Origin of the sequence: Aggregatibacter actinomycetemcomitans DSM 8324 (assembly GCF_000372365.1) — a bacterium.
GTDB lineage: Bacteria > Pseudomonadota > Gammaproteobacteria > Enterobacterales > Pasteurellaceae > Aggregatibacter > Aggregatibacter actinomycetemcomitans.
This window is the reverse complement of record NZ_AQUU01000002.1, coordinates 1-55,897: the sequence shown is the minus strand read 5'-3', so window position 1 is coordinate 55,897 and position 55,897 is coordinate 1. Positions and strand designations below refer to the sequence as shown.

Annotated in this window: 61 protein-coding genes and 2 pseudogenes (1 of these 63 cut by a window edge); 26 read left to right on the top strand and 37 right to left on the bottom strand. The window is 47.0% G+C overall.

The features are described 5' to 3' along the window. The 8 genes from A3CS_RS0101430 to glyS all read left to right on the top strand — a co-directional run. A protein-coding gene (locus tag A3CS_RS0101430) for a DmsC/YnfH family molybdoenzyme membrane anchor subunit (protein WP_005545061.1) crosses the window boundary here: on the top strand, positions 1 to 33 show its 3' end. Its footprint begins 807 nt before the window's first position; the window shows 33 of its 840 coding nt (coding positions 808-840); the start codon falls outside the window, past its left edge; the stop codon is at positions 31 to 33. A 47-nt stretch (positions 34 to 80) separates the two neighbouring features. After that, on the top strand, positions 81 to 695 hold the full coding sequence (dmsD, locus tag A3CS_RS0101425) for a Tat proofreading chaperone DmsD (protein ID WP_005545063.1): 615 nt from the start codon (positions 81 to 83) through the stop codon (positions 693 to 695). A 13-nt stretch (positions 696 to 708) separates the two neighbouring features. Then, the gene (locus A3CS_RS0101420) at positions 709 to 870 is read left to right on the top strand and encodes a ferredoxin (RefSeq protein ID WP_005545066.1); all 162 of its coding nucleotides are present in this window, start codon (positions 709 to 711) and stop codon (positions 868 to 870) included. Positions 871 to 1,061: 191 nt separating this feature from the next. Further along, the gene (gene glyQ / locus A3CS_RS0101415) at positions 1,062 to 1,967 is read left to right on the top strand and encodes a glycine--tRNA ligase subunit alpha (protein ID WP_005555339.1); all 906 of its coding nucleotides are present in this window, start codon (positions 1,062 to 1,064) and stop codon (positions 1,965 to 1,967) included. Between the two features lie 49 nt (positions 1,968 to 2,016). Then, positions 2,017 to 2,277, top strand: coding sequence for a hypothetical protein (locus A3CS_RS0101410; protein WP_005587962.1), 261 nt, complete (start codon positions 2,017 to 2,019; stop codon positions 2,275 to 2,277). Between the two features lie 166 nt (positions 2,278 to 2,443). Further along, positions 2,444 to 2,620: a nucleotidyltransferase family protein gene (locus A3CS_RS0101400; RefSeq protein ID WP_005545073.1), complete on the top strand. Its 177-nt coding sequence runs from the start codon at positions 2,444 to 2,446 to the stop codon at positions 2,618 to 2,620. Positions 2,621 to 2,824: 204 nt separating this feature from the next. Further along, the gene (locus A3CS_RS0101395; protein WP_005545076.1) at positions 2,825 to 3,529 is read left to right on the top strand and encodes a hypothetical protein; all 705 of its coding nucleotides are present in this window, start codon (positions 2,825 to 2,827) and stop codon (positions 3,527 to 3,529) included. A gap of 81 nt (positions 3,530 to 3,610) precedes the next feature. Continuing rightward, complete coding sequence (glyS, locus tag A3CS_RS0101390) at positions 3,611 to 5,692, top strand: glycine--tRNA ligase subunit beta (protein ID WP_005545078.1); 2,082 nt, start codon at positions 3,611 to 3,613, stop codon at positions 5,690 to 5,692. Between the two features lie 211 nt (positions 5,693 to 5,903). Here glyS and hemB read toward each other — a convergent pair whose 3' ends face one another. The 7 genes from hemB to yrfG form a co-directional block, all read right to left on the bottom strand. Continuing rightward, a complete protein-coding gene (gene hemB / locus A3CS_RS0101385; RefSeq protein ID WP_005545080.1) occupies positions 5,904 to 6,926 on the bottom strand; it encodes a porphobilinogen synthase in 1,023 nt (340 codons plus the stop codon). Between the two features lie 18 nt (positions 6,927 to 6,944). After that, the gene (gene tatC / locus A3CS_RS0101380; protein WP_005545082.1) at positions 6,945 to 7,709 is read right to left on the bottom strand and encodes a twin-arginine translocase subunit TatC; all 765 of its coding nucleotides are present in this window, start codon (positions 7,707 to 7,709) and stop codon (positions 6,945 to 6,947) included. Positions 7,710 to 7,746: 37 nt separating this feature from the next. Beyond that, a complete protein-coding gene (gene tatB, locus A3CS_RS0101375; RefSeq protein ID WP_005545085.1) occupies positions 7,747 to 8,409 on the bottom strand; it encodes a Sec-independent protein translocase protein TatB in 663 nt (220 codons plus the stop codon). A gap of 3 nt (positions 8,410 to 8,412) precedes the next feature. Continuing rightward, on the bottom strand, positions 8,413 to 8,637 hold the full coding sequence (tatA, locus tag A3CS_RS0101370) for a Sec-independent protein translocase subunit TatA (protein ID WP_005545087.1): 225 nt from the start codon (positions 8,635 to 8,637) through the stop codon (positions 8,413 to 8,415). A gap of 402 nt (positions 8,638 to 9,039) precedes the next feature. Beyond that, entirely contained in the window at positions 9,040 to 9,912 is an 873-nt protein-coding gene (hslO, locus tag A3CS_RS0101360; protein ID WP_005545089.1) for an Hsp33 family molecular chaperone HslO, read from the bottom strand. A 67-nt stretch (positions 9,913 to 9,979) separates the two neighbouring features. Further along, positions 9,980 to 10,396 carry a ribosome-associated heat shock protein Hsp15 gene (gene hslR / locus A3CS_RS0101355; RefSeq protein WP_005545092.1) on the bottom strand — a complete coding sequence of 139 codons (417 nt, stop codon included), beginning with the start codon at positions 10,394 to 10,396 and terminating at the stop codon, positions 9,980 to 9,982. 12 nt (positions 10,397 to 10,408) lie between these two features. After that, positions 10,409 to 11,068: a GMP/IMP nucleotidase gene (gene yrfG, locus A3CS_RS0101350; RefSeq protein ID WP_005545094.1), complete on the bottom strand. Its 660-nt coding sequence runs from the start codon at positions 11,066 to 11,068 to the stop codon at positions 10,409 to 10,411. A gap of 80 nt (positions 11,069 to 11,148) precedes the next feature. Here yrfG and nudE point away from each other — a divergent pair, with 80 nt between their 5' ends. Beyond that, a complete protein-coding gene (gene nudE, locus A3CS_RS0101345) occupies positions 11,149 to 11,697 on the top strand; it encodes an ADP compounds hydrolase NudE (RefSeq protein ID WP_005545096.1) in 549 nt (182 codons plus the stop codon). A gap of 4 nt (positions 11,698 to 11,701) precedes the next feature. Here the strand turns inward: nudE and A3CS_RS0101340 are convergent, their stop codons facing one another. Both A3CS_RS0101340 and A3CS_RS0101335 read right to left on the bottom strand, forming a co-directional pair. Further along, complete coding sequence (locus A3CS_RS0101340; RefSeq protein ID WP_005545098.1) at positions 11,702 to 12,583, bottom strand: cupin domain-containing protein; 882 nt, start codon at positions 12,581 to 12,583, stop codon at positions 11,702 to 11,704. A 70-nt stretch (positions 12,584 to 12,653) separates the two neighbouring features. Next, positions 12,654 to 13,280 (bottom strand): YkgB family protein, encoded by a 627-nt coding sequence (locus tag A3CS_RS0101335; RefSeq protein ID WP_005545101.1) that lies wholly within the window; start codon positions 13,278 to 13,280, stop codon positions 12,654 to 12,656. A 368-nt stretch (positions 13,281 to 13,648) separates the two neighbouring features. Here A3CS_RS0101335 and A3CS_RS0101330 point away from each other — a divergent pair, with 368 nt between their 5' ends. The 10 genes from A3CS_RS0101330 to gnd all read left to right on the top strand — a co-directional run bounded on the left by A3CS_RS0101330 (position 13,649) and on the right by gnd (position 23,902). Next, entirely contained in the window at positions 13,649 to 15,655 is a 2,007-nt protein-coding gene (locus A3CS_RS0101330) for an OPT family oligopeptide transporter (RefSeq protein WP_012820871.1), read from the top strand. A 61-nt stretch (positions 15,656 to 15,716) separates the two neighbouring features. Beyond that, positions 15,717 to 16,145, top strand: a complete 429-nt coding sequence (locus tag A3CS_RS0101325; RefSeq protein WP_005545105.1) for a hypothetical protein — start codon at positions 15,717 to 15,719, stop codon at positions 16,143 to 16,145. Positions 16,146 to 16,182: 37 nt separating this feature from the next. Then, a complete protein-coding gene (gene cysQ / locus A3CS_RS0101320; protein ID WP_005545107.1) occupies positions 16,183 to 16,992 on the top strand; it encodes a 3'(2'),5'-bisphosphate nucleotidase CysQ in 810 nt (269 codons plus the stop codon). A gap of 97 nt (positions 16,993 to 17,089) precedes the next feature. Further along, a complete protein-coding gene (zwf, locus tag A3CS_RS0101315) occupies positions 17,090 to 18,574 on the top strand; it encodes a glucose-6-phosphate dehydrogenase (protein ID WP_005564557.1) in 1,485 nt (494 codons plus the stop codon). A 252-nt stretch (positions 18,575 to 18,826) separates the two neighbouring features. Further along, a complete protein-coding gene (pgl, locus tag A3CS_RS0101310; protein ID WP_019518161.1) occupies positions 18,827 to 19,525 on the top strand; it encodes a 6-phosphogluconolactonase in 699 nt (232 codons plus the stop codon). Positions 19,526 to 19,851: 326 nt separating this feature from the next. After that, the gene (locus A3CS_RS0101305) at positions 19,852 to 20,280 is read left to right on the top strand and encodes a hypothetical protein (protein WP_005587967.1); all 429 of its coding nucleotides are present in this window, start codon (positions 19,852 to 19,854) and stop codon (positions 20,278 to 20,280) included. 114 nt (positions 20,281 to 20,394) lie between these two features. Next, positions 20,395 to 21,087: an aspartate/glutamate racemase family protein gene (locus A3CS_RS0101300; protein ID WP_019518160.1), complete on the top strand. Its 693-nt coding sequence runs from the start codon at positions 20,395 to 20,397 to the stop codon at positions 21,085 to 21,087. 12 nt (positions 21,088 to 21,099) lie between these two features. Beyond that, positions 21,100 to 21,354, top strand: a complete 255-nt coding sequence (locus tag A3CS_RS0101295) for a hypothetical protein (RefSeq protein ID WP_005545114.1) — start codon at positions 21,100 to 21,102, stop codon at positions 21,352 to 21,354. 79 nt (positions 21,355 to 21,433) lie between these two features. Further along, positions 21,434 to 21,892 carry a virulence factor gene (locus tag A3CS_RS0101290; protein WP_005541228.1) on the top strand — a complete coding sequence of 153 codons (459 nt, stop codon included), beginning with the start codon at positions 21,434 to 21,436 and terminating at the stop codon, positions 21,890 to 21,892. 555 nt (positions 21,893 to 22,447) lie between these two features. Next, complete coding sequence (gene gnd / locus A3CS_RS0101285; protein ID WP_019518159.1) at positions 22,448 to 23,902, top strand: decarboxylating NADP(+)-dependent phosphogluconate dehydrogenase; 1,455 nt, start codon at positions 22,448 to 22,450, stop codon at positions 23,900 to 23,902. A 410-nt stretch (positions 23,903 to 24,312) separates the two neighbouring features. On the opposite strand, the gene A3CS_RS0101280 is transcribed toward gnd, so the two are convergent. From A3CS_RS0101280 to A3CS_RS0101195, 18 genes are all read right to left on the bottom strand, one after another. Continuing rightward, positions 24,313 to 25,557 (bottom strand): beta-ketoacyl-ACP synthase, encoded by a 1,245-nt coding sequence (locus tag A3CS_RS0101280; protein WP_005545121.1) that lies wholly within the window; start codon positions 25,555 to 25,557, stop codon positions 24,313 to 24,315. 19 nt (positions 25,558 to 25,576) lie between these two features. Continuing rightward, entirely contained in the window at positions 25,577 to 26,305 is a 729-nt protein-coding gene (gene fabG / locus A3CS_RS0101275) for a 3-oxoacyl-ACP reductase FabG (RefSeq protein WP_005545124.1), read from the bottom strand. A gap of 49 nt (positions 26,306 to 26,354) precedes the next feature. Continuing rightward, positions 26,355 to 26,798, bottom strand: coding sequence for an ApeP family dehydratase (locus A3CS_RS0101270; RefSeq protein WP_005545126.1), 444 nt, complete (start codon positions 26,796 to 26,798; stop codon positions 26,355 to 26,357). After that, positions 26,791 to 28,014 carry a beta-ketoacyl-ACP synthase gene (locus A3CS_RS0101265; protein ID WP_005568642.1) on the bottom strand — a complete coding sequence of 408 codons (1,224 nt, stop codon included), beginning with the start codon at positions 28,012 to 28,014 and terminating at the stop codon, positions 26,791 to 26,793. Before A3CS_RS0101265 ends, A3CS_RS0101270 begins: the two co-directional genes overlap by 8 nt. Before the next feature lie 8 nt (positions 28,015 to 28,022). After that, on the bottom strand, positions 28,023 to 28,502 hold the full coding sequence (locus A3CS_RS0101260; protein WP_005569645.1) for a hypothetical protein: 480 nt from the start codon (positions 28,500 to 28,502) through the stop codon (positions 28,023 to 28,025). A gap of 129 nt (positions 28,503 to 28,631) precedes the next feature. Continuing rightward, complete coding sequence (locus A3CS_RS0101255; RefSeq protein WP_005545132.1) at positions 28,632 to 30,905, bottom strand: MMPL family transporter; 2,274 nt, start codon at positions 30,903 to 30,905, stop codon at positions 28,632 to 28,634. Positions 30,906 to 30,911: 6 nt separating this feature from the next. Next, a complete protein-coding gene (locus tag A3CS_RS0101250) occupies positions 30,912 to 31,496 on the bottom strand; it encodes a LolA family protein (protein ID WP_019518158.1) in 585 nt (194 codons plus the stop codon). Beyond that, complete coding sequence (locus tag A3CS_RS0101245; RefSeq protein WP_005575742.1) at positions 31,493 to 31,939, bottom strand: acyl-CoA thioesterase; 447 nt, start codon at positions 31,937 to 31,939, stop codon at positions 31,493 to 31,495. The genes A3CS_RS0101250 and A3CS_RS0101245 overlap by 4 nt, the downstream gene beginning before the upstream one ends. Next, on the bottom strand, positions 31,936 to 32,862 hold the full coding sequence (locus A3CS_RS0101240) for an LpxL/LpxP family acyltransferase (RefSeq protein WP_005545138.1): 927 nt from the start codon (positions 32,860 to 32,862) through the stop codon (positions 31,936 to 31,938). Before A3CS_RS0101240 ends, A3CS_RS0101245 begins: the two co-directional genes overlap by 4 nt. After that, entirely contained in the window at positions 32,859 to 33,581 is a 723-nt protein-coding gene (locus A3CS_RS0101235) for a glycosyltransferase family 2 protein (protein WP_005575740.1), read from the bottom strand. Before A3CS_RS0101235 ends, A3CS_RS0101240 begins: the two co-directional genes overlap by 4 nt. Next, a complete protein-coding gene (locus tag A3CS_RS0101230; protein WP_019518157.1) occupies positions 33,581 to 34,942 on the bottom strand; it encodes an AMP-binding protein in 1,362 nt (453 codons plus the stop codon). The genes A3CS_RS0101235 and A3CS_RS0101230 overlap by 1 nt, the downstream gene beginning before the upstream one ends. Next, positions 34,939 to 35,484 carry a COG4648 family protein gene (locus tag A3CS_RS0101225; protein ID WP_005589202.1) on the bottom strand — a complete coding sequence of 182 codons (546 nt, stop codon included), beginning with the start codon at positions 35,482 to 35,484 and terminating at the stop codon, positions 34,939 to 34,941. The genes A3CS_RS0101230 and A3CS_RS0101225 overlap by 4 nt, the downstream gene beginning before the upstream one ends. A 25-nt stretch (positions 35,485 to 35,509) precedes the next feature. Then, the gene (locus tag A3CS_RS0101220) at positions 35,510 to 37,177 is read right to left on the bottom strand and encodes an AMP-binding protein (protein WP_005545147.1); all 1,668 of its coding nucleotides are present in this window, start codon (positions 37,175 to 37,177) and stop codon (positions 35,510 to 35,512) included. After that, on the bottom strand, positions 37,177 to 37,428 hold the full coding sequence (locus tag A3CS_RS0101215) for an acyl carrier protein (protein WP_005545149.1): 252 nt from the start codon (positions 37,426 to 37,428) through the stop codon (positions 37,177 to 37,179). Before A3CS_RS0101215 ends, A3CS_RS0101220 begins: the two co-directional genes overlap by 1 nt. A gap of 2 nt (positions 37,429 to 37,430) precedes the next feature. Further along, positions 37,431 to 37,694 carry a phosphopantetheine-binding protein gene (locus tag A3CS_RS0101210; protein WP_005545151.1) on the bottom strand — a complete coding sequence of 88 codons (264 nt, stop codon included), beginning with the start codon at positions 37,692 to 37,694 and terminating at the stop codon, positions 37,431 to 37,433. Then, the gene (locus tag A3CS_RS0101205; protein ID WP_005545153.1) at positions 37,672 to 38,460 is read right to left on the bottom strand and encodes a lysophospholipid acyltransferase family protein; all 789 of its coding nucleotides are present in this window, start codon (positions 38,458 to 38,460) and stop codon (positions 37,672 to 37,674) included. Before A3CS_RS0101205 ends, A3CS_RS0101210 begins: the two co-directional genes overlap by 23 nt. Next, positions 38,445 to 39,188, bottom strand: coding sequence for a beta-ketoacyl synthase chain length factor (locus A3CS_RS0101200; RefSeq protein WP_005545155.1), 744 nt, complete (start codon positions 39,186 to 39,188; stop codon positions 38,445 to 38,447). Before A3CS_RS0101200 ends, A3CS_RS0101205 begins: the two co-directional genes overlap by 16 nt. 29 nt (positions 39,189 to 39,217) lie before the next feature. Next, a complete protein-coding gene (locus tag A3CS_RS0101195; protein WP_005545157.1) occupies positions 39,218 to 39,541 on the bottom strand; it encodes a hypothetical protein in 324 nt (107 codons plus the stop codon). Positions 39,542 to 39,568: 27 nt separating this feature from the next. Here A3CS_RS0101195 and A3CS_RS0101190 point away from each other — a divergent pair, with 27 nt between their 5' ends. Continuing rightward, a complete protein-coding gene (locus A3CS_RS0101190; RefSeq protein WP_005544252.1) occupies positions 39,569 to 39,994 on the top strand; it encodes a hypothetical protein in 426 nt (141 codons plus the stop codon). A 100-nt stretch (positions 39,995 to 40,094) separates the two neighbouring features. Here A3CS_RS0101190 and A3CS_RS0101185 read toward each other — a convergent pair whose 3' ends face one another. The 5 genes from A3CS_RS0101185 to purM form a co-directional block, all read right to left on the bottom strand. Continuing rightward, complete coding sequence (locus tag A3CS_RS0101185; protein WP_005545162.1) at positions 40,095 to 40,808, bottom strand: HAD-IA family hydrolase; 714 nt, start codon at positions 40,806 to 40,808, stop codon at positions 40,095 to 40,097. A gap of 13 nt (positions 40,809 to 40,821) precedes the next feature. Next, positions 40,822 to 41,712, bottom strand: a complete 891-nt coding sequence (gene xerC / locus A3CS_RS0101180) for a tyrosine recombinase XerC (RefSeq protein ID WP_019518154.1) — start codon at positions 41,710 to 41,712, stop codon at positions 40,822 to 40,824. Between the two features lie 9 nt (positions 41,713 to 41,721). After that, a complete protein-coding gene (gene dapF / locus A3CS_RS0101175) occupies positions 41,722 to 42,546 on the bottom strand; it encodes a diaminopimelate epimerase (protein WP_019518153.1) in 825 nt (274 codons plus the stop codon). 78 nt (positions 42,547 to 42,624) lie between these two features. Further along, entirely contained in the window at positions 42,625 to 42,804 is a 180-nt protein-coding gene (locus A3CS_RS0101170) for a hypothetical protein (protein WP_005544245.1), read from the bottom strand. Further along, positions 42,804 to 43,832 carry a phosphoribosylformylglycinamidine cyclo-ligase gene (gene purM / locus A3CS_RS0101165; RefSeq protein WP_012820874.1) on the bottom strand — a complete coding sequence of 343 codons (1,029 nt, stop codon included), beginning with the start codon at positions 43,830 to 43,832 and terminating at the stop codon, positions 42,804 to 42,806. The genes A3CS_RS0101170 and purM overlap by 1 nt, the downstream gene beginning before the upstream one ends. Positions 43,833 to 44,014: 182 nt before the next feature. Here purM and A3CS_RS0101160 point away from each other — a divergent pair, with 182 nt between their 5' ends. Continuing rightward, on the top strand, positions 44,015 to 44,515 hold the full coding sequence (locus tag A3CS_RS0101160) for a surface-adhesin E family protein (protein ID WP_005545169.1): 501 nt from the start codon (positions 44,015 to 44,017) through the stop codon (positions 44,513 to 44,515). Between the two features lie 101 nt (positions 44,516 to 44,616). Here A3CS_RS0101160 and clpB read toward each other — a convergent pair whose 3' ends face one another. Beyond that, on the bottom strand, positions 44,617 to 47,187 hold the full coding sequence (gene clpB, locus A3CS_RS0101155; RefSeq protein WP_005545173.1) for an ATP-dependent chaperone ClpB: 2,571 nt from the start codon (positions 47,185 to 47,187) through the stop codon (positions 44,617 to 44,619). A gap of 264 nt (positions 47,188 to 47,451) precedes the next feature. Here clpB and A3CS_RS0101150 point away from each other — a divergent pair, with 264 nt between their 5' ends. After that, a complete protein-coding gene (locus A3CS_RS0101150; RefSeq protein ID WP_005568669.1) occupies positions 47,452 to 48,033 on the top strand; it encodes a ComEA family DNA-binding protein in 582 nt (193 codons plus the stop codon). 72 nt (positions 48,034 to 48,105) lie between these two features. Here A3CS_RS0101150 and asd read toward each other — a convergent pair whose 3' ends face one another. Both asd and A3CS_RS0101140 read right to left on the bottom strand, forming a co-directional pair. Continuing rightward, positions 48,106 to 49,218, bottom strand: a complete 1,113-nt coding sequence (gene asd / locus A3CS_RS0101145) for an aspartate-semialdehyde dehydrogenase (RefSeq protein WP_005545176.1) — start codon at positions 49,216 to 49,218, stop codon at positions 48,106 to 48,108. A gap of 183 nt (positions 49,219 to 49,401) precedes the next feature. After that, entirely contained in the window at positions 49,402 to 50,214 is an 813-nt protein-coding gene (locus tag A3CS_RS0101140) for a Cof-type HAD-IIB family hydrolase (protein WP_019518152.1), read from the bottom strand. Between the two features lie 145 nt (positions 50,215 to 50,359). Here A3CS_RS0101140 and A3CS_RS0101135 point away from each other — a divergent pair, with 145 nt between their 5' ends. Next, on the top strand, positions 50,360 to 51,046 hold the full coding sequence (locus A3CS_RS0101135; protein ID WP_005545181.1) for a DNA utilization protein GntX: 687 nt from the start codon (positions 50,360 to 50,362) through the stop codon (positions 51,044 to 51,046). Positions 51,047 to 51,162: 116 nt separating this feature from the next. Beyond that, positions 51,163 to 51,747, top strand: coding sequence for a Fe-S biogenesis protein NfuA (gene nfuA / locus A3CS_RS0101130; protein ID WP_005539159.1), 585 nt, complete (start codon positions 51,163 to 51,165; stop codon positions 51,745 to 51,747). A gap of 45 nt (positions 51,748 to 51,792) precedes the next feature. Here the strand turns inward: nfuA and A3CS_RS1000000111835 are convergent. Together A3CS_RS1000000111835 and brnQ are read right to left on the bottom strand one after the other, a co-directional pair. Then, positions 51,793 to 52,227 (bottom strand): annotated as a pseudogene (locus A3CS_RS1000000111835) (phosphoribosyl-AMP cyclohydrolase). Positions 52,228 to 52,243: 16 nt separating this feature from the next. After that, a complete protein-coding gene (brnQ, locus tag A3CS_RS0101120) occupies positions 52,244 to 53,746 on the bottom strand; it encodes a branched-chain amino acid transport system II carrier protein (protein WP_372595692.1) in 1,503 nt (500 codons plus the stop codon). A 26-nt stretch (positions 53,747 to 53,772) separates the two neighbouring features. On the opposite strand from brnQ, the gene pyrG reads away from it, so the two are divergent. Both pyrG and tnpA read left to right on the top strand, forming a co-directional pair. After that, a complete protein-coding gene (gene pyrG / locus A3CS_RS0101115) occupies positions 53,773 to 55,407 on the top strand; it encodes a glutamine hydrolyzing CTP synthase (protein ID WP_005545189.1) in 1,635 nt (544 codons plus the stop codon). Between the two features lie 243 nt (positions 55,408 to 55,650). Next, positions 55,651 to 55,897, top strand: a pseudogene (gene tnpA, locus A3CS_RS0101110) (IS200/IS605-like element ISAac1 family transposase); the annotation flags it as partial.

Here is a 55,897-nt window from a genome sequence, read left to right as displayed (position 1 = left end):
CACATGACCCTTGGCATGGCGGTAGGTGGTTAATTGTCGTCAATAACTAAAAAAGTGCGGTCATTTTATCAGGAGTTTTTATGGATAACGGATTAATGCAATGGATTTCCACCACAGGGCGGTTATTGGGCGCGGCGTTTTATTATGCGCCCGATGACGCGCGGGTTGCTTCTGTGTTGTGTTTTTTTGAACGGGAAAATTGGCAGCAGGAATGGGCGCCCTTTGTGGATGAAAAAACGTTGGAAAAAACCACCGCACTGTTTGCCGAAGGTTTACAGCAACCGCTTGCTGAACAATATCAGGCGTTGTTTATCGGCCCGAATGCGCTGCCTGCGCCGCCTTGGGGTTCCGTCTATTTGGATCCGGAGTCGGTGATTTTCGGCAGTTCGTTGTTAGAGCTGCGTGCCTTCCTGCAACGTCATCAAATTGCCTTTCAATCTCATCAAAATGAACCGGAAGATCATCTCGGCCTGATGTTAATGCTGGCGGCATATTTGGCGGAAAATCAACCGCACTTAATGAGGGAGTTTCTCAACCGCCATTTCCTCACTTGGGCGCCGCATTGCTTACAACTGCTTGCTGCTTTGGAGGATTTCCTGTTTTATCGAGGCTTGGCGTTATTGACGTTAGCCACGCTGAAACAATGGCAACAAGCCCTAAATTTAGAGGTACCAACCGTTCGTTTTTATCGTTAACGGAAAGCGCCATATGCCAAAAAAAGAAACCTATTATCAGGCATATTTAAGCCACAACGCCATTTCCCGACGGGGCTTATTCCGCGGTATTTTCGGTGCAGTGGAACATCCGCCCGTGGAAAACCAACGTGCGGCAAATCACCCGCCGTTTGCTGCGCGGGAAGATTTATTTTGACCGTATGTAACGGCTGCGACGAATGCAAAATCGCCTGTTCTGTATAGGTGATTCGGCTGGCGCTCACATAAAGTGCGGTTGGAAATCCAAGTGTTTTCCCCACCGCACTTTTTTCCGCCTTTCCTTTATCTCGCCTTGTGTTTTCAGTATAATGGCACGCATTTTCCACCCTTCAATTCGTAGAACTGATTATGACAACATTTAATGTAAAAACTTTTCAAGGCATGATTCTTGCCTTACAGGAATACTGGGCGAACCAAGGTTGTACGGTGGTGCAGCCGTTTGATATGGAAGTGGGCGCGGGCACTTCGCACCCGATGACGGCACTTCGCGCGTTAGGGCCGGAACCGATGGCGTTTGCCTATGTGCAGCCTTCACGCCGTCCGACAGACGGTCGTTATGGCGAAAATCCGAACCGTTTGCAACATTATTATCAATTCCAGGTGGTGATCAAACCTTCACCGGACAACATTCAGGAACTGTATTTGGATTCCTTAAAAATGCTCGGTTTCGACCCGACCCAGAACGACATTCGTTTTGTGGAAGACAACTGGGAAAACCCGACGCTGGGTGCGTGGGGCTTGGGCTGGGAAGTGTGGCTGAACGGTATGGAAGTGACCCAATTCACCTATTTCCAACAGGTGGGCGGCTTGGAATGTAAACCGGTGACCGGCGAAATCACTTACGGCTTGGAACGTTTGGCGATGTACATTCAGGGCGTAGACAGCGTGTATGATTTGGTGTGGTCAGACGGTCCGCTCGGCAAAACCACTTACGGCGACGTGTTCCATCAAAACGAAGTGGAACAATCCACCTACAACTTTGAATATGCCGACACCGATTTCTTGTTCTACTGTTTCGATCAATACGAAAAAGAAGCGCAAAGCCTGTTAGCATTGGAAAAACCGCTGCCGTTGCCGGCGTATGAGCGCATTTTGAAAGCGGCGCACAGCTTTAACTTATTGGACGCACGCAAAGCCATTTCCGTAACCGAACGTCAACGTTACATTTTACGCATTCGTGCGCTCACCAAAGGCGTGGCGGAAGCCTATTACGCCAGCCGCGAAGCCTTGGGGTTCCCGGGGTGTAAGAAGTAGTTGGCAAAAGTGCGGTGAAAATCTACCGCACTTTTTAATGGAGTTCATGATGAAACCGATTCTTTATTATGCCGAAAAATGCCCTGACACCGCGCCTTTTGTGGCAGAACTGAAACGCTTGAGCGTAGAATATGACGAAGTGGAAGTGATGTCTTCCATCCCGAATTTAAAACAGTGGCTGCGTTTGCGTGATAACAACGCCGCGTTTGATACCGTCAAAGCGAAAGGCAATGCGGGCTTTCCCGCGCTGTTATTGGAAGACGGGCGGGTCATTCTGACAGAAAGCGAACTGCGCGAAATTTTCGCTTAAAAAATACCTGGAAAACTGACCGCACTTTAAAGGAAAGTTATGTCGCTGATGACCACAGAAAATACCTTTACAACAGAAATCATCGAGCTTGTTCACAATACGAAACAGCGCATGGCTGTAGCGGTGAAAAAGAAGAGAGAATGATTTTTAAAATAAGAAGAGAAAAATGAAACCATCACAAAAACTGCGACTTAACCGAGAGAAAGTGAAAGCGCTTTCTGTTCGGTTTCATTTTTCAAATTCGAGAGTATTCGGTTCGGTATTAACGCAGCAAGACACGGAGCAAAGTGATTTAGATTTACTGGTTGAACCCTCCGTGAAAACCACCTTATTTGATTATTGAGGTTTAAAAGAAGAATTAGAAACCTTGCTTGGCGTCAAAGTGGATTTGTTAACACCACGCAGTTTACCTGAAAAATTTAGAGATCATATTTTGCAAACGGCACAATCGATATGAACGAAGGAACAAAGTGAGAAACAATTTTTATGTAACCCTACGAAAAATACTTAAAAGAAAACGCTCAAAAACTTCGTTGAGAAAAAATATATGCAGAATGATGATTTAGACGAAAATAATACAGATAAACTAATTTCACTTACAAATTCTATTTTAGGAGAATTTCCTGGTGGTTCTATTGTAAGTGGAATTATTAACAAGTTAGTATCAAATCAACGTCAAGACAGAATAACTAAATATATTAGAGAACTAGAAAAAAGAATATCTAATTTAGAATGTTTGATAGGTTCAGAAGCTGAAAAATTATCTAAATATATAGCATTGTTTGAAGATGGTTTATTCTACGCTTTTCGAGCTGCTAGTGAAAAGCGTCTTGAGCATATTGCCTCTATAGTGGCGAATGGATTAAATAAAGAACAAGTACAAATATCTCAATCTATCCATTTACTCAATTTACTATCAGACTTAAATGATGAAGAGATTATTTGGTTAAGATTTTATTTACACCCAACACTGGGTGGTGATGAGGAATTTAGAGATAAACATAAGAGTACCTTAACTCTAGCTAGAAATTATATTGGAGCTTCAGAAGAAGAGGCTAATAAATCTGCTATTCAAGAGAGCTATAAAGAGCATTTAGAAAGATTAGGTTTAATAAAAACTAAATTTAATATAGATAGAAATACGAATATGCCTATTTATGATAAATCATCAGGAAAACCTAAAGGTTCTAGATATATAACTCATTTAGGAAAAATGTTGCTTAAAGAGATTGGTTTTTCTGAAGTACCATAGTTCGTAGTTGTGCGTGTAAACGCATTACAAAATTTAAAATTAAAATGGTGGAATCATGCACACCTTACAAGAGAAAACAAAATGACAACCCAAAACTTCCTAGTAGAAATCGGTACGGAAGAGCTGCCGCCAAAAGCTCTGAAAACATTAGCCACGGCCTTTGCGGATAACGTACAGGCGGAATTGAACCAAGCGGGGCTGGCGTTCGACAAAATCGAATGGTTTGCGGCACCGCGTCGTTTGGCGGTGAAGGTGTTAGCGCTTGCCACACAGCAGCCGGGCAAAGAAATTGAAAAGCGTGGGCCTGCGGTGTCAGCGGCGTTTGATGCGGAAGGCAATCCGACCAAAGCGGCAGAAGGCTGGGCGCGTGGTTGCGGGATTACCGTGGATCAAGCGGAACGCCTTGCCACCGACAAAGGCGAATGGCTGGTTCACCGTGCGAAAATCGAGGGTCAGCCGACCAAAAACTTGCTGGCGGATATCGTGGCGAACGCTTTGGCGAAATTGCCAATTCCGAAACCAATGCGTTGGGCGGACAAAACCGTGCAATTCATTCGTCCTGTTCACACGGTGACGATGTTGCTTGGCGATGAATTAATCGAAGGCGAAATTTTAGGCGTGGCAAGCGGTCGCACGATTCGTGGTCACCGTTTCTTAGGCGAGCGTGAATTTGAAATTCAACACGCGGATCAATACCCACAACTGTTGCGTGAAAAAGGATCTGTGGTAGCTGATTTCAACGAGCGTAAAGCGGAAATTTTGGCAAAATCTCAAGCAAAAGCGACCGCACTTGGCGGTGTGGCAGACATTGAAGAAAGCCTGTTGGAAGAAGTGACTTCATTGGTGGAATACCCGAATGTGTTGGCGGCGAAATTTGAAGAACGTTTCCTTGCCGTGCCTGCGGAAGCCTTGGTTTACACCATGAAAGGCGACCAAAAATACTTCCCGCTATACAAAAAAACAGAAGGCGACAAAGACGGCAAATTATTACCGCACTTTATCTTCGTATCGAACATCAACCCTGATGATCCAAGTGCGATTATCGAAGGCAACGAAAAAGTGGTTCGCCCTCGTTTAACCGACGCGGAATTCTTCTTCAAAACCGACTTAAAACAAAAATTAGTGGATCGCTTACCGCGCTTGGAAACTGTGTTGTTCCAACAACAACTTGGCACATTGCGTGATAAAACCGACCGCATCGAACAACTTGCGGGTGCAATCGCCAAACAAATCGGTGCCGACGAAGCGAAAGCAAAACGTGCGGGCTTGCTGTCAAAATGCGATTTGATGACCAATATGGTGTTTGAATTCACCGACACCCAAGGCGTAATGGGTATGCACTATGCCCGTCACGACGGCGAAGATGAAGAAGTGGCAGTGGCGTTGAATGAACAATATATGCCGCGTTTCGCAGGGGATGAATTGCCGAAATCGTTGGTGGCAAGTGCGGTGGCATTAGCCGATAAATTCGACACCCTCACAGGAATTTTTGGGATCGGACAAGCGCCGAAAGGCAGTGCCGACCCATTCGCTTTACGCCGTGCCGCATTGGGCGCGTTACGCATTATTGTTGAGAAAAACCTACCGCTTGATTTGGAAGATTTAGTGCAAAAATCAGCCGCACTTTTCGGCGATAAACTCACCAACAAAAATGTGGTTGCCGACGTGGTGGACTTTATGCTCGGTCGTTTCCGTGCGTGGTATCAAGACGAAGGCATTGCGGTGGACGTCATCCAAGCCGTGCTTGCCCGTCGCCCAACCCGCCCTGCGGATTTTGACGCCCGCGTGCGTGCCGTATCGCATTTCCGCACCTTAGATTCTGCAGAAGCCTTAGCCGCAGCAAACAAACGCGTGGCGAACATTCTTGCCAAAGCAGATGTTGCAATCGGTGAGATTAATTTGATCGCCTGCGTTGAGTCGGCAGAAAAAAACCTCGCCGAAGCCGTGCTTGTGTTACAAACGGAAGTGCAACCACTTATCGCGAAAGGCGAATACACCGCCGTGTTGGATAAACTCGCGAACTTACGTACTCCGGTGGATAACTTCTTCGACAACGTGATGGTGAACGCAGAAGATCCAACACTCCGCCAAAACCGCTTGGCGATTTTGAATACGCTACAAGGTTTATTCTTACAGGTGGCGGATATTTCGTTGTTGCAATAAAGCCAAAAATGTGACAATGCAAGACGGTTGCTGAGCTTGTCGAAGCATGAATCTTGCGTCGTTCTTAGTTAAAATCACTTATGGTTCGACAAGTTCACCGATCGTGATTTCAGGTTGAGGGACTAAAAAACGCCGTCAATTCTGACCGCACTTTTCACATAAATAAAAAGCCGAATAACATATTCGGCTTTTCGTTTTTATGTTATCGGAACTATTTATTTTTCCCTTCCAAGTACAACCATTCCGCCACTTGTTTGGCGAAGTAAGTCAGAATGCCGTCGGCGCCGGCGCGTTTGAAGCAAAGTAGCGATTCCATGATGCACTCTTTTTCTTTCAGCCAACCGTTTTGAATGGCTGCCATGTGCATGGCGTATTCGCCGGAGACTTGGTAGGCGAAGGTCGGCACGCCGAATTGTTGTTTCACGCGATAGACCAAATCCAAATACGGCATGCCCGGTTTGACCATCACCATATCGGCGCCTTCTTCCAAGTCTAACGCCACTTCCTGCAAGCCTTCGTCGCTATTGGCGGGATCAAGTTGATAGGTTTTTTTATCGCCACCTTTTAAATTACCGGAAGAACCCACCGCGTCGCGGAACGGGCCGTAATAGTTGGAGGCATATTTGGCGGAGTATGCCATGATGAGGGTATTGATAAAGCCGTTTTCTTCCAGCGCGTGGCGGATTCTGCCGATTCGACCGTCCATCATGTCGCTTGGCGCTACCACATCGGCGCCGGCTTCCGCGTGGGAAAGGGCTTGTTTGATTAACACTTCGGTGGTGATGTCGTTCAGTACATAGCTGTCCTCGTCGATAATGCCGTCTTGCCCGTGCACGGTGTAAGGGTCAAGTGCCACATCGGTTAATACGCCCAGTTCGGGATAAGCGGCTTTTAAGGCTCTTACCGCGCGTTGCACCAAGCCGTTCGGATTATAGGCTTCTTCCGCCATGAGGGATTTTTTGGTTTGCTCCACCACAGGGAACAGGGCGATGACCGGCACACCGTATTTCACCAATAATCCCGCTTCAATTAACAACTGATCAAGGGTTAAACGTTCTACATTCGGCATGGAAGGCACGGCTTCGCGGTGATTTTCGCCTTCAATAATAAACACGGGATAAATCAGATCGTCAACGGTCAGTTTGTGTTCCGCCATCAAGCGGCGACTAAAGTCCTGTTTACGCATGCGGCGTAAACGGCGGGTGGGAAAACCGGTGAAAATTTGTTGCGTCATATTCTCTCCTGAATCTGATTATTGCTTTGCGCTGTCGCTTTCATTTTGCGTCTCGTCATCTTCGCGTGGACGGTAGAAACGGGCGCATAGCACACCCACTTCAAATAACAAGCACATCGGGGCAGCGAGTAAGGTTTGTGAAAATACGTCCGGCGGAGTCAGAAGCATACCGATAAAGAAAGCGGCTACGATAATATACGGACGTTTGGATCTTAAATCTTCCGGTGTAGTCACACCCGTCCAGCACAGTAAAATAATCGCCACCGGCACTTCAAAACAAACGCCGAAAGCGAGGAACAGGGTGAGCACGAAATCCAGATAACTGCTGATGTCCGTGGCAATAGCGACGCCTTCCGGCGCGGTCTTGGTTAGGAAACTGAACACCAGCGGGAACACCACATAATAAGCAAATGCCACGCCTAAATAAAAAAGCACGGTGCTGGAAAAGAGCAGCGGATAAATCAGGCGTTTTTCATGTTGATATAATGCCGGCGCTACAAACGCCCAGATTTGATAAAGCAAATAAGGCACGGAAATAAAAACGGCAACCACACCGGTGAGTTTAATCGGGGTAAAAAACGGCGTGGCGATGTTGGTGGCAATCATGCTGGAACCGTTCGGCAGGTTCGCTGTCAGCGGTGCCGCCACAAAATTATAAATTTCGTTAGAAAAGTAAACTAGTGCAACAAACACCACGGCGACGAAAATAATGCTGCGTAATAAGCGAGTGCGTAGTTCTACCAAGTGAGTGATGAGGGGTTGAGTATCGTCAACGCTGGTCATAAGTTATCCTGATGTGAGGCTATCCCGCAAAGCACGGTTAACTTTTCTCTGAGACTTTGGCCAAATGTGCCGATGCCGTATTAGCCGGCAGCGGATTGTCCGGATCGTATTGATTGATGTAATGGGCGAGTTTTTCGTCCAGTTCGATTTCTTCCTGTTCCGCCAGCTCCGCCGGGGAAAGTGCGGTCGTTTTTTCCGTTGTTTTTGTGGCAGCGAGGGCTTCCGTTTGTGGCTCGGCATAATCTTCCACATCAAGAATATCGTAATTAGCCATTGGGTTGTATTGGTCTGTGCCAGGATGAAGGTTGTCATTTTCACCGCCGTTTTCCACCGCACTTTTCGTTGCCTGCGCCTGTTTCAGTTGAACCACCTGATCCTGAAAAGTGGTGTTGGTGTCGTTGTCTTTTTGCTCCAACTCGGCACGCAATTTATCGGCGGAGGCTTTCAGTTCTTCAACGGTGTTACCCAATTCCGGTGACAAGGCTTTCAGGTTCAGGCTTTCCGCTTTTTTGATACTTTCTTGCAATTCCTGCAATTTGAGTTCCTGTTTCAGCTCGTTTTGCACGTTCGCCGCCAAGCCACGAATGGTACGCACCCAGCTCATCACGGTGCGAATCGCCACCGGTAAACGTTGTGGGCCTAGCACCACTAAGCCCACAATGCACACCAATACGATTTCGGAAAAGCCAATATCAAACATGGATTAAGCCTGTTCTTTCTCTTTATTTTTTTCTTGTTCCGGTTGTGCGTTTTGTTCTACTTTACTAAACGTCGCATCTTCCGGTTTATTTTCTTCGTTCATGGCTTTTTTGAAGCCTTTCACAGACTCACCTAAGTCCGTGCCCAAGGTGCGCAATTTTTTCGTACCGAACAGCAACACGATAATTAAGACCAAAATCGCTAATTGCCAAATGCTAATGCCGCCCATAAAAACCTCGTTATTCTGTCTAAAATTGATAAGTAAAAACGTGCCTGACTATACCCGTTTTGCACGGTTTGAACAATAGCCAGGGTTGATTATTTTTACATTTCTTGATTTAGTTCATATCACCCTTACGCCATAGTGGGCAAGGGCTAACGTAACAATAAACCGAGCAGCTAAATCACAAAAGCAAGTGAAAAAAGCACCGCACTTACCCAGTCCGGCTGCCGCAAGATAGAAAAAGATGCTACGGCACCGATGACACGCTGTTGTAACACATCCATGACGTTTTCCGGCAGCTCGGCAAAATGCTCACGCCAGTAAGGCAGTTTTTGTTTGTCTACAGCAACGATATTGCATAAAAATTGACCGTACTTTGCTTAACCGGATTAGAATTCGGCGTTAACCTTAAGAAGCCGATTGCTTCAACTTCTCAATCGCCTCTTTATTGAACAAATAATGAGTGCCGCAGCATTCGCATTGCATATCGATGGTGCCTTGGTGTTCTGCCAGAATTTGTTCGATTTCTCCTTCGGAAATCAATAACAGCGCGGCGCCGGAGCGTTCTTGCGAGCAACCGCAGTGAAAACTTACCGCTTGTGGCGGGAAGAGTTCCACGCTTTCTTCGTGATATAAACGGTATAACAATTCTTCCGCCGTTAAACCGAAAATTTCTTCTTCTTTAATGGTTGCCGTTAGCGTTGCCAAATGTTCGAAATCTTCCGGTGAACCGGAACCGTCCGGCACGATTTGCAACAACACGCCCGCGCTGACCGGTCTGCCGTCATATTCGCCGGTGCGAATGATGAGCTGGGTTTGTAGCTGTTCGGAGCGCATGAAATAATCTTCCAAACATTCGCTGATAGTCGGTTTGTCCAACGGTACAATGCCTTGATAACGTTCGCCTTCTTTTCGTGCAATAGTAATCACTAATACGCCTTTGCCGATCATTTGATGCAGGCTCATGCTGTTGTCAATGTCGCCTTGTAAGCGGGCAAGGGCGCGGATTTGTTGTTGGTTATTGCCATTTACAAGCGCCAATTTTAACGGACCGTCGCCCTGAATTTGCACGGTGATGTCGCCGTTAAATTTTAAGATGGCGGTGAGTAAGGCGGTGGCGACCATCATTTCGCCCAGTAAGTTGCGTACCGCTTGGGGATAATGATGGGTGTTTAAGGTATCGTTGAAAGTTTGATTTAAACGCACCCATTCGCCACGCACGGCGCGATCTTTGAACAGGTAGCGATAAAGTTGGTCATTGCCTTGAGTATAATTTGTCATCTTTATTGTTCCTAAATGAATCATGTTCGCCAAATGTGAGGGCGTTTGCGCCGATTACAAGGCGCGCTTATTCTTGGTTGCGGTGTTTGAATTTAAGCAGATCGCGGCGTTCTTTTTTATCGGGACGGCGATCGGGGTGGGGCATGGAAAGGGCATTCATTTTGCGAGCCATAGCGAGTTTTTCGCGGTTGGCAACACTTTGTTCTGTTTCACGATAGAGCAGCTGCGCTTCCGCTGCGCCGCGTCGTTGGGTGGATAACGCCAGCACCGTGATTTCTCTTTCTTCGCTGCCTTGACGTAATTTTAAGGTTGCGCCCACTTCCACGATTTTATTCGGTTTGCTGCGTTGACCGTTGTAATGCACTTTGCCGCCGTCAATCATCTCTTTGGCGAGGGTACGGGTTTTATAAAAACGCGCTGCCCACAGCCATTTGTCTAAGCGAACTGCGTCTTTTTCATCGGTTGTTTGCTGATGTTTTGCCATGTCGCTGCTCCGTTACAGTAAAGTGCGGTAGTTTTTGATGGAGAAATGCCGCGCGAAGGATTTATCCGCCAGGGTGCTGTCGGGATTTTCCACGCCGATGGTATAAGCGATGCCGAACTGTTTGGCGCTGTCTAATACCGGCTCCGTGTCGTCAATAAATAGGGTTCTGCCGGGATCAAAAGGCGTGAACTGTTGCAGGCGATGCCACAGGGATTGTTCCACTTTCGGCGCATTAAACTGATGGCTGGACAGCAGCAGATCAAAGTGCGGTGCTAAATCGCAGTGTTTTAGCTTTTCCTGCAGACTGAACGGGTGGCTGTCGGTGAGCAAAATCAGCTTTTTGCGCCGTTCGTGGGCGGCTTGTAAAAACGGGTAAACATCCGACCGCACTTTGATGTAGTCGCGCTGTTGTTGTAATAGTTCGCGCAACGGCAAATCCAGATTTTCCGCCCAAAAATCAATGCAATACCATTGCATACTGAATTTCAGCTGTTGATAACGGCGATGAATCAGCTCGCGGCTTTGTTCCACGGAAACCTTAAATTTATCGGCATACGCCTGCGGAACGATATTTTTCCAGAAGCGGTGATCGAAATAAAGATCAATCAGCGTGCCGTCCAAATCCAGAATTACGGTTTCAATTGCCTGCCAGTTAAATTTTTGTTTATTCATTCCGTTGCAGTCCCTTTTCTTTGTGAAAATAGTGGGGTATGGTATCGCTATTTCAGCTGTTTGTAAAACAAGGGAAGGCGATGACAACGTTACAAAAACCACAAATTCTAAATATAAAAACCGTAGCAAAATCAACAATTTTTGAAATTCAGTCGGTAGATTTGAAATTCGCCAACGGGGAGCACCGCACTTATGAACGTTTTCGTCCCGGAAAGTATGCGGCGGTGATGGTGGTGGCTATTGACGGCGAGGATTTATTGTTGGTGCGTGAATATGCCGTGGGGACGGAACGTTATGAGCTGGGGTTTGTGAAAGGCAGAATGGACGCGGGGGAAACGCCGGAACAAAGTGCCAATCGGGAATTGCAGGAAGAAATCGGCTTGGCGGCGAAATCCTGGGTGCATTTGCGCACCATTAATATGTCCGTGGGGTTCATGAATAACCCGATGCGCATTTTACTGGCGCAGGATTTTTATCCGAGCAAACTGGAAGGCGACGAGCCGGAACCGTTGGAAATGGTACGCATACCATTGGCTAAAATCGACGATTTGTTAGCGGATCCGGAATTTAATGAAGCGAAAAATCTGACCGCACTTTATCTGGTGAGGGATTATTTACAACGGAAATAACGTCTCACATTGCACGATATTTCCCCGGGGAAATGCCGTAATAGGATTTAAAGACTTTCGTAAAATGCGTGTCCGATTGATAACCCACTTCCGAAGCAATGACGGAAATGGGTTTTTGGGTGTTTTTCAGTAATACGCCGGCAATATTCATTCTTATGATGGTCAGAAATTTACCGGGCGGAATCCCGATTTTTTGTTTGAATGCGCGGATGAAGTTGGCACGCGACATAGCACAACTTTCCGCTAAGGCTTCCATGCTCCAGCTTTTTTTAGGCGTTTCCACCATAGCATTTACCGCATTTTTTAAACGTTTATCCTGCAAAGCGCCGAGAATGCCTTGGTTGACTTGATGATGTTGCAGATAATCTCTGATCAGGTAAGTAAAGAGAATATTGCATAGCGCGTTGACCACCACTTTGCTGCCTAAATTTTCCTCGGTTTCTTTGCGCAGTAATTCCAGTAGCGCCATGATGGCGATGTTATTGCTGGAAAGATACCAATGGGGCAAGTTAAAAAGTAGGTTTTGGGCAAGATTGAGATAACGGAAATAACCGCAGAACATTTCAAAATCATCGGATTCGCTTGTGCTGTTACGATGCAATGTAAATGCGCCCTGCGTGGTTTCGGTAATCGGGCTTTCTGTTCCCGCGCCGTGATAAAGGCTATGTTCCTCACCATAAGGCAGGAAGATCACATCGCCCGGTTTTAGATGGCAGGTTTGATTTTTCAGCCGAATCTGACATTCGCCGCGTGACACAATGTGAAATTTGCCGATTAAATTGGGTTCCTGCTTGTGATGAATCAGCCAGTCTCCCCGGAAACGGCAGAGGATATTGATTTCTCCTTCAATGCCCGATAATCGGATAAGCTGATCTAAGTAGTCCATATTTCAATGTTTGCCCTGATTAAACGAAGAAGCCTATCACAAGGTGATAAGCTTCAGTTAGATTTTACAATTAGACGGATTGTTTCGCCTTTAACCACCGATTTGCACATTCGGCGGCGGCAACCAATCCTCCTGCCATCATGATGATATCTTTAATAACCAGCCGCCCTGCCGCAGATAAATAAGGGAAACCATAATTCGGCGTTGGTAAATCACCGCCCAAATTAGGCACCCAGGTCTCCGGTGTGAAAATAAGGAACGACAAAGTGACGATGGACATCCCGAACGTGAGCAACCCGCCAAATAAGCCCAATGTCGGCGACCGGATGCCGGCTAAGGTTAATAAACCAATGGTTACAATCATTGCACCGATAATATAAGAGGCGGTGTAAGTGCCGTTCGCTTTATGCCATTCAATATTTTTCACCACCATTTTACCCTCCGGATTTTTATAAAGAGTATATTCTTTCACCAGCTCGCCTTTGTCATTTTGTACTAAATTCGATCCGTTTTTGTACAAGAAACTTAAAAACGGACTATTAGATACAAAATGCGCAATGCCGTCAGCTTCATATTGACAGACTTTTAAGCCACCAATCCAGACCATTACGATACAAATGGCAATGCGTACAAAATTAATAAATTGGCGTTGCATCGGTGCAACAATTTTAGCAAGTAATTCAATGAATGCATTCATTTTTAGCCTCACGGAAATTCATAATTAAGTGGATGATACGAAACCTTTAGCGGTTATTTACCTAAGTAGAATTAGGTTTGGTGAACTATATCGGATATTTAAGATAAATAAATTGATATGCTCCAAGATTCCTTACTATTGATACTAAAACAGATGAACTTAAGATTATAACGATGTCCTGCGGCTATTTATTTTGCTACCGAGTAGACGCCAATGAAAGACTCGTAATTAGAAATATATTAAAAAATACGATATAAATTTAAATAAAATTCAATTTAAGTAAAATAAACTGAATGAATCTTGATTGTTTTATAATTTTTTGCCAAGGTATCGTCGTTTTTTATAAAAAATTAATGAATAGGTATGTTATGCAATCGACAAATTTAAAAGAACTGACCTTTCGGGGGATATTGCTTGGGGCGCTGATTACAGTGCTGTTCACTGCATCTAATGTTTATTTAGGTTTAAAAGTGGGAGTAACTTTTGCTTCCTCTATTCCGGCAGCCGTGATTTCCATGGCGGTACTGAAATTCTACAAGGATTCCAGTATTTTAGAAAATAATATGGTGCAAACCCAAGCCTCTTCTGCGGGGACACTTTCTTCCGTGATTTTCGTATTGCCGGGTTTGTTAATGATGGGCTATTGGCAGGATTTTCCGTTTTGGCAAACCATGTTGATTTGTGCGGCGGGCGGTACTTTGGGGGTATTATTTACTATTCCGTTACGTCGTGCCATGGTAGTAAACAGTGATTTGCCTTATCCTGAGGGTGTGGCAGCGGCAGAAATTTTAAAAGCCGGTAATCACACTGATGGTGACAGCGGTGTGAAAGACATTTTTTACGGCGGCGTGCTGGCGAGTATAGTGGCGTTTTTAACCAATGGTCTGCGCGTGATGGCAGATAGCGCCAGCGGCTGGTTCACCGGATTTGGTGGCAAAGCCGTCTTTCAGGTACCGATGGGATTTTCTTTAGCCTTATTGGGCGCGGGTTACTTAATCGGTATCGTGGGTGGGATTGCGATCTTACTGGGTACGTTGTTCGCTTGGGGTTTTGCCGTACCGTTCTTTACTATGTCCGGTGATATGCCGGCTGATGCCACTATTGCGGGCTACGCGATGGACGCATGGAAAACCAAAGTACGCTTTATCGGCGTAGGGACTATCGGTATTGCGGCTATCTGGACCTTATTGATTCTACTAAAACCGATGGTACAAGGTATGGCGCATTCTTTCCGTATGTTGAAGGGACATCAGGCAGAATACGAACATCGTATTGATATTGACCTATCGCCGAAAACCATGATTTATATTTTGATCGCGACTGTTATCTTGATTGTGATTTCTTTACATCACTTTATCGCTGCCGCACCGATTTCACCTGAATTAACACTCTTATTGGTGGTGGTTTGTACATTCCTTGCAGTTTTTATCGGTTTTTTCATAGCGGCAGCGTCCGGTTACATGGCCGGGCTTGTAGGGGCCTCTTCCAGCCCGATTTCCGGTATCGGGATTATTTCCGTCATCGCGATTTCTTTGGTGTTGGTTTCTATCGGTAATGCATCCGGTTTATTTGAAACCACCGATGGACAGAAATTTTTGACCGCACTGACCTTGTTCACCGCTTCCATCGTGCTCACCACAGCAACCATTTCCAACGACAACCTGCAGGATTTGAAAACCGGCTTGTTGGTGGAAGCCACCCCTTGGCGTCAACAGGTGGCATTGATTATCGGTTGTTTCGTGGGTGCGTTAGTGATTGCACCGGTATTGGAAATTCTATACCACGCTTATGGCTTTACCGGTGCCTTACCGCGCCCGGATATGGATCCGTCACAAGCCTTATCCGCACCGCAAGCCACCCTGATGACCACCATTTCACAAGGGATTTTCTCCAACAAATTGGAATGGACTTACATCTTAACCGGTGTGGGCTTAGGTGCCGTGTTGATTATTATCGACAGTTTCCTGAAAAAAGTGAGTAACAAAACCTTCGCGTTGCCGGTGCTTGCTGTGGGGATTGGTATTTACTTACCGCCTTCTATTAATATGCCGGTGGTATGCGGTGCGGTGTTGGCGTGGTTGATCAACCGTCACATTAATCGCTATGCGGCCCGTACCGGCGATAAGGAGCCGGGCAAGCGGGCAGAACGTTTCGGCACCTTGTTCTCTGCCGGTTTAATCGTAGGCGAAAGCTTGATGGGCGTGGTATTAGCCTTCATTATTGCGGCATCCGTGACCTCCGGCGGTTCTGAAGCGCCATTGGCGTTGAATCTGGAAAATTGGGACACCATCGCCGAGGTGCTGGGTTTAATCGTCTTTGTTCTCGGCATCGTGATTTTCACCTCTCGCGTATTACGTGCAAAAAAATCTGCATAAGCTGAAAAATTCCTCTACAATGGGTTACCTCCGGTAGCCTATTTTTTTACTCGGGAACCCTATGTCGCCTAATTATCCTTATATTAAAACATTGGTTATATTTCCTCTGCTTGCTCAACTTATCGGCACCATCATCAGCATTTGTGTGGATGACAATACTGACAGTTTGCTCGGCACTGCCGACGTGATCCTTTTTAGTCTGTTATCGACTTTTATCGTGGCAACCGTGCCCGCTTTTTTGATTGCACTGTGGACAAAAATTTATCGCTATACGCGCTATAACATGATGGCGATTGTGTTAATCTCGCTGATTATCGCTTTTTGTTATGGCAACGTAGCTAGCTTTATCTACATGACGTTCTCTCAGCCAAACATGACGTTTGGTATTTGGCTGCGTAGCGGCGGCATTGATATGGCGTTTTTACTGAGTTTCGGCATGGCGTTGTATTCAGTTCTTGTCTTGCCTTTGTTGTTACCGCAAACCAGATAAACGGCGAACTAAGATTGTGAACATAGGAGGGAAAACTATGCCAATCCTCACGACCCATTTATTGCAGGATGTAATAGAGATCGCCCAACAGGCGGGTGAGCATTTACGTTGCTTTTATCAACGTTCGGTGACAGTTCGAATGAAAGAAGACAACACACCGGTGACCGAAGCGGATTTATTCGTCAGCCAATTTTTAACGGAAAAACTGACCGCACTTACGCCGCAGATTCCGATTCTTTCTGAAGAAAATTGCCATATTCCGCTGACCGAGCGGCAAACCTGGCGTTCTTACTGGTTAATCGATCCCCTGGACGGCACGCAACAATTTATCAATCGCACCGGTCAATTCTCCGTGCTCGTCAGTTTGGTGAAAGATCATCAACCGGTGTTGGGCGTGATTCATGCGCCGATGTTGGGTTCCACCTATTACGCCATGCAGGGTTTCGGTGCGTATAAACACCATGACGGGCAGCACCTTAAATTAGCCTTCCATGATATTCAAGCGGACAATGCCTTGCGTATTGCTGTGGGTTCCGCCGCCGCAGCCGAAAAAGTGCGGTCGATTTTAAATAAGAATTTGGCTTACGAATTTCATATTTGCGGATCCAGCGGGTTAAAAAGCACACTGGTGGCAGACGGCGTATGCGATTGCTACATTCGCTTGGGTTGCACCGGTGAATGGGATACTGCCGCTTCCGAGATTTTACTGGCGGAAATGGGTGGCATTATTTTTGACTTGAATTATCAACCGCTGACTTATAATAAACGGGAATCTTTCGTCAATCCGAATTTTGTCATGGGAATCACGCAGGATTTTCCGTGGGATAAAATCTTTCACTCCAATTAATTAGAGTAATTGGAAATCCGGAATGATTTTACCTATTATACGAAGCAGTTATTTAAACAATGACATCAACATGGTAACAAATCAACATGGTAACAAAATGAAAGCAGAAAACTGTTGTATTGTAATTTTCGGCGCCTCCGGCGATCTCACTTATCGTAAACTTATTCCGGCTTTATATAACCTCTATAAAATTGATCGACTGGGTGAAGATTTCTCCGTTCTCGGCGTGGCACGTACCGAACTGAATGACAAATCATTCCGTGAGAAAATGCGCCAAACGCTGATCAAAAATGAAGGCGCGAAAGGCGAGTGCTTGGAGCAATTTTGCAGCCACCTGTATTATCAGGCGGTCAATACGGCGGACAAAGCGGATTACGCCAAACTGGTTCCGCGTCTTGACGAACTGCACGACACCTATCGCACCGAAGGCAACACCTTGTATTATCTTTCCACGCCGCCGAGCCTATATGGCGTGATTCCGGAATGTTTGGGCGAACATGGCTTAAATAAAGAAGATCGCGGCTGGAAGCGTCTTATTGTGGAAAAACCGTTCGGTTATGACCGTGAAACCGCCGAAGCGCTGGATATTCAAATTCACCGTTTCTTTGAAGAACATCAAATTTACCGTATCGACCATTATCTTGGTAAAGAAACCGTCCAAAACCTGCTTGTGTTGCGCTTTTCCAACGGTTGGTTTGAGCCGTTGTGGAACCGTAATTTCATTGATTACATTGAAATCACCGGCGCGGAATCTATCGGTGTAGAAGAGCGTGGCGGCTATTATGACGGTTCCGGCGCGATGCGCGATATGTTCCAAAACCATTTATTACAAGTGCTGGCAATGGTGGCGATGGAGCCGCCGGCGATTATCAACGCCAATTCCATGCGTGATGAAGTGGCAAAAGTGCTGCATTGTTTGCGCCCGTTGACCCAGGAAGACGTGGAGCATAATCTGGTGTTGGGACAATATGTCGCAGGCGAAGTGGACGGCGAATGGGTGAAAGGCTATTTAGAGGAAAAAGGCGTGCCGCCGTATTCCACCACCGAAACCTACATGGCGCTACGCTGTGAAATCGAAAACTGGCGTTGGGCGGGCGTGCCTTTCTACGTGCGCACCGGTAAACGTCTGCCGGCACGCGTCACGGAAATCGTGATTCACTTCAAAACCACCCCGCACCCGGTATTCAGCCAAAATGCGCCGGAAAATAAACTGATTATCCGTATTCAACCGGACGAAGGCATTTCTATGCGTTTTGGCTTGAAAAAACCGGGCGCCGGCTTTGAAGCCAAAGAAGTGTCGATGGATTTCCGCTATGCCGATCTTGCGGGTGCCACCGTCATGACCGCTTATGAGCGTTTATTGCTTGATGCCATGAAAGGCGACGCGACCCTATTTGCGCGTACCGATGCCGTACACGCCGCCTGGAAATTCGTTCAACCGATTTTGAACTATAAAGCCCAAGGCGGCAGACTTTATGATTACGAGGCCGGCACCTGGGGACCGACGGCAGCCGATAAACTCATCGCCAAAAGCGGTCGTGTATGGCGCCGCCCAAGCGGGTTGATGAAGAAAAAAGTGTAATAAACCATTTCTTGCCTTCCCCTGCCTGCGGGGGACAAAACGCAATGCGTTTTGAGCGTTGGCTCTGCCAACGACCCCAAAGGGGTGAGTAAGTGAGTTTCCGAGCTTGCGAATAACGTGCCCGAAGGGCGGAAGGAGGCAAGATCCCCCTCAGCCTACAGCAACTTCCCCGTAAACGGATGGATCCAAGGGAAACGAATTTCAATAAAAACACATTAAAAAACGCATGCCACCATTTTAGGAAGAGACAACATGAACTACATCACCTTCCCCACCGCCCAACATGCGGTAGAAAAAATCGCGCAGGAATTTGTGATTTACAGCCAATTAAATCATCCTGCGCACATTTCCCTTTCCGGCGGTTCCACACCGAAACTGTTATTTAAAACCCTTGCACAATCTCCTTACGCCGAACAAATCGACTGGAGAAACCTGCATTTCTGGTGGGGCGATGATCGTATGGTTAGCCCAAGTGATCCGGAAAGCAATTACGGTGAAGTGCAAAAATTGTTGTTCGATCATATTCAAATTCCCGCTGAAAACATTCATCGAATCCGTGGCGAAAATGAACCGCACTTTGAACTCAAACGCTTCCAAGCAGAATTAAGTGCGGTCATTTCTGACGGCGTTTTTGATTGGATCATTCTCGGCATGGGCGCCGACGGTCACACCTCGTCCCTTTTCCCACATCAAACCAACTTTGATGATGAAAACCTTGCCGTCATCGCTAAGCACCCGGAAAGCGGACAAATTCGCATTTCCAAAACCGCTAAACTCATTGAGCAGGCAAAACGCATTACTTACCTCGTCACCGGCGAAGGCAAAGCCGAAATTTTAAAAGAAATCCAAAGCACGCCGGCTGAAAATCTACCTTACCCCGCCGCCAAAATCCACGCGAAGAATGGCGTAACGGAGTGGTATTTGGATAAAGATGCGGCGAAGTTGTTGTAAATATTTCGTTCTATTTAATTGGATAGTGCACGCTTCATAGCGTGTGCTTGTAGATAAAGGCACGCGTTGGGAAACGATCGTAGGGAGAAACATGAAACAGATTATTTTTTGTATAGTTATGGCGATTACACTTGCCCTTCTGGGTATCGGCATTTGGTTTTTCCATATGATGCTTCAAGGTTTTTGTTCATCAGGTACGGGTTGTCATTAGTTGGAATCAATATAAGGAATATTCACTGATAGCGCACGCTTCATAGCGTGTGCTTGTAGATAAAGGCACACGTTGGGAAACATGCGCCATCGTAGGAAACTATTGGAGGAATTACATGAAACATAACTTATTTATTTTATATGGTGCGGCTAATACAGGTAAAACCACAACTTTTAATGAGTTACTAAAAAATGCTTGTGATCAATTCTTAGATAAATTGGTGTATTTTGAACGGAGTGAAAATTGTGCTGACTTTTTAGCTGTCTTTCAAAATAAAAATGTGAAAGTAGACCTATATTCTTCAGGCAATAATGAATGTGTTAGCCATAACCTGTATGCTCTTCACCACCAAAACTGTAATTTTATTTTTGGTACATCAAGAACTCGAGGCGGAAGTTGCCAAGCAGTAAATAATTATGCTGATCTTTTTTATTCTGGTGATGATTCTATTAAATGGCATGAGAAAGAGAGTGCAACAGACAGGGATAATAACAAAATGGCTAAGGAGTTATTTTCTACTTTGAAAAAGCTTTTAATTAAATAATCGTGTAGATGGAACTTATCCTCCCTTGCTGACGCGCGCCGGTATGAATAAAAACGTTTAAAAAAATGACCGCACTTTTATTCGATATGCAAATGGTAAATCAGAGAAAATAACATGAAAACATTAGGTATTTTAGGTGGGATGAGTCCCGAAAGCACGGTTTCCTATTATTTAATCATTAACCGTGCGGTGAATCAGGCGTTGGGTGGCAATGCAAGTGCGCCGTTATTGATGTCGAGCGTCAATTTTGAAGAGATCGTGCAATGCCAAAAATCAGGAAATTGGGCTAAAGCAGGTGAAATTTTGGCAGAGCAGGCGCGTTTGCTGGAAAGTATTGGGGCGGAAGGTATTTTAATTGGTGCCAATACCATGCACAAAGTCGCGGATGCCGTCCAAAATGTCATTTCTGTGCCGTTGTTACATATTTTAGATGTGATGGCGGATAGCATTAAAGTACAAGGTTTATGCAAAGTAGCATTGCTTGGCACGCATTATGTGATGGCGGATAATTTTTATGTCGATGGCTTACGTGAGCGTGGTGTTGAGCCAATTGTGCCAAATGATAAAGATAAATTGGAAATTCATCGTATTATTTTTGAAGAGCTTTGCACGGGAAAAATAAAACCTGAGTCTAAAGCCTTTTATCTAAAAAAGATCGAAAAATTGACCGCACTTGGTACCGAAGGCGTCATTTTGGGTTGTACGGAAATCGGTTTATTGATTAATCAAATAGACAGCGATTTGCCGTTTTTCGACACCGCACTTTTACACAGCCAAATGGCGATTGATTTTATTTTGGAGAAATAACGGGAGAGATAAATGAAACCGATTTTGTACTTTGCCCTTTGGTGTCCGGATACCGAATCTTTTGTGGCGGAATTACAGCGACTAAATATCGCTTATGAAGCAAAAGATATTGCTGGCGACCGTTTAAATTTTAAAGCCTTCTTAAAATTACGCGACACCCATTCCGCCTTTGATGACGCCAAAGCCAACGGCTACATCGGCATTCCCGCGCTGGTGTTGGAAAATGGTGAAGTGATTTTAGATAAAGAGGCGTTGAAAAACGTTTAGAAAAACGACCGCACTTTTAGGTTTAGGTAGCCCCTTTGCCGACGCGTGTTTTCTGACGCGTGCCATTGTAGGAGAAAAAATGGATCGCACATTAATTGTTTTTGATATGGATACGCATTGCTTGGAGGAAAATTACCATAATCCTAGTTGGCGTAATGCTTATGCAGATATTCAGCGCATTTTAAAAAAACACGGCTTCACTAATATTCAAGGCACAGTTTATTTGAGCGATATTGGCATTAAACAAGCGCATGGCACATTGGCATTACAAGAGGTTGCGGCGCGATTTGAATGGTTTTATCACTGCGCATCCAATATTCAATTTTATGAATTAAAAGATGATTTTAATGCACAATTTATTGTAGAAGGCGTACAGCGTGCCCGTGAGGCCTTTAATCGCTCGCTTAATAGCTTACGCCAAGAATTATTACAAGCAGGTTTATCTGCTGATAAAGTGGAAGAAATTGTGAGAAAACGTCAATTTTCCTTACAGCAAATTCCGGAGAAGGAGTTATTACAAAATAATCAAGAAAATTAAATTTATTCTTTTTTGATAGCCCGTTACTAGCGCGCGTTTCCTGACCACAGCTGTTCGAAACATTGTAACTGTTTATATAAAAAAACTTGGCTCCCCTCGTTCGCGGGGGGAGCTGGGCGAAGCCCTGAGGGGGGCAAAATCTCAATTTTTAAGCATGATCTTGTGAATACATCGAGATAAATTCCCCCTTCCGCCCTTCGGGTACGTTATTCGCAAGCTCGGAAACTCACTTGCTTACCCCTTTGGGGTCGTTGGCAGAACCAACGCTCAAAACGCATTGCGTTTTGTCCCCCGTAAACGGAGGAAGGCAAGATATTTTAAGATATCAATAAATTATAATGTTTCGAACAGCTGTGGTTTCCCGACTCGTGCTAATGGCTCACTAAATTTATAAGGCACACGTCGGCAGACTCGCGGCGGTATGAATCAAGTGAATTAAAAAACAATTGAAAAAACGACCGCACTTTTGGCGCGTCGTTATGTAGGGTGCAACTTGTTGCACCAAAATATTTAAAATCGGTGCAACAAGTTGCACCCTACCAACAGGAGAAAAAAATGTCAGTAAAAGGCGACATCGGTGTTATCGGCTTAGCCGTGATGGGGCAGAACCTCATTTTAAATATGAATGACCACGGGTTTAAAGTGGTGGCGTATAACCGTACTACTTCAAAAGTGGACGAGTTTTTAGAAGGCGCGGCGAAAGGCACGAACATTATCGGCGCGTATTCTTTGGAAGATTTGGCGAACAAATTGGAAAAACCGCGTAAAGTGATGTTAATGGTGCGTGCGGGTGAAGTGGTGGATCACTTTATTGATGCATTGCTTCCGCATTTAGAAGCCGGCGACATCATTATCGACGGCGGTAACTCCAATTATCCAGACACCAACCGTCGCGTGGCGGCATTACGTGAAAAAGGCATTCGTTTCATCGGCACCGGCGTTTCCGGCGGTGAAGAAGGTGCGCGTCACGGACCTTCCATCATGCCGGGCGGTAACGAAGAAGCATGGCAATTTGTGAAACCGGTATTGCAAGCCATTTCCGCCAAAACCGAACAAGGCGAACCTTGTTGCGACTGGGTGGGTAAAGACGGCGCAGGTCATTTCGTGAAAATGGTGCATAACGGCATCGAATACGGCGATATGCAACTGATTTGTGAAGCGTACCAATTCCTAAAAGAAGGCGTGGGCTTGTCCGACGACGAATTGCAAGCCACCTTCAACGAATGGCGCAATACCGAATTAGACAGCTACTTAATTGACATCACCGCTGACATTTTGGGCTATAAAGACGCAGACGGCAGCCGTTTGGTGGATAAAGTCTTAGATACCGCAGGGCAAAAAGGAACCGGCAAATGGACAGGGATCAACGCATTGGATTTCGGCATTCCGTTGACCTTAATCACCGAATCCGTGTTCGCCCGTTGCGTGTCTGCCTTTAAAGATCAACGCGTCGCCGCAAGCAAATTGTTCCACAAAACCATCGGTAAAGTGGAAGGCGATAAAAAAGTGTGGATTGAAGCGGTGCGCAAAGCATTGTTGGCGTCTAAAATCATTTCTTACGCACAAGGCTTTATGTTGATTCGTGAAGCGTCCGAACGCTTCAACTGGAACATCAACTACGGCAACACGGCATTGTTATGGCGTGAAGGTTGTATTATCCGTAGCCGTTTCTTGGGCAACATTCGTGATGCGTACGAAGCCAATCCGGATCTAATTTTCTTAGGCTCCGACAGCTACTTCAAAGGCATTTTAGAAAACGCCATGAGCGACTGGCGCAAAGTGGTGGCGAAATCCATCGAAGTGGGTATCCCAATGCCTTGTATGGCATCTGCGATTACCTTCTTAGATGGCTACACGTCAGCTCGTTTGCCTGCAAACTTATTGCAAGCACAACGCGACTACTTCGGCGCCCACACCTATGAGCGTACCGACAAACCACGCGGTGAATTCTTCCACACCAACTGGACGGGACGTGGCGGCAACACCGCTTCCACTACTTATGATGTGTAGTGGGTAAAAACATCCTGTAAATCGACCGCACTTTGATCTGCGCCCCAAAAGTTGGACACTACAACCAACCAATTAAGGTGCAGCTCTTTTATAGTAAAAATTATTAAATTAAATATCACATTGTTAACATGTTAAAACGAAAAGAAAGGTCATCTTGCAATAATCTTCAGAACATCAAACTATTATTGAGTATTTAATAGCTTTTTGTGAGTTTAAAAAGTATACATGTCGGAAAATAGGGTGGTGTTTTCACATTTTAAAAAGTTAATGTAAAAAGCTAAAGGCAGGATAGCGATACGAGCCTAAAAGTGATACACCTTGCTGAAATATATGTTCTGTGCGTAACTAGCAGGCTGTCAAGAAGTTTGATAAATGACAATATCCACACAGATTTTTAATAGTTGTTTAAATCACGCCTGCCAACGTTTAAAAATCAATGAGGTATTCACGCCGCCAAAGGCAAAGTTATTATTCATCACATAATCCGTTTCAATATGGCGCCCGTCGCCTTGAATGTAATCCAATTTGCCGCAGCGTTCGTCAATATTATCCAGATTAATGGTCGGCGCAAACCAGCCGTCGCGCATCATTTCAATGGAAAACCAGGATTCCAACGCGCCGCACGCACCAAGGGTATGCCCTAAATAGCTTTTTTGCGAGCTTAACGGTACCTTGCCAAACACCGCTTCCGTTGCCAAGGTTTCGGCAATATCCCCTTGCTCCGTCGCCGTGCCGTGTCCGTTGACATAGCCGATTTTTTGCGCGGATAAATGGGCGTCTTTTAATGCCAATTCCATGCAACGTTGCATGGTGTCTTTTTGCGGGCGGGTGACGTGTGCGCCGTCGCTGTTTGCGCCGTAGCCCACCACTTCCGCAATAATATTCGCTCCGCGTGCCAGGGCGTGCTCCAGTTCTTCCAGCACGAAAATCCCCGCCCCTTCGCCGATCACCAAGCCATCGCGATCGTTATCATAAGGGCGCGGTGTTTTACTTGGATTATTCACATTGCGACTTGCCGCATAGAGGGAATCAAACACATAAACTTCCGACGGGCAAAATTCCTCGGCGCCGCCGGCGAGCATCATGGGAATCAAACCGTATTTGATGGATTCATAGGCATAGCCAATGCCCTGACTGCCGGAAGAACAGGCACTGGAGGTGGGAATAATACGCCCCGTTAAGCCGAAGAAAATACCGATATTGGCGGTGGTAGTATGGGGCATCATGCGCACATAGGTGTTGGCGTTGAAGCCGTCGGATTTACCGGTCATGAGAAGCTCGGCGGCATCTTTAATATCATTCGTGGAACCGGTGGAAGAACCGCACGCCACGCCCATTCTGCCGTCTTTGAGGTACGCAAGAATGTCGCCGTTTTCGTCTAGTAAATCGGCATTCGCCAACGCACGCTCGGCAGCCTCGACGGCGAATTGCGACACCCGCCCGAGGCTGCGTAATTGTTTGCGGTTCCAATGTGACGGCGGCTGATAACCATGAATTTCCGCGCCTAAACGGGCTTCCAGTTCAGGGTAGCGTTCCGCCCAATCCGCTTTGGCTTGTACGGCGTTTTGTTTGCGTTGGAATGCCGTTTTAATCTCCTGCCATGTTTTACCGAAGGCGGTAACCGCGCCGATGCCTGTGATCACAACTCGTTTCATGTTATTCATCTCTTTTTATTTAGCACAAACCGCCATTTACGGCGATCACTTGGCGGGTAACATACGCGGCTTTTTCGCCCATCAGGAAATTTACGGCGTGTGCCACTTCTTCAGGATCGCCCATACGTCCTGCGGGAATCATTTTCAGGATCTCGTCAATTGGCACATTTTCATCCAGAATATCCGTATCAATTAAGCCCGGCGCCACGCAATTCACGGTAATTTTACGTTTCGCCAATTCCACCGCCAGCGCTTTCGCCGCGCCGATAATGCCGGCTTTGGAGGCGCTGTAATTGACCTGACCACGATTGCCGATTAAGCCCGATACGGAGGTAATACACACAATGCGCCCTGCTTTGCGACGGCGAATCATCGGCATCATAATCGGGTGTAACACATTATAGAAACCGTCCAGATTCGTGCGTAAAACTCGGTCCCAATCTTCATCGGTTAACGCCGGGAAGGCGTTATCACGGGTTAAGCCGGCATTCAGCACCACGCCGTAATAAGCACCATGGGCTTCTACATCGGCGGTAAGTTTGTCTGCTGCTTCACTGCGACAGCTAACATCAAACTGCAACACGCGGGCATTTTGCCCCAGTTCACGCACCGCCTGCGCCACCGCTTCCGCTTCTTCTATGCGGCTACGGCAATGCACCACAATATCAAATCCCGCCTGCGCCAAACGTAAAGCAATGGCTTTGCCGATGCCGCGGCTGGAACCTGTAATTAAAATTGTTTCGCTCATATGATTTCCTTAGATTGCGTTAAAAGTGCGGTGGTTTTTTGCGATGAATTTACACCTGCGGTCGGAATACGTTCAGCGCACCTTCCACAATCACCCGTTGGTTTGCTGAATCAATTAATTGGCAATCAAACACGCCGAAGCCGGTGGCATCTTCAATAGAAAGCTTAATTTGAATGCGTAATTTGCTGCCGATGGCAATGTCCGGTTGGTGAATGCAGAGTTTGCGGGAGCCGATCCAATAGCCCAAGGTGATGGGTTTGCCGGCACGTACGCATTTGCACCCAGCCCAGGCGGCAACTCCTTGCGCCATGATTTCCGCGCCAAGAAAACCGGGCAGTTTATTGTCTTTCACCAACAGATTATCGGGGCGCACTTCCGCTTCCGCGATCAAAAAGTCATCGCCGAAATCCGTGACCCGATCCAATAAAATCATTTTACCACTATGTGGCACCAAAGGCGCGATGTCGGTAATAGGGCAAGTTAAATCAAGCATCCCGTTCTCCTAAAATCAGCACCGTATTATTGCCGCCGAAAGCAAAAGAACTGCTTGCGCCGATACGGGGTTCGCTGCGCCAGTGGCTGTGTTCGTCGGTAATGGCAATTTTCGGCAACGCGGGATCCGCCTGTTTGTCCCACAATTGTGCCGGCAACTTGCCCTGCGGGTTCAGTTTGCGGTCGATGATGCCCCATAAAATCGCGGCTTCCACGGCACCGGCGGCGCCGAGGGTGTGCCCGGTGTAAGGCTTAGTAGTGGTGCAAGGCGTGTCGTCGCCAAAAACCCGGTGTACCGCCAAACTTTCCATTTGATCATTATGTACCGTTCCCGTACCGTGCAAATTGATCCAGCCAATCGCATCGGCGCTTAATTCGGAAGACGCCAACGCGGCGCGAAAGGCGCTGATCGCGCCCTCGCCTTCCGGGTGCGGGGAAGACATATGATAAGCGTCGCTACTGGCGCCGTAGCCGAGTAATTGAATCGCCGTATCGTCTAATTTTTCCTGGCTCATCACGAAAACCGCGGCGCCTTCGCCGAGATTAATCCCGTCGCGATTCACGGAAAGCGGATTGGAACGCTTATCGGATAAAACGGATAAAGAGCCGAAACCGCTGATGGTGAGAGGCGAAAGCTCATCCACACCGCCGCAAATCACCGCATCGCATAAACCGGCGTTCAACAAACGCGCGGCGCTAATCAACGCTTTGGCACCGGAGGTACAGGCGGTGGAAATGCCGTAACTCAACCCCTGCAAGCCATACTGATAAGCAACGAAATCGGAAGGCGCGGAAAAATATTGTTGCTGTTGTTTAAACTCGGCACCGGACCAATCGTTATGGCTAACGGCATATTTAAATACCGGTACGTTTTCATCTACACCGGTGGTGGAAGTGCCGATAATCACGGCAATGCGTTGGCGTCCGAAACGGGCAATTGCCTGTTCGATTTGCGGTTCAATTTGCGCCAGACAATGCCACAATAACTGATTGTTACGACTTTGATGTATCGCAGGCAAACTTTCGGCAAACGGGCGTAGCGGCACGTTTACTTCACCGAACACGCGCGCTTTTCCTTCGGTGTGATACAACTTAAACGCCGAATCGGAAAATGCCAAAGGGGAATCCTCGGCAGCCAGCAAACGCGCAATGTGTGTTTCGATGCCATCGCCAAGGCTGCTCAAAATAGCTGGTTTACTTAGATAAAGTGCGGTCATTTTTTCCTTTAATTTAATTCTTCAATACGCCAACGGCTGTCATCCGCCAGGTGGATTTCAATCTGTGGCGGACGCAATGCAATGCGCCAGACTTTGTTATGCTGAATAAAATAATCATTACCCTGCGCCACGGGTTCAATGCGGCTGAAGGTAAATAACGGGTGCTGCGGATTCAATGCTGTCGCCAAGGCGGAAAACAAACGGCGCGCTTGTTGATTCGGCATGATAAAGCCGTCATTTTGCCAGCCTTGTGGCGTTAAAATCACGCGCGCCAGAGGCGCACCCAGGGGATCCGTTTGCACCCAGCGCCATTGTTGTGGTTCGGTTTGCAATGTCAGCAGGCTGGCTTGTTGTAACTGATGTTGCGCATTTAACTGTTCCACTTTAAACACGCGCACCGCCTGTTGTTGCGGCGGCAACCGTTCCACCTGCGGCAACGAGCTGCACGCGGTCAGCCAAAAGCAGAACAACAGAGCAAAGTATTTCATTATTTCGCCACAAACGGATTTTCCGTATTCCGCGTATCGCCCGCTACAATGGAACAACGATTGCCGGCAAAGGAAATCAACTATAGCCATAAATCACCACATCACATTGTGCCATTTGGGTTCTCCGAATTAACGTAATAGTTTAAAAGTCAGGATGACGCTCAATAACACACCGAGGCTCACGCTTAAACCGAAGGAAGCCACTGCCGGTGTGGAGCTCAGCCCCAATAAGACGAAGGAAATGAGGGTTGTCATTGCCGCCAATAATACCGCAATGTATTTGCCGTATAAAGGCTCATTTGCAGTTTGCATATACGCGGTGTAATCAATGCCGATCGCCGATACCAGCAATAGCCCGAACATAGTAAATAAACTGATGGGCAAACAGACCCAGCCGAAAATTGCCACGGTGATCACAATAGCGCACAAGGGCGGAAGCAACATGGTGAAAGTGCGTTTAACCCCGAACAAACGCCACAACAACACGCCGGCAAATACAAAAGAAAGCATTTTCAGCCACGCCGCCTGATCGCGGGTTTGCTGAAACGCTTGATTCAAGTGCGCCCGTTTATCCTGCCAGAAAATATCCTGTTGATTTGCCAAATGCGCAAGGGAAACGGCACTGTGTCCGCTTACCTGCACGATGCCTGCCACCTGATTTTCCGCTAATTTGCCTAAATAGAGCGGCAGCCATGCTTGCCCGACGGTAGATTGCAACGCCTGCTGCAAGGATAACGGCGGCTGCGTGTTCAATTCCCGCAGTGCCTGTTGTAATCTTTCCGACGGCACGCCAATCTCATCCAATACGGCATAATCCTGCGGTTTGAGTTTTGCCTGCAATTCCACTATAAATTGCCGCTGTTGCGCTTCCGACATCATCCATTGGGAAAGGGCGCGATAAGGGATGTGCTGTTCATCCAGTTTTGTTGTCAGCGCCCGTTCTTTTTCCAGTAAGGCATCGTCGTTGTCGGCAAGCACCAGGAAATAACGGTTGCCCAAATCCACGCCGGTCAAGTCAGCGATTTGCTTCGCCTCGTCTAACATCACCTGCGGCATAGAAACCCATTGACGAATATCATCACGCCATTCGGAACGATACAAACCGCCGACGATAAAAATCCCCCCTAACAGGATTGAAACCACGCCCATGCGACGGGTAAAAAACGCATCCAAAATCCACCGCACTTTTGGGTTCGGGGTGCGCGGTTTGTTTTGATAACGGCGAAATAATGCAGGCAAAAAAAGCAAGGTGGCGAACATTGCCGAGATTAACGCGATAGCGGAGAAAAGTGCGGTCTGTTTTAACACCGGAAGGGCAGTAAAACCGAGCAAGCCGTAGCCCAACAGCGTCACAAGCAGGCTAATCAGAAAAGTAAACCGTAGTTTTTGCATCGCCTGCGCGGCGTGCCATGGTTGATGAAATAAGGAAGATGCCAGCCAATGCAGCGGAAAATCAATCAACACGCCGATTAAACTGGTGCCGATGACAATGGTGAGAATATGAATGTGTCCGAAAACGAAAATTGTGGCGGTGACGCCGCATAGCATGCCCGTTAGAATCGGCAAAAACAGCCACAACACGCGCGCCGTTCTGAACACGAGCAACAGCAACAACAACGTCAGGCTTACGCCCAACGCGCTCATTAAGGTGCTTTCCCGCTCCGCTTTGACTTTGGCGTCAATGGCGAACAAGGCGGCGCCGGTCGCCAACATATCGCCCTGTGCCGCTTCAACGGCTTGGCGGTTCTGCGTTAAAAGTGCGGTCAGATTTAACGACGGATCCATCAGGTCCCCTTGTTGCAACACCCCGCGCAACAGCGCCCAGGTTTTATCCTTGTCCGTGACATACAACATGCCATTTTCGGCATACCATTGAATCTGCCCCTGCAATTGCGCCTGCGGCAAAACGAACCTGCCGAAACCGAGCCAATCCTGATCCAGCGGAAGCAAATTGGTTTGCGCGAAAGGATTCATGATCTGCTCGGCGTAATGTTGGAAATAATCCTGTGGCGTATGAAGCAACTGATGGCGAACGGAGGGCGGCAAAGTGGCGAGGCGTAATCGGGCGATTTCGGCACGCAATGCTTCAAGATCCGGTTGCGTTTTGGCATCCATCCGGGCAAACAACCCGCTCTTTTGCCATTGCTGCGCAACCTGTTCTGCCAGCTGAAATGCCTTTTGCGGCGATGAATGCCCGATAAGGGAAATAAGTTGCTGGTTGAGGCGCGCTTCCTGTTGTTCATCCGCCCGTACTTGCACGGTAGTCCAGCCTTGTTCTTGCGGCAGCAGGGCACGCAAATCCGTTTCTAACCAAGCGCCTTTTTTCACCGCATAACCAAAGAGCAACAATGTCGCCGTCAGGAACAGGGCATACAGAACGGAAAGTGCGGTGGATTTTTTCATCGTTTTTTATTCTAACGCGGATTGTGCGAACGCCGCCAAAGGCTGATTTTGTTGAATATGGTCAAATTGAATGTGGGTTTTATCGCCCTGTTTTTCGTTTAACACAATGGCTTTCACCACCTCATCACCTTGAATCTGAATATCGGTAAAAATCTGTTTCATCAGCAAGGAACTTGGCGTTAAAGTCAATTGCCAGTTTTTCGCCTCGCCCGACAACGCCACCTCAAACTGCGCTTTCAAACCGGAAATATCGCCCGACAATAAGCCCAAAAACAGGCTAATTTGCTGCGCCTGCCCCATGTTGCCGTTTGCTACCCATTGTTTGCCGTCCCATTGCATAATGCCGTCGGTTTTCACCCGCAGTTGGTTGGTGAAGGGTTTTTCCATTTGCCATAACAAGCCTTTTTTTGCCAACAAAGTGAACTTGCCCTGTGTGGTAATGGGCTTAGCAAGGGATTTAAGAAAACGTTGCTGGGTGAAATTGCCCTGCACGTTTTGCGGGGGTTGAAGCAATGTAATGAGCTCCGCTTCGGAAAAGGCAAAGGTCAGCGGACTGAAAAGCAGGCAGCAAAGGACGAAAAACTTTTTCATGATGCATTCTCCGCCTGAAAAGTGCGGTGATTTTCCACCGCACTTCGCCAACACGGCGGGGTTTGCAGCTGCATTTCGCCGCTTTTGATTTCCACCGCCACTTGGGTGGTGCTGCCGCTGGTGAGTTTTTGATTGGTCGCCGCATCACGAATGACATAATCAATGCGAATGCAGCTTTCGTATTCCACCAACACCAGTTCCACCCGAATTTTCTGGCGGAAAAGGGTCGGTTGCACATATTTCAAATTTAATTTCACCACCGGCCAGCCGTACCCTTTTTCTTTCATCACATCATAAGTGCAGTGAATTTCTTCCAGAAAGGCACAGCGCGCCATTTCCAGATATTTCACATAATGCCCGTGCCACATGATATTCATGGAATCCACGTCAAAAAACTGAATTTCATATTCGGAGGCATGATGGCAGTAAATGTGTTTTTTCATTTTGAATAATCGTCCCAGAAATCGTAAAAATTAAACCAATAGAGCGGATTTTCTTCACATTCTTTGGCAAGAATATCGGCATATTGTTGCATGGCGCGTTTGATACTTTCGTTGCGCTGTTTGCCTCTGCCTTCAATGGGCGGGGAAAAATGGCGTAATTTTAAATAGTATTCGCTGCGTTTTTTCACGCAGAACACAGTATTAATCGGCGTTTTCAACAGGCTTGCCAACAACCAGGGCCCTTGCGGGAAGGTTGCCGGTGAACCCAGAAAATCCACCTGTTCGGTTTTATTGCCGCGCACCGGAATGCGATCGGCGGCAATGGCGATCCACTCGCCCCGTTCAATACGTTCATTCAACTCCAACATTTTTTGCGCATCCAATTCTTCCACCTGAATTAGCGGCAAGGAGGTGGCGCCCGCCTTTTCCAAGGTTTCGTTAAATGCCTGCGCATGGCGATTATGCACCAAAATATTCAGGCGGAAATTGCCGTGATGTCCGCTGTCCACCAGCGCACGACAAATTTCAATATTGGCGAAATGGGAGCAAATCAGAATCTGCCCGCGCCCTTCGGAACGAATGTCACGATACACGTTATCACTATCGTCCAAAATCAAATCGGGATAACGGATTTTTTTCTGCCACACGGCAAAGCGATCAGCGATGGCTTCGCCGAAGGCTAAAAAATGGCGGAATAAGGCGTAGCGGGGCAAGGTCAGGTGCGGGAATGTACGCTGTAAACGCTGATGATAACGGCGAATGTGGCGACGTGCTTTTGTTGAGGTGAGGAAAAAATAACTCACTACGACAAAGGTCACGATGCGAATCACCCAAAGTGGGCAATATTGCACGATCAAACGGGTTAAGTTTAAGAAAAACTTGCTGCCCCGTTCATGTTGTTGCGCCCAATGTTGTGAAGTCATACTTTCCGCCCCGTGCAAATGCGCCACAGCATACCAAAAAATAATCGGGTATGCAGTTTGCTGATCTCCCAGTTATCGGCAAACCCGCGAAAATGCGAAATACCGCCCGGCTCATAACGTACCGGCGTATCCACCCACACCAATGGGATTTGGTGCCAATGGGCTTTCACCAAAATATCAATATCAAAATCCATGCGATTGCCGAGGGATTCTTGTTGCATGAGCGATAAAATAGAGGCTAAAGGATACAGCCGAAAACCGCACATGCCGTCTTTAATGTCCAGGGAAAGGGTATGAATGGCGTTCCAGAAATCGGTGATTTTGCGTCCGTACAGGCGCGCTTTCGGTGCGTCGTCGCTATAAAGCGGGCGACCGCAAATAAGTGCGGTGGGATTTTTCTGCATTTCTGCGATCATCTTTAACACATCGGGCAAGTGATGTTGCCCGTCCGCATCCACTTGTACGGCGTGACTAAATCCCATGTCCGCCGCAAGGCGAAAACCCGTTTTCATTGCCGCGCCTTTGCCGCCATTGGTCGGACAATAATGTACAAAAACCTCGGGCTGTTGCTGTAAGGTCCGAAGGACGCGCAGGTGATTTTCGGCGGAGCCGTCATCCACGATCAAAACGGGTAAATCCAAGGCGTGCAACTGCCTTACCACCTCGCCTACAGTGGCGGAATGGTTGTAATGAGGAATAATCACAATGACCTTTTGCATTAAAAATGTTCCTCTTTTTCCGTTAAAAATACCTGATAAAAAGCCTCTTTGCTGAGTTTTGACTGGCTGTTGCGCGGCAACTCCGTGGTGAATCGCCAAAAACGTGGCAAGCCGGCGCGCTCTTGGGTTTGCATTAAAAACGCGCGTAATTCATTGACAAATTCATGACGCCCTTGTTGCCGGTACGCCGCAATGCCTGCCTCATTCAAAGCGACCCAAGCCGCAGGGCGCAAATGCTGCGGATGTTGCGCCACATAACAATCCGTCACCCAGGGATGGCGCAATAAATCCTGTTCGATTTTCACCAGAGAAATACGTTTATCACCGAATTTCACAATGCGATCAAGACGCCCCAGTAAATTGAATTTACCGTCAATCAGTTCGGCGGCATCGGCGGTTTGCTCACGTTGGTTGAACCACTCAGATTCCACCCACAGAGCGCCTTCTTCGTTTAATCCAACGGTTGTGAGCGGGGTCGGTTGCCACAAGCCGTCATCAGCACGAAAAGCGATGGCGCCGGTTTCCGTACTGCCGTAGCATTCAATCAGCTTAACGCCTAATCTCTCGCGGATGGCGTTGCCCACGTCGGCAGGCAATACGCCGCCGGAGGAAATGACGCCTGCAAAAGCGCATTGTTTTAATTTCGTGTCGGCTAAATTTAAACGGGTCAACAATGCCGGGCTACTAATCCACACCGTTTTCGGCGCGAGCAGACTTTCTTCAATTAAATATTCCGGATAAGGCAACTGCTTTCGGGCAATGCTCCAGCCCATGGTGAGGGGTAGAATAATGCGATAGGACAAGCCGTAATGGTGTTGAGCGGAAACGCTGGAGACCAAATGAATGTCATTGTCGGCGGAGAAAGGCAAGGATTGACGAATCGCCTCCGACTCCAGCCACATTTGCGCGGCAGTCTTCACCAGAATCTTTGGCTGACCGCTGCTGCCGGAGGTTTTCAGCCAGATTTCCGTTTGCTGGTGGGAAGTAAAGTGCGGTCGTTTTGCCGGGTGTTTTTGCGAGGCGTGTTGCGTGATGCCATACTCGGCGAACAACGCGTCATCCAACAGAAAATCGGCGTTTTCTTTGCTCCATTGCTGATTTTCCGCCAGTAAATTGGGCGGCAATAAAATCCGCACACCGGCATGAAAACACGCCAGCATGGCGCATGCAAACAAGGCGGCATCGTCAAACCAGAACGCCACGGATTTCACGTTATCCTGTGTCAACTGCTCAGTAATTTGCCGTGCGCGTGTACGAAAATCCACCCATTGCCAATCGGGATTGCGCGCAATCAGCGCGGTCTCATCGCCTTGGTCATGCCATAAATCGGGGATATTGAAAAAATGTAGGTTATTTATCATGTTTGTTGTTTTTTGACTTTTTGTCGAACCAGCCATTCCCCCGCCATAATTACGCCGATGAAACAGTAGGAAAGCACGCCTGTGTATAACGCCCAGAAATCATAGTATTTCAACCAGATTGCCGAAGCGGTGATGACGATATTAATCACAAAAACAGCGCACCACAGTTGGGTTACTTTACGCGTATAACGCACACCGGCTTCGCTTAAATCGGGTGTCTGCAAACGGGCGAGACGCTCTACCACGGTTTGTTCGCTCCACAGACTGCCGCCGAACAGGGACAACATTAAGCCGTTAATAATAATGGGATACCAAAACATGGTTTCAACGGAACGGGTGATGCCCACCACCGCCAGAATCAATGCCATCGCCCAAGCGAAATAGCGCTGCCCTTGCTGCTGAAAGAAGCCTTTCGCCGCCCACAGCAATGCCATTATCCAAGGCAAATAAAACAACGGCGTTTGGTCTTCGGCAAATAACCAAATGATGGGATAAGCCACGCCGGTGAGGCTGAGTAATACGTTAATAAGCACTTTCATCATCGTGGTTCCGAGGGCGCTACGGCAACTACGCCTGCGCCAAAATCGCTACGCCGCTACAACAGATTTCATTGTCCACCTTTAACTGAAAGGTGATTTTATCCAGCGATTCGTTGGCGTTCAGTTGCAATATGAAGGTGTCGTTCGGACGAAGGAATTTCTGGAACTTGAGTTTATCGACGCGACTAAATGTCACTTCACGCCCCAAGAACGCGTTCACTTTTTCGCTAATCCATTGCAGCTCAATGACGCCCGGCACAAGCGGAAAATTGGCGAAATGATCTTTCAAATACAGCAAATCCAAAGGCACTTTGCCCGTCGCCTGATAATGCCGCTCATCTTTTTCCTGCGTAAACCAAATCGGATCATGCTGTGCTTCCACACAAGTGCGGTTAAATTCCAGCTTATTTATTTTCGATTGGCTGTTGCGCGGAAGTTTATCGATAAAACGCCAGAAACGCGGAATGGCGGTTTTGTCCTGGGTTTCCGCCAAATAATCTTTGAACTGTTCGATGAGATAACGACGCCCCTTTTCACGCAAAATTTCCACACCCTGCGCATGTAAACCGACCCATGCCGCCAAGCGAGGCACCTCGGGATGTCGCGCGATATAACAATCGTCCACCCAGTCATGTTGCAGCAATTTGCCTTCAATGCCGGCAAGGGAGGTGCGTTTATCGCCGATTTTCACAATGCGATCGCTACGCCCGAGCAGGCGGAAGCCGTCCGCTAAAAATTCCACCATATCGGCGGTTTGTTCGCGGGCGGACAACCAGCAACCTTCAATCCACAAGGCACCCTGTTCATCACTGCCTAATCGACTGTTCGGTAACGTTTGCCACAAATGAATGTCGTCACGAATGGCGATCGGGCCGGTTTCCGTGCTGCCATAGATCTCAATCACCGGTTGTTGCAACACCTGGCGCATTTGCTCGGAAATGTCTTCCGCCAATGCGCCGCCGGAAGAAATCACCCCCGCAATGGTTTGCGGCATTTTGGTATTCTGCCAGTCAATTCGCGACAACATAGTGGGGCTGCTGACTACCACGGTTTGCGTGCTTTTTTGCGCTTCGCTGATGATACATTCCGGATAAAACTGTTGTTTGCGCCCGATTTGCCAACCATTCACCAAAGACATCATGATATGCACGGTTAAGCCGTAAATATGCTGAATACTGACGGTGCTCAAGGCGGTAACGGTGTTATCCGCGTTAAACGGCAATGCCGTGGCAAGGGCTTCCGCACCAAGCCACATTTGTTCGACGGTTTTCACGATGGTTTTCGCTTCTCCGGTGCTGCCGGAGGTTTTCAGCCAGATTTCGGTCTGATTGGTGTAGTCAAAGAGCGGTGGATTTTGCGGGTGTTTTTCAATGTGGCGGGATTCACCAAAGCGATCAAACCATTCCGCTGTCGGTTGGTTTATGTCGCTGTCGGTGAGCCAGAGATCGGCATTTTCATTCACCCATTGAATGCTTTCCGGGGTGAAATTCGGTGGAAATAACACCCGCACATTGGCGTGCCACGCAGCTAATAAGGTGCACGCCAGTTTGGCACCGTCTTCCAGCCAAACGGTAATGGCTTGAATTTGACGTTGTTGTAATTCTGCGGAAATTTGCAGGGCTTTTTGCGCAAAATCTGCATAACGCCATTCGGGATGGCTCGCAATGAGGTTATTGTCGGTATATTTGGCGAACATTATTGTGCGTTTTGGCTCAGTTTCAGAACGGCTTTAACCACATCATCCACGGTGCGGACATTGCGGAAATCTTCCGCTTGTAATTTATGTCCGGTTTTCCGTTTAATGTGGTCGATTAAATCAATGGCATCAATGCTATCGATTTCCAAATCTTCGTACAGATTGGTGTCCGGTTTGATTCTCTCCGGTTCGATCTCAAATAAATATTCCAGCGCTTCACTGAGTAAGTCGCGGATTTCCTGTTCGGTCATGGTTATACCTCACCTTTTTGGCTGCGGATGAATTGCGCCAGCGTGGCGACGCTTGCAAAATGATCACGAAGTTGAGTTTGTTCGCTATCCAACTGTAAACCGAAGGTTTTTTGCACCGCCAGACCAAGTTCAAGGGCATCAACGGAATCCAATCCCAAACCGCTGTCGCTGAACAAGACAGTATCGTTATCAATGTTTTCAATACCAATATCTTCTAACGCAAGGCTATCAATAATAAGTTGTTTAAGCTGTTGTTCCAGTTCCATTTTCGTTGTCCTTTATATGTGTGTTGAAATAATTTTCCAGATATTTGGTTAAGCGGCGTGATGCCATAGGAATTGACTGTTCTTTCAGCCAATCTTGCGGGTCAATATCGTCACCAACAATCAATTCATAATGAATACGTTTGCGCGGGATTTTATACCACGGATGCCCTTTTTTTAAGCTGAGCGGATTCATCCGAATCACCACCGGCGTAATCACTTTGGCGCTGCGTAACCCGATGGATACCGCGCCGCGATTCAGTTTCACTTCGCCGTTCCAGCCTGTGCGCGTGCCTTCGGCAAACAGCAGTAACGCCTGTTGTTGCAACACTTCATGGCTTTGTTCCAACAGTTCTACGGATTCCGTATTAGGCAAAAAACCGCAGGCTAAAATTTGATTGCGCATGGTGGGGTTATCCAACAGCTCCTTTTTCACAATGCAATTCAGAGTTGGTGTTTTCCCCAAAATGAGCACCACATCCAATAAGGACGGGTGATTCGGCAAAATTAGCTGCCCGGTACGCCCAAGTTTTTCAAAGCCTTTATAACTCACCTCCAACACGCCGGCACAGGATAAATAGCGGATGAAATAATACCAGCTACCCCCAACAAAACGGCGCACTTTCAGTTGGGTTTGCAAATCGCCGTGTTTATGTTTACGTGCATAAGGATAAAGTACTAGTTGTAACAATGTGCCTGCCACGCCCCAAAACAGAAACCCGATGGTGGTGAACACAAAGCGGCGTAGCCAGTCTAGCTTTTCTGCCATAACCAAGCTCCCCCGGCGCTACTCGGCGTACGCCATTGCGTACAATCCAGATGTTGATTTTTCACCCATTCCAACGCCGTATCAGGAACATCGTCCGCTTTCGGTGCTTGATTAGTCAGGCTTAACTGATATTGCCCGCCCGCTTCAACCACCAATGCCAAAGCATAAATAAACGGCCGGCGCACCACAGGCTGCACGTTATAACGCAGCTCCAACGGCGATTCGGCAATCACCACCAACACTTTTTTTGCGCCTTCTTTGAGTAATAAATAGGCTTCCAATAATGCCACTTCCAAGTTGTCTTTATTTGCCGTTAAAGCGGTGGTTTCCGCTTTCACCTGACGGAACTCAGACCATTGGCCGATAAGGGCGTTATGCACCGACAAACTAAAGGAAGTCGGTGACACGTCACCTTCCGTCAATAATGAATACCATAACGTGAAATTCCGGTTAATTTCACTATTTGCGGAAGCGTACACTACAGGCAAATTGGATTGTTCCTCTACCAAATCCCAGGCGGCTTCAAAAAACAAACGGGCGGAATCGCTTAAACGACGACGTTTCAGCGGCGGAAGAAAAGCAAGTTTAGGCGAAAAATCGGCGAAATTTGCCTGATTTTGCTGCCAATGGGCATAACCCGATTTCCAATCCTCGGTGCTTAATTGCTTATTACACACGATTTTCCAATCGGCTATATTGAATGAAAACTGACAAATCGTTTGCGTCATGCTAGCTTATTGAAATAATTGATTAATCATTAAGTCTGTTTAACCTTGTAAGCCGACCTGATCAACACGATCGTCTTCATCGCCACGACGTTTATAAGATAAAAAAACCTAAGTTGCTTGACGGCGACGTCGCGCAAATCCGGTTTAGCTCCGGCGATAATACGGCTATTTCCTTTGACAGTGAAAAATAAAATACGATCACAATTGCCTTTTTCTTTCACCGGTTCGACTAAAATAGTAAAGATAAAAACCGGGTCAATTTTACCTAGGCTCCGGTTCGAAAGCAATTGGCGCACCGCAAGAACCATGTATTCGTTATCAATAAAAATGCTATACTTACGTACGGTTTTCATCTTTTTTACTATCAAAAGGAGATTTTCATGAAACTGATGACTAAATTAACCCTTGCCGTTGCGACTGTATTTATCGCCGCCTGTGCCCCGCGTGATACCACTCATCACTATGATATTCAAAGTGTATTGAATTCCCCTGAAGCACAGCGTTTCCTCAACCCGAATGTAAAACTTTACTTCGGTAAACCGGCACCGGGTAAAGTGGTGGTCGACAATGCTGTCACCAACAAGAAAACCAATGCTGCCAACAAATCTGACGAAAAAGCCTGCAAACGCGCTTTCTTGTCTGCCGTTAAGCAATTACAGGATAAAGCACAATCTTCCGGCGCCACCAAAGTGGGCAATATCGTCAGTTACTACAAGAAAAACGTTTATAAAAGTACCACTCAATATGAATGCCACGCCGGTCATCTTATCGCTGGTGTAGCCTTAAAAGGCGATATTGTGAAATAAGTACTGGTAAACAGAGATAACGGGAGGGTTTCGCGTCCTCCCATTATCCAGAAGTGATTTAATACAAGTTGCTAAAAACGCTCTGAAAACCAACCGCACTTTATCCGTATAACTGCAACAAATCCGTCAACTCATTCATCTCCACCGTCGGCAAAATATGCACTTCGCTAAATTCAGTGATGTCTTTTCCGCTCAAATTTAACCATACAGACTGACAACCTGCCTGTATGGCGCCCTGCACATCCGTGCCTAAATTATCGCCGACATGTAAAATCTGTTCCGGTAGAATATTAAAATAGTGAGCAGTTTGCAGAAATAAATCTTTATGGGGCTTTGCCCGCCCATGCTTACCGCCGCGTAACACCAAATCAAACTGATCAAAACCGATACGCACGGGATCCACATTGCCGTTGGTAATTGCCACCAATTTATATCGCGGTTTTAGCTGTTGCAGAACGGCAAAACTTTGTGGCGGCACGTCAATTTGATGGCGCCAATGTAAGAAGTAATCCATCGCGGTTTGCGAAACACCGGCAATTTCCACCGCACTTTTGCCCCGTTCTGCCAGCAATACCTGCAAACTGCGCAAGCGCCATAAGGTCACATCTTCTGCCATCAGCGGATTATGTTGTGCGGTGGCTCTTTTATACGCCGCCCACATTTCCAAACTAAAATCCGCCATGTGGCAATGTTGTTGCACGAAGGTGACGAATTTCTGTTCCGCCGTGGTGATGACGTGCGAATTGTCGTAAAGGGTGTCGTCTAAATCAAAACTAATCACCTGAAAAGGCATTAAAGTGCGGTAGAATTTCATGGCGTTTTTTCCCTTATTTTTTACGTTTCGCGCGCGGGTGCGCGGCATCATACACCGCCGCCAAATGTTGGAAATTAAGGTGGGTATAAATTTGTGTGGTGGATAAATTGCTGTGTCCGAGCAGTTCTTGCACCGCGCGTAAATCGGAACTGGCTTCCAGCATGTGGGTGGCAAACGAATGGCGCAATTTATGCGGATTTAAATGGCTGTTCAAACCTTGCCGAATGCCCCAGGTTTCCAAACGCATTTGGATTGCGCGGTGTGACATTCGGTTACCCAATTGGCTGACAAATAACGCATTGTCTTTCGGGTTAAATAACAACCGCACTTTCAGCCATTGCTGAATGGCGTGGGAGGCATAACGCCCGAATGGCACCACCCGTTCCTTGTTACCTTTCCCGATAACCCGCACTTCACGCGAGCGGAGGTGAATGCTATTGAGATTCAAGCCCTGTAATTCGGACAAGCGCAAACCGGAACTATATAACAATTCGATGATCGCCCGATCACGAATATCAATGGGTTCTTTGCTGTCATTGGCAAGTAACAGCTGCACCTGATCGGTGTCAATATTTTTCGGTAGATGTTTCGCCTGTTTCGGCGCGGAAATGCCCGTCGCCGGATTCACTTTCAGTTCGCCCTGTTGCACCAAATAAGTCAAAAAACGGCGCAACGCAGAAAGGCGCAACGCCAGACTTTTTTCTTTTAAACCGTCCTGCTTACTGCTTTGCGCCACCACATAACGCACCACGCTCGCCGTCACCTGTTGCCATTGCGTAATACCCGCGCCCTGTAGAATCGCTGTGACCCGCGCAAGCTGGCGCTGATAATTGCTCAAAGTATGCGGGCTGACCTGACATTCAACGCGCAGATAGGTGAAATAATGTTGCAAGGCATTTTGCATAAGCCACTCTTACAAACAAACCACGCCGTCATACACGTGGGTGGCGCTGCCGGTCATGTATAACGGATGCCCTTCGCCCTGCCATTCGATGGTCAAACTGCCGCCGGGCAAATCCACCTGCACTTCGTTATCCAACACGCCTTGCATAATACCCACCGCCACCGCCGCACAAGCGCCGCTACCGCAAGCCTGGGTTTTGCCGGTACCGCGTTCGTATACGCGTAGTTTGATGTGATGACGATTCACCACCTGCATAAAGCCCGCATTCACCCGTTCCGGAAAACGTTCATGATTTTCCAATAGCGGACCGAGTTGTTCCACATTGGCGGTTTGAATATCCTCCACCTGCACCACGCAATGCGGATTGCCCATAGATACCGCGCTGCACAGCACCGTTTGGATTTCCGTGCGCAGAATATAATTTTTCTCAAATTTATTGGCGGTAAACGGAATTTTATTCGGCTCCCAAATCGGTTCGCCCATGTTCACCCGCACGTTACCGTCTTCTTTCACGGTCAGCAGCATTTTGCCGTTTTGCGTGCTTACGGCGATGTCTTTTTTATTGGTTAAGCCTTTGAGCGTCACGAAACGGGCAAAACAGCGTGCGCCGTTGCCACATTGTGCCACTTCGCTGCCGTCCGCGTTAAAAATGCGATAATGAAAATCCAGTTCGGGATCATAAGGTGGCTCCACCACCAATAGTTGATCAAAACCAACGCCGCGATGGCGATCCGCCAGGCGTTTGATGGTTTCCGTCGGGAAGTAAATGTTCTGTGTCACCGCATCCACCACCATAAAATCATTACCCAAACCGTGCATTTTGGAAAATTGCATGTGTATCCTTAAATTATTCAAACGATGGCAAGCATTATAATCAGCCCCGTCGGTTGAGTAAATCGATTGCTTCTATACTTAATATGAAGAAAAAGTGCGGTCGTTTTTCACCGCACTTTTTGCCTGTTGTAAGCCGAAAGCATCCGCGTTATTGCTAAACACACCGACGATTTCGGCATTTATAAAGGAAGATTTGCAGGCATCAATTCGCTTGCAAATTGGTTCCCTCTTCGGAAGGAGTACAACGATTTTTTTCATTAGCGAATAATCACTTGTGCTTCGTCGTTGCCTAAATGTTGCACTTCACCAATCACCCAGGCATTTTCCCCTGCCTGATGCAATAAACCGAGTGCGGTTTCCACATCTTCCTGCGGCAACGCCACAATCATGCCTACGCCACAGTTAAAGGTGCGGTACATTTCATGGTCGGTAATATTGCCTTGTTGTTGCAGCCAACTAAACACCGCAGGCCATTGCCAGCTGTTTTCATTGATAACGGCTTTCACGCTCGGCGGCAAGACGCGCGGGATATTTTCCCAAAAACCGCCGCCGGTTAAGTGGGCGATGGCGTGCACATCAACGTGTTTGATGAGCTGTAAAATGGATTTCACATAGATTTTCGTCGGTGCCAATAAATGATCGGCTAACGGACGATCGCCCACCTGCGCTTCGGCAGGGTTCACGCCGGACAGGTCCACAACTTTACGAATTAAAGAATACCCGTTGGAATGCGGCCCGCTGGAACCCAAGGCGATTAATGCGTCGCCCACTTTCACTTCGGAGCCGTCGATAATTTCGGATTTTTCCACCACGCCGACGCAGAAACCGGCAAGATTGTAATCCCCTTGATGGTACATTCCCGGCATCTCCGCCGTTTCCCCGCCGACCAATGCGCAACCGGATTGTTCACAACCGTTAGCAATGCCTTTAATTACGCTCGCGGCAACATCCACTTCTAATTTGCCGGTGGCGTAATAATCAAGGAAAAACAACGGTTCCGCACCTTGCACCACTAAATCGTTTACGCACATAGCAACCAAATCAACCCCGATGGTGTCGTGACGCTTTAAATCGATCGCCAAACGCAACTTTGTGCCCACGCCGCCCGTGCCGGAAACTAAAATCGGCTCTTTATATTTTGCCGGAATAGCGCACAATGCATTGAAACCGCTCATTACTTCCGGACGTGTTGTACGTTTGACGTCGGATTTAATACGTTCGACTAAGTCGTTACCGGCGCTAATGTCCACGCCGGCATCTTTGTAACTTAAGGATTGTTTGCTCACGATGGTTTCCTGTTAATTGCTTGAACGAAAATGATACATATTGTACCACGCTTACAAAATCGTTTGCGATATGGGCATGGGATTTTTCTGTTCGGTGGTGCTTTCAGTTAGCTATTCTACGGGAATTGTGCCAAAATGAAGTCATAGGAAAATAAGAGGTCGGAATGCAAAAGGAGTCTGATATGAAAAAAACGATCGTAATTCTCACCGCACTTTTATTGGCTGCCTGTACAAATCCCCCTGCAACCCAAACCGCCTCCGCCAAAAATGCCGACATTCCGCCACAACAAGAGGTGCCGATTACCCCGCCGAAAGACACCAAAAACGGCTTTCTACAACTCATGCCGGGCATTTTTTATTATGTGGATATGGATTCCATTTGGGTGGATAACCAAGACAAACGCCTGATTCATTTTGATGCGGTGATTAATTTAGATAAAGGGCTGTATGTGTTTAAAGAATATCCGGCGCTTTTCGCCAAATCCATGCGCCAGTATAAAATCCTGAACTGCGAAAACTTCTATTTCACCCACGTACGCAGCGATTTCTATGCCGATTTCTGGGGCGACGGCATCCGCACCGCACCAAAACGCCAGTCCCAACACACCATCACGCTGCAACCGCAATCTTCCCTGTATATTCTGGGGCAAGTGATGTGCGCCAATATGTATCGACGGAAGTAGGACAAAAAAGTGCGGTGAATTTTCACCGCACTTTCAATACAGTCCCACAAAAAAGCCATTTAGCATTCACTAAATGGCTTTTTAATCATTGAGTTAATGGCTTATTGTTTTGCCACGATTTGACCGTCCACGTAGTCCACATCAATCACTTTATCAGGCAGCAAGGCGCCGGATAAAATTTGTTGTGCCAACGGATTTTCGATTTCTTGCTGAATTGCCCGTTTGAGCGGACGTGCACCGAAAATCGGGTCGTAACCGATGTCGCTGATGAAATCAAGGGTAGCATCGGTAAAGTTCAACACATAGCCATGAGTTTCCATGCGACGGGTTAAGCGTCTTAATTGAATATCGGCAATTTGACGAATATTTTCTTTGTTCAACGGGTGGAACATGACGGTTTCGTCGATACGGTTGATAAATTCCGGACGGAAATAACGACCGACCACTTCCATCACCATGCTTTTCACGGTGTCGTACCCTTCCTGTGCGTGATCCTGAATCAAGTCGGAACCGAGGTTGGAGGTCATAATCACCACCGTATTGCGGAAATCCACGGTTCTGCCCTGTCCGTCGGTGAGACGACCGTCGTCCAACACTTGCAACAGAATGTTAAACACATCGTGATGCGCTTTTTCCACTTCGTCGAGCAAAATCACGGAATACGGACGGCGACGCACCGCTTCGGTTAAGTAACCGCCTTCTTCATAGCCCACATAGCCCGGAGGTGCGCCCACCAAACGGGACACGCTGTGTTTTTCCATGAACTCGGACATATCGATACGCATCATGGCATCTTCGCTGTCGAATAAGAAGGACGCCAAGGCTTTGCACAACTCGGTTTTACCCACACCGGTCGGACCTAAGAATAAGAAGGAACCAATCGGACGGTTCGGATCGGAAAGACCGGCGCGGCTACGACGAATAGCGTTCGCCACGGCATCCACCGCTTCGTTTTGACCGATAACCCGTTTGTGCAGAAATTCTTCCATGTGCAATAATTTTTCTTTTTCGCCTTCCATCATTTTAGCGACCGGAATACCGGTAGCGCGGGAAAGCACTTCGGCGATTTCTTCGTCGGTCACGCGATAGCGTAACAGACTCATTTCTTTGCCCTCGGCACCTTCCGCTTGGGCTAATTGTTTTTCCAAATCCGGAATTTTGCCGTATTGCAATTCGGACATTTTGCTTAAATCACCAGCGCGGCGTGCTTGTTCCATTTGCGTGCGGGCATTTTCCAATTCCGCTTTAATGTGTTGCGTGCCGGACAGCGCGGCTTTTTCCGATTTCCACACTTCTTCTAATTCGGCATATTCACGTTCTTTTTCCGCCAATTCTTTTTCCAGCATTTCCAAACGTTTACGGCTGGCATCGTCATCTTCTTTTTGCAACGCCTGTTGTTCCAGTTTGAGCTGGATAATACGGCGATCCAAACGATCTAACGGTTGCGGTTTGGAGTCGATTTCCATCCGAATGCTGGATGCCGCTTCGTCGATTAAGTCGATGGCTTTATCCGGCAACTGACGATCGGAAATATAACGATGAGAAAGCGTTGCCGCCGCCACGATTGCCGGGTCGGTAATTTGTACATGGTGGTGGATTTCATAACGCTCTTTCAAACCGCGCAAAATGGCGATGGTGTCTTCCACGCTCGGTTCGCCCACAAACACTTTTTGGAAACGACGTTCAAGCGCCGCGTCTTTTTCAATGTATTGACGATATTCATCCAAGGTAGTGGCGCCCACGCAATGCAATTCACCGCGCGCCAAACTTGGTTTGAGCAGGTTGCCTGCGTCCATCGCGCCGTCGGTTTTACCCGCGCCCACCATAGTGTGAATTTCATCGATGAACAAAATCACTCTGCCTTCTTCTTTGGCGAGTTCGTTTAACACCGCTTTCAAACGTTCTTCAAATTCGCCGCGATATTTCGCCCCGGCGATTAACGCGCCCATATCAAGCGACAGCACACGTTTGTTTTTCAACCCTTCCGGCACTTCGCCGTTCACGATACGCTGTGCCAAACCTTCCACAATGGCGGTTTTACCCACACCCGGTTCACCGATAAGCACCGGATTGTTTTTGGTACGGCGCTGCAACACTTGAATGGTGCGGCGGATTTCCTCGTCACGTCCAATCACCGGATCCAATTTGCCGCTTTCTGCGCGGGCGGTTAAGTCGATAGTATATTTTTCGAGTGCTTGGCGGCTTTCTTCCGCATTTTGATCATTCACTTTTTGTCCTCCGCGAATCTGCTCGATGGCTTGTAAAATCTGTTCTTTTTTCGCACCGCACTTTTTCAAAATCTCGCTCAGGGTGCCTTTTTCTTCTAAAGCGGCAAGCAAAAAGATTTCGGACGAAATAAATTTATCCTGCCGTTGTTGTGCCAATTTGTCACATAAATTCAAGATGTTAAGCAACTGACGGGAAATTTGCACATTGCCGCCGTTGCCGGACACTTGCGGGAGCTTGGCAAGCTCGTTGTTGATTTCGTTACGCAATAAAGCGACGTTTACGCCGCCGGTGGTGAGAATCGGTGCTATGGAACCGTCTTGTTGATTTAACAAGGCGCTCAATAAATGTACCGGTTCAATAAATTGATTATCCTTGCCGACCGCCAAAGATTGTGCTTCCGCCAAGGCTTGTTGGAATTTTGTGGTAAATTTTTCAATATTCATAATGTTTTCCCTTGAGTGTTCCAATGGATATTCTGTTGAACATTTATTCGCCAAAATTAAATAAGATCGTTTTAAAAGATTTCAAGGGAAAAATGCAAAAATTTTCATTTTGCCTATTGACTTTTCGGGCTTGATAGGTTTCGCTTCATTTGAACTTTTCACATGAAATTTTGTTCTAACGAGAACATTTATTGTATATTTTGTTACCTAAAAGTGCGGTGCTTTTTCACCGTGTTTTTTCATTCATCAGAAAAGGAAGAAAAAATGAAATCATTAAAATCGCTGCTTGCTGTAGCCGTCGTGATGACCGTTTCCACCACCGTATTCGCCGAAGAAAGCGTGTTCACGGAAGTCAAAGACGGGGCGAAATCCGCCTGGCAAACCGTTAAATCCGATGCCAAAACCGTGGGCGGTAAAGTGAAAGAGGGCGCGGTGAAAGTCAAAGACGCGACCAAAGAGAAATTCGTTGAAGCGAAAGAGGCGACTAAAGAGACCTTTACCAAAGCCAAAGATGCTACCAAGGAAAAATTTGCTGAAGGGAAAAAGGCGGTAAAAGACACCTTTCAAAATGAAAAACCGGCGCCGGTAGAAGATAAATCCACCGCCAAAGAGAAAAGTGCGGTGGAAAATAAAGCCAAAATCACACGCAGCAAAAAAGTGGATATTAACACTGCCGACGCAGCGACTTTAGAAAACCTATCCGGTATCGGTGAAGCAAAAGCTAAAGCAATTGTGGAATACCGTGAGAAAAACGGGAAATTTAAGAACCTGAATGACTTATCCAACGTGCCGGGTATCGGTGACGTGACCTTAGAAAAAGTCAAATCCCATGTGCGTTTTAACTAATCTTGACGGGTAAAAATAAGGGCTGTTCAACACAGCCCTTTGTTTTTGAAAGTATTTTTTGAAATTCGGTAATTATTTGACCAATTGCACCAAAATACGGCGAATCGGTTCTGCCGCGCCCCACAATAATTGGTCGCCCACGGTGAACGCCGCCAAATATTCCGGTCCAAGATTGAGTTTGCGTAAACGCCCGACCGGAACGCTCAATGTGCCGGTGACTTTGGTCGGTGTTAATTCGCGTAATGTGGTTTCTTTGTCGTTCGGGATCACTTTCACCCACTCGTTGTGCGAAGCCAAAATTTGTTCGATTTCGGCAAGCGGAATGTCGCGTTTCAATTTGATGGTGAAGGCTTGGCTGTGGCAACGCAACGCGCCGATACGCACGCATAAGCCATCCACCGGAATCGGGTTATCGCTCAAGCCCAGAATTTTGTTGGTTTCTGCGTAACCTTTCCATTCTTCTTTGGTTTGACCGCTTTCCAATAATTTGTCGATCCAAGGAATCAGGCTGCCCGCCAACGGTGCGCCGAAGTTATCAATCGGGAAGTCTTTGTCGCGCATTTTGGCGGTCACGGCACGTTCAATGTCTAAAATGGAAGAATTCGGATCCGCAAGTAAGCCTTTCACTTCGCCGTTTAACTCACCCATTTGCACCAATAATTCGCGCATATTTTTCGCACCGGCACCACTGGCGGCTTGGTAAGTGGCAACGGAGATCCATTCCACTAAATCTTTTTCAAATAAACCGCCTAACGCTATGAGCATCAAGCTGACAGTACAGTTACCGCCTACATAGGTTTTCACGCCGTTTTTCAAGCCTTCGCTGATCACGTGTTGATTCACCGGGTCCAACACGATAATCGCGTCTTCTTCCATACGCAATGCGGACGCTGCATCCACCCAGTAACCGCTCCAGCCGGTGGCTTTTAATTTCGGATAAACTTCGTTGGTGTAATCGCCGCCTTGGCAGGTGACGATAATGTCCAGTTTTTTCAGTTCTTCAATGTCGAACGCATTTTTCAAGGTGCCGGCGTCTTTACCGCCGAATGTCGGTGCAGCTTGTCCTGCTTGAGAAGTGGTAAAGAAGATCGGATTGATATTCGTAAAATCATTTTCCTGCTGCATACGATCCATTAAAACGGAACCCACCATTCCGCGCCAACCGATAAAACCAACGTTTTTCATAAGTTTGTCCTTCTAGATGAGATTGAAAAGATGTTGTGTAAAGGCTTAATTAATAGCAAGAGATCACGCACAAAAGCAAGTATTTTTCGATATTTTTTTGCTTTTAAAAAATAATCGAAAAAACGACCACACTTTTTTAAATGCTCGCATTTTCATCAATGTCGGTGCCACGATCGTAAAGGCTTAATCAATCAACCCTGCCTTCACCAGAAACCGATAAATGCCGTCTTGGTCGATAGGATCCGCCACATGATCGGCGATGGCTTTTAATTTCTCATGCCCGTTGCCCATGGCGACGCCGACACCCACGCGGCTTAACATTTCCAGGCCATTTAAACCGTCACCGAACGCCATCACATTTTCCATTGATAGCCCTAAATGCTTCACCGCCGTTTCAATGCCGCGCACTTTGGAACCTTCCGCGTCGAACAAATCCACGGATTCCTCATGCCAGCGCACCATGCGCAAGCCATCCAATAAACCGCAATTTTGCACTAATTGGTCTTGTTCTTCACGGTAAAAAGGCAGAATCTGACTAATCGCATGGCGTTCAAAAAATGCTTTATCCACGGCATAATCCGTGGTAATCACATCAAAGGAGCTGGTCACCCGTGCATTTTTCTCCGACACGTTCACCGCGTCATCGGTAATAAACGCATAGGCAATATGATGTTGGTCGAAGAAATAGGTTAAGCGACGAATTTGCTCGGTTGGAATGGTATGCTTGGCAATCACTTGATTTTTGTGGGTCACGGATTGTCCGTTCATGGTCACGAACAACGCCATGCCTTCCTGCTCAACCAGCTGTTTCACCTGCCACGGGAACATGGTGCGCGAACGCCCGCTGGCAATGGCGGGAATAATGCCGTTTTGTTTGAGTTTGCGAATAAACAACGGCACGCTTGCGGGTAAATGATCCTGTTCTTTCATAAACAGGGTTTCGTCGATGTCAAAAAAGATCACTTTAATTTGGTCACGATAATTCGGGATCGTCATACTGTCTCTCTTTATTTAAAGCAAAAATGTCGCCGGATTTTATCATTTTTGCGAGGCGGATCCTAAACTCGATGAAAAAACATCGGAAAAAACTACCACACTTTTATGATGCGCCATTTCCATCCCTAAAAGTGCGGTCAATTTCATGAACGTTTTTCAATCCTGCTGCGTGCATTGCCACACGCCGCTTAAACTTGCCAAACATGGCTTATGCAGCCGTTGTAACCGCACCATTCAGCGTTTTGCCTATTGCGGTTGCTGCGGCGCGGAATTGGCGGAAAACGTATTACATTGCGGAAACTGTTTGCGGCAGGAACCGGCGTGGGATCGCATGGTGATTATCGGGCGTTATAACGAACCGCTTTCCACCTTAATTCATCGCTTTAAATTCCAAAATCAATTTTGGCTTGACCGCACCTTAGCCCGCCTGCTGTATCTGGCGATTCGCGATGCGCGTCGCACTCATCGGCTACCTTTGCCCGAGGTGATTCTTCCCGTGCCGTTACATCATTTTCGTCAATGGCGACGCGGTTATAATCAGGCGGATTTACTGGCGCAGCAATTAGCTAAATGGTTCAAAATTCCCGTTGATAACGGTTTGCTTCTCCGCACCAAACGAACACCGACACAGCGTGGCTTAACGACAAAAGATCGGCGCCACAACCTGAAAAATGCTTTTCGAATTTCAACCAACGACAGACATTTTCCTTATCGTAGCGTGGCGTTAGTGGACGATGTGATCACCACCGGCTCCACCTTAAACGAAATCGCCAAGCGGTTACGCCAAGCCAACGTGGTACATATTCAGGTGTGGGGGCTTGCCCGTACATAACGCTCCCTTAAAAGAAAAGGCTAATCCGCTTTTTTATTATAGTAAAAGGTAGAAAAAAAACGGCGTGAGGCGTATCATATCCGACAAATTTAATCTGATTTTATTGTGGGAGAGTTATGCAACAAATTACTATTTCAGAAGCGGCGCAAGCGCATTTTCGCCGTTTATTGGATCAACAGGAAGAAGGCACTCATATTCGTATTTTCGTAGTCAATCCCGGCACGCCGAATGCCGAATGTGGCGTTTCTTACTGCCCACCGAATTCCGTTGAAGCCGACGACACGGAAATCAAATACGACAGTTTCTCCGCCTTTGTAGACGAAATCAGCCTGCCGTTTCTGGAAGATGCGGAAATTGATTACGTCACCGAAGAACTGGGCGCGCAGCTCACCTTAAAAGCGCCGAATGCCAAAATGAGAAAAGTCGCGGACGATGCGCCGCTAATCGAACGGGTGGAATATGTCATTCAAACCCAGATCAACCCGCAATTGGCAAGCCACGGCGGCAAAATCACCTTATTGGAAATCACCGATGACGGCTATGCCATTTTGCAATTCGGTGGCGGTTGCAACGGCTGTTCCATGGTGGATGTTACCCTGAAAGACGGCGTGGAAAAACAATTGGTCAATATCTTTCCGGGCGAATTAAACGGCGCCAGGGACGTCACCGAACACCGACGCGGCGAACATTCCTATTATTAAGCCAAAAGAAAACCACCCGATGAGGTGGTTTTTTGTCCGTAACAACTATTTTGTATGACGTTCTTTCAATTTCTCAATCATATCCGCCCAGTTTAAATCCGCGTTCTGCAATAACACCGTGAGGCGATAATGCAAAATCTGCACTTTAGCTCCAATTTAAAATTTTTTCCAGTTTACTGAAAAAATCTAATTCGGTTCATGCGGTAGGTGTCTAAAACAGCTTTCCGTACCGGTATGGCAAGTCGGTACGACAGGACTCGCCAAAATCAACAACGTATCCTGATCATCGCAGTCCGGACTCATATCCACCACGTTCAAGAAATTTCCCGAGGTTTGCTTTGCGCCCATGAAAAGAATGTCACTCTCTTCCTCACTAAGGTTTTTCAAAGTTTCTCTCCGGGAAATTAATATTTCACAGATTATGAAATTTTGTCTGAGAACAGGGAGGAGATTATTGCTTTTTTGTATGAATTTTTTCAAAGAAAAAATCCGTTCATTATTTTTTCGCCATTTTCCCTATCAAAATAGTCAACACCATCATACCTAATGCCGGAATTAACCACGCCAAACCATTGTCATATAAAGGGAAATTTTCAAGAAGCCGTTTTACGCCGGCAGGCAATAATTCCACGTTATTCAAGCTGTCGCACAAACTAAAACAAACGGTGATGATGATAGTGGCGTTATAGGTCAATTTCACCCATGGTAGTTTGGCGCGTACCATTTGTAACACCACCAGCATAATTGCCACCGGGTAAATTAATAACAAGGCGGGAATGGTCACTTGTAATAGTTTGGTTAAGCCGTTTTCGGAAATGATTGTAGTCATGATGGTAAAAAATACTACCCAGAAGGAATATGGCAAGCGGTTAGAAAATTTGGCAAAGTAGTAAGCGCAGGCGCTGGTAACACCTACAAGAGTAGTTAAACTCGCTAAGAAAATGATGCCTGACATAATCAAGGAGCCTTCTTTGCCGAACAACACGCCTACATAGCGGGAGAAAATTTGTCCGCCGTTGTTTGCCCCTTGCGCTACTGCGTCACTGGTGGCACCAAGGTAGAATAAGGAAAAATACAGTGCAGCGAGTAATACCACTGAAATACAGCCGGCGAAAATGGTGTAACGCATGATTTTATGCGGCTCGGTGACATTTTTACTGCTTAATGCTCGGGCAACGATACCGCCGAAGGCGATCGCTGCCAACACATCCATGGTTTGATATCCACTGATTAAGCCTGTAGTTAGTACAGAACCCTCGGCATAGGCTTTGCTTGGCGCAGAGATCTCAGATAATGGGGAAATAAATACGGCAGCGGTAACCACCACCAATAACACCAATAACGCCGGCGTCATAAATTTGCCTACGCTGGAAATAATGGTGTTCGGTTTTAACATGAATAACATGGCGATAATGTTAAATGCCACGGCGAAAATCAGGTGGTTCGCGGAGGTGTCCGCCACAATCTCCAACGGTACCAACGCCATTTCATAGGCGACATTGGTAATGCGTGGCATGGCGAAAGTGGAACCAATCACCAAATATAAGGTGGCTAAAAACAGTACTTCTGCCCATTTCGGTAAATCGCGGGTGAGCTCTTCGCCGCGCCCTAAAACCGACACAACCACCAGTGTAATAAACGGCATTAATACGCCGGTGAGCACGAATCCTAAAGCAGCGATCGCCCAATGCTGCCCTGCGGTGTAGCCTTCCATAGGTGGAAAAATAATGTTTCCTGCGCCTAAAAACAGCGCGAAAATCATCATTCCTAAAACAACAATATCTTTACGTGAAAACATAATAAATTTCTCTTGTGATAAAAAGCCACGATATTCTACTACAAAAGCCTTACGATTCGTAATAAAATCATACAAAACGCAGAGAGTCATGACCGCACTTTTTCCATAATTCACCCATGCGAAGATTGAGTTAATCCTGCCTTTGTTGTAAACTATGCTCCCGTCTTGATAGATTATATTTATCCTAATTTTTCCATCCATCCCAATAGCAACAATATAGGTTTCTTATGGCTACCAATTATATTTTCGTCACAGGCGGCGTGGTTTCTTCGCTTGGTAAAGGCATCGCGGCGGCATCGCTTGCGGCAATCTTAGAAGCGCGTGGTTTGAACGTCACGATCATGAAACTCGACCCTTATATCAACGTTGATCCGGGTACCATGAGCCCGACTCAGCACGGTGAAGTGTTCGTTACCCAAGACGGCGCAGAAACGGACTTAGACTTAGGTCACTACGAGCGTTTTATTCGCACCAAAATGACCAAACGCAATAACTTCACCACCGGCAAAATCTATTCCGAAGTATTACGCAAAGAACGTCGCGGTGACTATTTGGGCGCCACCATTCAAGTGATTCCACACATTACCAACGAAATCAAAGCACGTGTTATTGACGGCGCGGCAGGGCATGACGTGGTAATTGTAGAAGTGGGTGGTACCGTAGGCGACATCGAATCGCTTCCGTTCCTTGAAGCCTTGCGTCAGCTTGCGGTGCAGGTTGGTCGCGAACGCACTATTTTCATGCATTTAACCTTAGTGCCGTACATTCCGACTGCCGGCGAACTAAAAACCAAACCGACCCAACATTCTGCGAAAGAATTATTGTCCATCGGCATTCAGCCGGACGTACTCATTTGCCGGTCTGACCGCATGATCCCGCCAAACGAACGCGCCAAAATCGCTTTATTCTGTAATGTGCCGGAACGCGCGGTGATTTCTCTGAAAGATGTGTCATCCATTTATCAAATTCCAGCATTGCTGAAATCTCAAGGGCTGGGCGATTTCATTTGCGATCGTTTCCATTTAACCTGCCCGGAAGCGGATTTGTCCGAATGGGAGCAAGTGTTGTATCAACAAGCTAACCCGACGGGCGAAGTAATCATCGGCATGGTGGGAAAATACACCGAATTACCGGACGCTTACAAATCCGTGAACGAAGCCCTAAAACACGCAGGTTTAAAAAATCGCTTAACCGTAAACATTAAATATATCGACTCGCAGGACGTGGAAACCAAAGGCGTTGAAATCTTAAAAGGCTTGGACGGCATTTTAGTACCGGGCGGTTTCGGCTATCGTGGCGTGGAAGGCAAAATCCTCACCGCCAAATATGCACGCGAAAACAGCATTCCATATTTAGGCATTTGTTTGGGAATGCAAGTAGCGTTAATCGAATTCGCCCGCAACGTTGCCGGCATGAGCCACGCAAACTCCTCAGAATTCGACCGCACTTGTGAACAGCCAGTGGTAGGTTTAATCACCGAATGGCAAGACGCCGACGGCAACACCGAAGTGCGCAGCGACGAATCCGACTTAGGCGGCACTATGCGTCTTGGCGCACAAAAATGCCACTTAGCGGAAGGCAGCCTGGCACGCAAATTATATGGCACCGAAACCATCGAAGAACGCCACCGCCACCGTTACGAAGTAAACAACGTCCTGCTTCCGCAAATTGAAAAAGCGGGTTTGAAAGTCACCGGATTATCCGCCGATAAAAAATTGGTAGAAATCATTGAAGTGCCGAACCACCCTTGGTTTGTCGCCTGCCAATTCCATCCGGAGTTTACCTCCACCCCGCGCGACGGCCACCCGTTATTTGAAGGCTTTGTAAAAGCGGCAAAAGACAATCAGAAAAGATCCGACTAACGGATGCTGAAAACGAAACAAAAGTGCGGTCATTATAGAGGGTATTTTTCCATTTAGCGAATCATGCCAATAAAAACCCGAGACTGGCTCGGGTTTTTGTTTATAGCTAGACAACGTCTAGCTATAAACAAAACCGTACGCTATGCGTATGGAATCAAAGAGCTTAAGCGGTCAACATAAAAAATCCTCACTATATAAGAATAAGGCTGACAACCCAAATTCAAGATATAGGAGGATAAGTCAATGGTAAGTAAAGCCAATGACGATTCAAGTCTATCACATACCAAATGGAACTGTAAGTATCACATCGTCTTCACCCCGAAATATAGAAGAAAAGCCATTTACGGAAGGCTTAGAACGGATATAGGTAGCATATTAAGGCAGTTATGCGACTATAAAAATGTGGAAATAATAGAAGCGCACGCAATGAAAGAGCATATTCATATGCTTCTAAAAATTCCGCCGAAATTATCGGTATCAAGTTTTATGG

What these genes read in the sequence shown, in the direction of transcription:
- dmsD (WP_005545063.1), top strand. Translation starts at nt 81, where the DNA reads ATGGATAACGGATTAATGCAATGGATTTCCACCACAGGGCGGTTATTG.
- A3CS_RS0101420 (WP_005545066.1), top strand. Translation starts at nt 709, where the DNA reads ATGCCAAAAAAAGAAACCTATTATCAGGCATATTTAAGCCACAACGCC.
- glyQ (WP_005555339.1), top strand. Translation starts at nt 1,062, where the DNA reads ATGACAACATTTAATGTAAAAACTTTTCAAGGCATGATTCTTGCCTTA.
- A3CS_RS0101410 (WP_005587962.1), top strand. Translation starts at nt 2,017, where the DNA reads ATGAAACCGATTCTTTATTATGCCGAAAAATGCCCTGACACCGCGCCT.
- A3CS_RS0101400 (WP_005545073.1), top strand. Translation starts at nt 2,444, where the DNA reads ATGAAACCATCACAAAAACTGCGACTTAACCGAGAGAAAGTGAAAGCG.
- A3CS_RS0101395 (WP_005545076.1), top strand. Translation starts at nt 2,825, where the DNA reads ATGCAGAATGATGATTTAGACGAAAATAATACAGATAAACTAATTTCA.
- glyS (WP_005545078.1), top strand. Translation starts at nt 3,611, where the DNA reads ATGACAACCCAAAACTTCCTAGTAGAAATCGGTACGGAAGAGCTGCCG.
- hemB (WP_005545080.1), bottom strand. Translation starts at nt 6,926, where the DNA reads ATGACGCAACAAATTTTCACCGGTTTTCCCACCCGCCGTTTACGCCGC.
- tatC (WP_005545082.1), bottom strand. Translation starts at nt 7,709, where the DNA reads ATGACCAGCGTTGACGATACTCAACCCCTCATCACTCACTTGGTAGAA.
- tatB (WP_005545085.1), bottom strand. Translation starts at nt 8,409, where the DNA reads ATGTTTGATATTGGCTTTTCCGAAATCGTATTGGTGTGCATTGTGGGC.
- tatA (WP_005545087.1), bottom strand. Translation starts at nt 8,637, where the DNA reads ATGGGCGGCATTAGCATTTGGCAATTAGCGATTTTGGTCTTAATTATC.
- hslO (WP_005545089.1), bottom strand. Translation starts at nt 9,912, where the DNA reads ATGACAAATTATACTCAAGGCAATGACCAACTTTATCGCTACCTGTTC.
- hslR (WP_005545092.1), bottom strand. Translation starts at nt 10,396, where the DNA reads ATGGCAAAACATCAGCAAACAACCGATGAAAAAGACGCAGTTCGCTTA.
- yrfG (WP_005545094.1), bottom strand. Translation starts at nt 11,068, where the DNA reads ATGAATAAACAAAAATTTAACTGGCAGGCAATTGAAACCGTAATTCTG.
- nudE (WP_005545096.1), top strand. Translation starts at nt 11,149, where the DNA reads ATGACAACGTTACAAAAACCACAAATTCTAAATATAAAAACCGTAGCA.
- A3CS_RS0101340 (WP_005545098.1), bottom strand. Translation starts at nt 12,583, where the DNA reads ATGGACTACTTAGATCAGCTTATCCGATTATCGGGCATTGAAGGAGAA.
- A3CS_RS0101335 (WP_005545101.1), bottom strand. Translation starts at nt 13,280, where the DNA reads ATGAATGCATTCATTGAATTACTTGCTAAAATTGTTGCACCGATGCAA.
- A3CS_RS0101330 (WP_012820871.1), top strand. Translation starts at nt 13,649, where the DNA reads ATGCAATCGACAAATTTAAAAGAACTGACCTTTCGGGGGATATTGCTT.
- A3CS_RS0101325 (WP_005545105.1), top strand. Translation starts at nt 15,717, where the DNA reads ATGTCGCCTAATTATCCTTATATTAAAACATTGGTTATATTTCCTCTG.
- cysQ (WP_005545107.1), top strand. Translation starts at nt 16,183, where the DNA reads ATGCCAATCCTCACGACCCATTTATTGCAGGATGTAATAGAGATCGCC.
- zwf (WP_005564557.1), top strand. Translation starts at nt 17,090, where the DNA reads ATGAAAGCAGAAAACTGTTGTATTGTAATTTTCGGCGCCTCCGGCGAT.
- pgl (WP_019518161.1), top strand. Translation starts at nt 18,827, where the DNA reads ATGAACTACATCACCTTCCCCACCGCCCAACATGCGGTAGAAAAAATC.
- A3CS_RS0101305 (WP_005587967.1), top strand. Translation starts at nt 19,852, where the DNA reads ATGAAACATAACTTATTTATTTTATATGGTGCGGCTAATACAGGTAAA.
- A3CS_RS0101300 (WP_019518160.1), top strand. Translation starts at nt 20,395, where the DNA reads ATGAAAACATTAGGTATTTTAGGTGGGATGAGTCCCGAAAGCACGGTT.
- A3CS_RS0101295 (WP_005545114.1), top strand. Translation starts at nt 21,100, where the DNA reads ATGAAACCGATTTTGTACTTTGCCCTTTGGTGTCCGGATACCGAATCT.
- A3CS_RS0101290 (WP_005541228.1), top strand. Translation starts at nt 21,434, where the DNA reads ATGGATCGCACATTAATTGTTTTTGATATGGATACGCATTGCTTGGAG.
- gnd (WP_019518159.1), top strand. Translation starts at nt 22,448, where the DNA reads ATGTCAGTAAAAGGCGACATCGGTGTTATCGGCTTAGCCGTGATGGGG.
- A3CS_RS0101280 (WP_005545121.1), bottom strand. Translation starts at nt 25,557, where the DNA reads ATGAAACGAGTTGTGATCACAGGCATCGGCGCGGTTACCGCCTTCGGT.
- fabG (WP_005545124.1), bottom strand. Translation starts at nt 26,305, where the DNA reads ATGAGCGAAACAATTTTAATTACAGGTTCCAGCCGCGGCATCGGCAAA.
- A3CS_RS0101270 (WP_005545126.1), bottom strand. Translation starts at nt 26,798, where the DNA reads ATGCTTGATTTAACTTGCCCTATTACCGACATCGCGCCTTTGGTGCCA.
- A3CS_RS0101265 (WP_005568642.1), bottom strand. Translation starts at nt 28,014, where the DNA reads ATGACCGCACTTTATCTAAGTAAACCAGCTATTTTGAGCAGCCTTGGC.
- A3CS_RS0101260 (WP_005569645.1), bottom strand. Translation starts at nt 28,502, where the DNA reads ATGAAATACTTTGCTCTGTTGTTCTGCTTTTGGCTGACCGCGTGCAGC.
- A3CS_RS0101255 (WP_005545132.1), bottom strand. Translation starts at nt 30,905, where the DNA reads ATGAAAAAATCCACCGCACTTTCCGTTCTGTATGCCCTGTTCCTGACG.
- A3CS_RS0101250 (WP_019518158.1), bottom strand. Translation starts at nt 31,496, where the DNA reads ATGAAAAAGTTTTTCGTCCTTTGCTGCCTGCTTTTCAGTCCGCTGACC.
- A3CS_RS0101245 (WP_005575742.1), bottom strand. Translation starts at nt 31,939, where the DNA reads ATGAAAAAACACATTTACTGCCATCATGCCTCCGAATATGAAATTCAG.
- A3CS_RS0101240 (WP_005545138.1), bottom strand. Translation starts at nt 32,862, where the DNA reads ATGACTTCACAACATTGGGCGCAACAACATGAACGGGGCAGCAAGTTT.
- A3CS_RS0101235 (WP_005575740.1), bottom strand. Translation starts at nt 33,581, where the DNA reads ATGCAAAAGGTCATTGTGATTATTCCTCATTACAACCATTCCGCCACT.
- A3CS_RS0101230 (WP_019518157.1), bottom strand. Translation starts at nt 34,942, where the DNA reads ATGATAAATAACCTACATTTTTTCAATATCCCCGATTTATGGCATGAC.
- A3CS_RS0101225 (WP_005589202.1), bottom strand. Translation starts at nt 35,484, where the DNA reads ATGATGAAAGTGCTTATTAACGTATTACTCAGCCTCACCGGCGTGGCT.
- A3CS_RS0101220 (WP_005545147.1), bottom strand. Translation starts at nt 37,177, where the DNA reads ATGTTCGCCAAATATACCGACAATAACCTCATTGCGAGCCATCCCGAA.
- A3CS_RS0101215 (WP_005545149.1), bottom strand. Translation starts at nt 37,428, where the DNA reads ATGACCGAACAGGAAATCCGCGACTTACTCAGTGAAGCGCTGGAATAT.
- A3CS_RS0101210 (WP_005545151.1), bottom strand. Translation starts at nt 37,694, where the DNA reads ATGGAACTGGAACAACAGCTTAAACAACTTATTATTGATAGCCTTGCG.
- A3CS_RS0101205 (WP_005545153.1), bottom strand. Translation starts at nt 38,460, where the DNA reads ATGGCAGAAAAGCTAGACTGGCTACGCCGCTTTGTGTTCACCACCATC.
- A3CS_RS0101200 (WP_005545155.1), bottom strand. Translation starts at nt 39,188, where the DNA reads ATGACGCAAACGATTTGTCAGTTTTCATTCAATATAGCCGATTGGAAA.
- A3CS_RS0101195 (WP_005545157.1), bottom strand. Translation starts at nt 39,541, where the DNA reads ATGAAAACCGTACGTAAGTATAGCATTTTTATTGATAACGAATACATG.
- A3CS_RS0101190 (WP_005544252.1), top strand. Translation starts at nt 39,569, where the DNA reads ATGAAACTGATGACTAAATTAACCCTTGCCGTTGCGACTGTATTTATC.
- A3CS_RS0101185 (WP_005545162.1), bottom strand. Translation starts at nt 40,808, where the DNA reads ATGAAATTCTACCGCACTTTAATGCCTTTTCAGGTGATTAGTTTTGAT.
- xerC (WP_019518154.1), bottom strand. Translation starts at nt 41,712, where the DNA reads ATGCAAAATGCCTTGCAACATTATTTCACCTATCTGCGCGTTGAATGT.
- dapF (WP_019518153.1), bottom strand. Translation starts at nt 42,546, where the DNA reads ATGCAATTTTCCAAAATGCACGGTTTGGGTAATGATTTTATGGTGGTG.
- A3CS_RS0101170 (WP_005544245.1), bottom strand. Translation starts at nt 42,804, where the DNA reads ATGAAAAAAATCGTTGTACTCCTTCCGAAGAGGGAACCAATTTGCAAG.
- A3CS_RS0101160 (WP_005545169.1), top strand. Translation starts at nt 44,015, where the DNA reads ATGAAAAAAACGATCGTAATTCTCACCGCACTTTTATTGGCTGCCTGT.
- clpB (WP_005545173.1), bottom strand. Translation starts at nt 47,187, where the DNA reads ATGAATATTGAAAAATTTACCACAAAATTCCAACAAGCCTTGGCGGAA.
- A3CS_RS0101150 (WP_005568669.1), top strand. Translation starts at nt 47,452, where the DNA reads ATGAAATCATTAAAATCGCTGCTTGCTGTAGCCGTCGTGATGACCGTT.
- asd (WP_005545176.1), bottom strand. Translation starts at nt 49,218, where the DNA reads ATGAAAAACGTTGGTTTTATCGGTTGGCGCGGAATGGTGGGTTCCGTT.
- A3CS_RS0101140 (WP_019518152.1), bottom strand. Translation starts at nt 50,214, where the DNA reads ATGACGATCCCGAATTATCGTGACCAAATTAAAGTGATCTTTTTTGAC.
- A3CS_RS0101135 (WP_005545181.1), top strand. Translation starts at nt 50,360, where the DNA reads ATGAACGTTTTTCAATCCTGCTGCGTGCATTGCCACACGCCGCTTAAA.
- nfuA (WP_005539159.1), top strand. Translation starts at nt 51,163, where the DNA reads ATGCAACAAATTACTATTTCAGAAGCGGCGCAAGCGCATTTTCGCCGT.
- brnQ (WP_372595692.1), bottom strand. Translation starts at nt 53,746, where the DNA reads ATGGATGGAAAAATTAGGATAAATATAATCTATCAAGACGGGAGCATA.
- pyrG (WP_005545189.1), top strand. Translation starts at nt 53,773, where the DNA reads ATGGCTACCAATTATATTTTCGTCACAGGCGGCGTGGTTTCTTCGCTT.